Source organism: Campylobacter sp. LR264d (genome assembly GCF_008633895.1).
GTDB lineage: Bacteria > Campylobacterota > Campylobacteria > Campylobacterales > Campylobacteraceae > Campylobacter_D.
Genome location: NZ_VJNT01000001.1, coordinates 1 through 57,671 on the forward strand (window position 1 = coordinate 1; position 57,671 = coordinate 57,671).

The window sequence follows — 57,671 nt, forward strand, 5'->3', positions numbered from 1 at the left end:
AAAAATTAAAAAATTGTTTAATGCTTTAAAATTATCAATTTAAAGTATTAATATTACTTAAAACTATCACCTAAATCTCAAAAAATCATTAATTATAGAACTTTAATATGCTTTGTTGTAGTTTAAAAACATTTTTAATCCCAAAAAAGTTTGAAAAATACAAGTTTCAATACAAAAATTGATAATTTTTAAACTTTTTAAAGTTTATTAAAGGATAAAAATGAAAATAACAGTTGTGATTCTAGTTAAGGCAAATTCATCAAGATTGCCAAATAAAAATATCTTACCCTTTGGAGAAAATGAAAATTCGCTTACAAGAAAAATTAGATAGGTAAAAGATTCAAAAATATTTTCAAGTATCATTGTAAGTAGTGGTAGCGAGCTTATACTTGATATGGCTAAAAATATGGAAGTTGAAGTGATTTTGTGTCCCAAAAATATGCTGATAAAAGCAGACTATTTGGCGAATTTTTGATTTATTTGTGCGATATTATAAAAAATAGACATTTAGCACAGACTTGTGCTATCTCACCTTTTTTATATGAAAAATTAATGCAAGAAAAAAATTAAGTTACGAAAATGCTTTGCAAAATGATTTTGATAGCTCGATAACTTAAGCATTATGTGCTTATGATAAAGGTCCATTAAATTATAAAATGGGTTTAAAACATAAAAATTCGTAAGATTTAAAGCATTTTGATTTATTTACAAATGGAATTTTATTTGCCCTATTAATAATATGAAAATTTGGCATTATAATTATGGTCCTAGGGTTTTTCGTTTTGAAGTTAATCAAAAAAAAGTATTGATATAGATATTATATGAAAATAAGCTTACGAGAGTATAAATGTATAAATTTATACTTTTTGCCTATTTTGTTAAGTTGCGTCTTGAAAATTTGAGACGTAATTTCAGCAATATAATTCAAGTAGATTTCTAGGAATTTAGGTAAGTTTATGATTTGGTGGGTTTATCAAAATGCTAAAAAATCAAATATTAAAAATAGTAGTTGCTAGTGACAATGAAAGAATAATAAAAGTTTGTGAAGACATTTTAATCCCTTGTATAAAAACCAATGAATTTGAAAGTGCTACTTCTAAGATTCATGCAGTTAGTTTAATTGAAAATGCAGATTTTATATGCAAATTAACGCAGATGAATCATTGCTTAGTGCTAGTTTAATAAATAAAATTTTACCAAATAAGCAAATTATACATAATAAAGAATATGTTTTAAATTTAATTCGCAAGCTTGTTTATATGCTTGATAGTTCAAATATAAAGATTGTTTTTGATGAATATTTAAGGCCTTATATATATCTAGAATGTCTATTTTGTGCCATTTAAAAGGATTAATTTTAGTTATTATAAATATATAGGAGTTTTAGCTTATAACAAAAAGGCTTTAGAATTTTTTGTAAATACTAAACAAGTTTATTTAGAAAGCATTGAAGGACTTGAAACGTTGAGATTTATTGAAAATAATAAAGAATTTATTTATGTAAAGGTTGAAGAATGTAAAAGTTTATCTGTTTATACTTTGAAAGATTTAGATATGATAAGAATCACAATGAATGCATAAAATGAAGGTCTTATGATAACGCAAAAAAAAACAAACTTCTTTTGTGTTTTACTTCAACCGTAGGACATTTAAATTTAATAGAATATTATTTGCAAATTTTAAAACTACTTGGTTTTAAAGATGAAAATATAGTATTTGCATTAAAAAAGATTGGGTTTTAAATTTTGAAAAATTAAATCTTGGTGTTGAAATTTTAGAAGTTGATAATATTAATAAAAAAAGCTTTAATGTTTTATTTTTGTAAAATAAAACATTTTTAAACGGACTTTTAATAATCAATGGCAATACATTTTTTGAGCTTAAAGATATAGAAAGATTGATTTTAATAGTGATTAAATAAAGGTTTTAGTAGAAAAAAGAAATAGTTTTTATACAAAGGGTTTATCGCTTATTGTAGAAAAGGATGAAATAAAGTAAGTGCTAAAAAGCAGATAATTTTACCTTGGACTGCATATTATGGGGCTATGTATCTTAATGATAAAGATATTTTAAAGCTTAAAAAGCAAATAAAGTATTAAATTTGCCTTATATTGAAGTTTTAGTTAATCATCTTTTGATTAGACCTAAAAAATAGATATTAATAAGACAAATGATAAAGAACTTAAGGGTGATTTTTTTGCTGGACTTTTTAAGATAAATATTAAAAAATTTGCTGATACAAATGGAAATGAAAAATTAATAGCAAAGATTAGGTAGCTTAAAGCCGTATCAAAGAATTTGCAAAATCACTTGCCTATTATTTTAGATTATAAGATTAGTGACAATGAATCGTGGTTTTCAATGCCTTTTTATGATTTATAAAATTTAAGAAAAAAGATTATTGCGAATAAATTTTCTACTGAAAAAATTTTATATTTTAATTTTTAAAATTTATATAAGATTGTTTTATTTAAAGCAAATAGTAATTTGGTTGACGCAAAGCATTTTCAAAAGGTTTTTAAAAGACTTGAAAAGATAAAAAATATCAAAGCTTTTGATTTAATATTAAAAAGTAAAAGTATAAAGATTAATAATAAAATTTATCCAAATTTATTAAATTTAGTACAAATTTTACATAGTTTTGAACAAAAAACACGCTTTTTTAGTCTAAAAAATTTAGTAATGTGCATGGAATTTTACACTTTCAAAATATGTTAATTGGCGATGATAACGATGATTTTATTTAACTGTTTCTAGAGATGAGTTAGAAGGGTATGATATATACCATAATTTTGGAAAATTATGGTATTTTTTTGATGGACTTTATGATTTAATACGTACAGATCTTTCAAAGGCAAGTTTAATTGCAATAAGTAAAGTGTAGTGAATTTATGCTTAAATTAGGTGATGAAAAATTGCTTTTAAATTATGCAAAGATTAAAAAAAGCAATGCGAAAACTTATCGTAAAATATCCTTTGTCACAATATGAATATTATGAATTAAAAATAAAATTTTACACAAACTATGCATTTTTCATAGTTAATGTGGTTTCATTTAAAATATGATGAAAAAGAAAATCGTGCTTTGTGCCTTTATTTAACAGCTATTTTGCTTAATTTTGATTTAGTAAAATCGCTTAACGGGGCTTTATAGAAAATGCATTTTAATTTATATTTGTTGTTTGTATATTTTATTGGTGCAAAAATATTACTAAAAACTTTGCCTAAAATACTAGAATACGTTTTGCTAGATAAAATAAATTATTTACATAATAAACTTGAAAAATATTTAAAAAGACAATTAAATGATAAATTTGCAATAATTCCAAGACAAGATTAAAAAAATATCTTAGTGTGCTTAATTCAAAAAGCATTATTATTTTAAAGAATGATTTTTTGCTTTATAAAGAATTATTAAAAAAATACAAAAACATTAATATAATTATATTAGAACAGACAAATAACTTTAATTTTAAAAAGTTTTATAGTATCATTTTTATAAAATATTCAAAGCTATGTGCCTTTGATGAAAAACAAGATGAAATTTGTAAAGGTTAAATTTTAGCCGATGAGTTTGCAAATAAACTTTGTTTATATGTTATAAATGGTGAAACAATTAATTTTAATTGTTTAGATAAAGACATTATAAGCTATAAACAAAAATATTGTTCTTTAAGATTGTTATATAAAAATGATGCAAATGATATTATTTTTAATCAAAATGTAGGTGATTTTCGTATTAATTTAGAAAAAAAATTGGCAATATTTTTAAACAAAGATAATTTAAAAATATTGATTATATAGTGCTTGTGCTATCAAGCGGGATATTTTATGTTGTTGGTTTATCGTCCTACCTTCAAATTTCACTTTTACCAGCTTTAAAAAAAGATACAAGTAAGCGAAAGGGCTTTTGAGATTGAAAATGTAGAAAGAGTTATCTTTATAAAAATATGTAAACTAGTTTTCACTTGCTTGAAAATAAAAAAATCATTCTTGTTGATGAGGCTATTTTTACAGGTGCTATTAAAGTTGATATGTTATAATTGCAAGACAGTAAGGTAGATGAAATTCATTTAGCCTTGCTTTCTCCAAAATGTTTTAATAAATGTCCTTATTTAGTCCAATCTTAAAGAACATTATTGCTTAATAAAATTAATGAAAATTTTATTGAAAAATATTTTAATGTTAAATCTGTTAATTTTTTGCCTTTATTAGAATATGAAAAAACATTAAAAAATATAAATGAAAATTTATATTATGAATGCTTTAAAGATATATAATGCTTAGTGCTATTATTCCAATTAGAAAACAAAAGATAATTTATAAATAAGGTCTTTAAATCACGCAAATTTATTGCAAAGAAAGATAGATTTTTTTAAAAGAAATTGATTTAATTAGTGAAATTATTATAGCTAGTAATGACAAGAATTTACAAAAATATATTGATTTAATGCAGGTTAAATTTATTTTAGAAATAAAAAAAGTGGCGATAATATAGAATTTATGACTAAAACATTGCTTTAAATTTAAAAAATGAACACATAATTTATACACCTTATGTTACTTCTTTGTTTGATACAAAGCAGATTAAAAATGATATTGATGAGTATTTGAATTTAGATTTTAGTATTTATGATTCTTTAATTACTTGTGTTATTTCACAATCTTTTATTTTATAAAAATGGTCCTTTGCATTTTAACGCACATTTTTATACAAATTTAAAAAATCTTTCTAAGCTATATTATTGGTAAATGGTTGTTTTATTATGTCAAAACAATTAGCTTTAAAATATAAATATCAATGGAGAAAGATACCCTTTAAAAAAATCTTATATAAAAAATATAGTTTTGAGATGAATGGCAAAAAAGCTTTGAGTTTTTTAAAAATATTTTAGATAAGGAAAATTATAAAATTTCAATTGTAGATTGTATTTTAAGGGATGGTGTTTATATTAACAAGGGCTTTTTAGTGAAGAAAAAAAATTAAAGCAATTATTCAAGGCTTGATAATTTCTAAAATAGACATTATTTAGATTGGTTTTTTGCAAGATTGCACTGCCAATAAAAATGCTATTTTTTAATAGTATAAAAGATATCGATACTATTTTAAAAGAATTTGATAAAAAAGAGTCTAAAATTTCTATGATGATTAGAGTAGATAGATGCGAATTTTCAAAATTTCAAAGTTTTAAATATATAAACTTTGCAATAATAGCCCTTTATAAAGAACATTTAAAAGAGATTAAAAAATACGCTACTTAGGCTATAAATTTTTTTAATCCAATAGCTATTATAAAATATAACAAGGATGATATTAAATTTTTGCTTGATGAGTGTTTACAATTAGAATCTTTTGGAATCTCTCCTGTAGATACCTTTGGAAGTTTTAACTTAGAAAATTTTAACTCAATTTTACAAATTTTTGATGAAAATATACCTAATAATTTTACACTTACACCAAAACTTAAATTTAGCCTTGCCCTTAGCTTTAAAGGCAAAAGAAAGTATTAAAAATAAAAAAACTTGTTATCGATTGTTCTATTAGTGGTATGTATGGTAATTTGCCAACTGAACTTTTAGCTAGTTTTGTTAATGATTATGACAAAGAACTTTTGTTTGATTTAAGTGAACCTTGTAAGGAATTTAAAAAGATAAATGAATGAGGATATAATCCAATTTATGCTTATAGTGCCTTGCTAAATATAGATAGAACATATCCTAAGTATTTTTTAGAAAAAAGCTTTGTTGGCGCTAAAAATATAGCATTGCAAAAACTTGTAAAGGAAAAAAACTTATGAGATAAATTCGAACTTATAAATGCACAAAATACTATTAAGGAAATTAAATTTTAATTTCCTTAATTTAGTAACTTTTTTCTACTTTTCCTTTAAATTCACTTCGTTATAAGCCCCAAGTTGGAGAATTTTTTGCATTCTAGCTGCAACTAGTTCTCGCACGTCCATTTTTTGAAGTTTATCAAGGGATTTTTTAACATAATCAGCTATCATAACAGCAGCAGCTTCTTTGTTTCTATGAGCCCCATTAGTTGGTTCGTTTATCACATCATCAATTAAACCCTGTGCCTTTAAATCATCAGCCGTTACTTTCATAGCCTTAGTAGCCGCCTCGCTTTTTGTAGGGTCATTCCATAAAATAGCAGCACATCCTTCAGGTGATATCACAGAAAAAACCGAATTTTTCATCATTGCTAATTTATCAGCAACGCCTATAGCTAGGGCCCCTCCACTACCTCCTTCGCCAATTACAACAGCGATTGTAGGGGTTTGCAAGTCGCTAAGTTCGTATAAATTCGTAGCAATGGCCTCGCTTTGTCCTCTTTCTTCTGCCCCTATGCCAGGGTAAGCCCCCGGGGTGTCTATTAAAAACAAGATAGGAATTTTAAATTTTTCAGCCATTCTAGCTACCCTTAAAGCCTTTCGGTAGCCCTCAGGATGAGGCATTCCAAAATTTCTAGCTATTTTTTCCTTAGTTCCTCTTCCCTTTTGTTCGGCTATTACTATGATTTTTTTATCGCTTAAATAGCCCATAAAGCACACTATAGCAGGGTCATCCCTAAATGTTCTATCTCCATGAATTTCATAAGCATCGCTTAAAATAAGCTCTATGTAATCTAGTGCATAAGGTCTATCAGGGTGACGAGCAAGTTGAAGACGTTGAAAGTCGCTTAAATTTTTATATGTTTTTGAAATTTCTTTTTCTAAATTTTTTTTCAAAATAGCAACAGCATCGCTATCGCCTTTAATTTGTGCATTTATAATATCTTCGTCAATTTGTTGAATATTTTTTTCAAAATCTAAATAAGAAGCCATTTTACTCTACTTTTTTAAAAATTATACTACCATTTGTACCACCAAAGCCAAAAGAATTACTCATCACTACTTGTAAATTTGTCTCTTTTGCCTTGTTTGGCACATAGTCAAGGTCACATTCTTCATCTTTAATAAATTGATTTATAGTAGGTGGAACTATATTTTTATTTAAAGCCATAATGCTAATAACAGCCTCAATGGCTCCAGCAGCACCCAGGCAATGACCAATCTGTCCTTTTGTAGAACTGATCAAAGGAATTTTATCCTTAAAAACTGCCTTAATTGCTGCAGTTTCGTTTTTATCATTTACAGGGGTTGAGGTACCATGGGCGTTTATGTAATCTACATTAACATTACCAGCCATTTTCAAAGCCTTTTGCATAGCCATCATAGGACCTTCAAGGGTTGGCGAGGTGATATGATAAGCATCAGCACTTTCACCAAAGCCTATTAACTCAGCATAAATTTTAGCCCCTCTTTTTTTAGCCTCTTCGTATTCTTCAAATACTAAAGCCCCAGCACCCTCACCCATTACAAAGCCATCTCTTTCCTTATCAAAGGGCCTAGACGCAGTGGCAGGGTCATCATTTCTAGTAGATAAGGCTTTCATAGCAGCAAATCCACCAATGCCTACAGGACAAATGGCAGCTTCTGCCCCCACTACTAGCATCTTACTAGCACAGCCTAAAACTATGCTTTTATAGGCCTCGCCTACTGCATGCGTACCTGCGGCACAAGCTGTAACGCAAGATATATTTGGTCCTTTTAATTTATATTCTATAGAAATAATACCACCAAGCATATTTACAAGGGCGGAAGGAATGAAAAATGGGGAAATTTTACGAGGTCCTCTTTGTTCGCAAATCACCGAATTTTTTTCTATATTCGGCAAGCCACCAATCCCAGCAGCCGAAACTACGCCAAAGTCATCTAAATTTAAATTCTCATCAAAATTTGCATCACTCATGGCCTCTTTTGCTGCTTTAATGCCAAGTTGTATAAAGCGGTCAATCTTCTTAATCTCTTTACCATCGACTACTTGCAAGGGGTCAAAATTATCAATCTGTGCAGCGATTTGTACTGGAAATTCACTAGCATCAAAAAGGCTTATTTTTTTAACGCCACTTTTACCATCGCAGATATTTTTAAAAGAACTTTCCCTATCTAAACCAAGTGCATTTATCATTCCAATGCCTGTAACTACTACCCTTTTCAAGAATATTCTCCGGCTAAAAAATTATTTTTTCAAATTTTCAATATAATTTACAACATCTTCTATTTTAATAAGCTTTTCAGCATCTGCATCAGGAATTTCAATCTCAAATTTTTCTTCTAAAGCCATGATTAACTCAACTATATCCAAAGAATCAGCACCTAAATCTTCAATAATCTTAGATTCAAGCTTAACAGCATCTGCATCTATACTTAACTGCTCTACTACAACTGCTTTCACATCGTCAAATGTTGCCATTTGTTTCTCCTTAAAATAAATTTGAATTGCTATTTTACTATTAAAAAACTTAAAATTATTTATAGTTTTTTATTATACTATCAAAAATCTAAAAAAAAGGAAAGAAAATGTTATTTCAAAATTTAATTAGCAAAAACACTGAAATTTGGGATTCTTACCTGCACCATGACTTTGTAAAAAGGCTTGAGAATCAAAGTTTAGATAGGGAAAATTTTTTGTTTTATTTAAAGCAAGATTATCTTTATTTAATAAATTATGCAAAGTGTTATGCAAGACTTGCTATAAATGCAAATAATGCTAAAGAACTTCGTTTTGCTATGAAATTTCAAAATTATATAATAAATGGCGAGTTAGAACTTCACAAAAGCATTTTAAATTTAGGCATAGATGCAAATAACTTAAATTTAAAGGATGAAAGCTTAGTAAATTTAGCCTATACGCGTTATATGCTAAGCGTTGGAGAAAGTGGGGATTTTTTAGATATGTTAGTAGCACTTAGTTCTTGTGCTATAGGCTATGCTTATATAGGAAAGGAAATTTTTGAAAACTTAGGCGAAGAGACCTTAAAAACTCATATTTATAAAGAATGGATACTAACTTATGCAGGAGAGGAATTTCAAAGTGAAACTAAGGAATTTGAAGATTTTTTAAATTCTTATACTTCAAAGATTAGCGAGACTAAATTTGAAAAATTAAGTCAAATTTTTCATGTAGTAACTAATCTTGAAATTGCCTTTTGGCAACATGCCTTAGATAAAAAAATGTTTTAAGATTTTTTCTGGCATGTTAGTTTTATCTTATTTCTAACTTCACTAAAATTATAAAAGTACTCATCCGTTTCATAAGTGATTTGTTTTTTTAGCTTTGGCGGGGTGTAATTCTTAAATTCTTCAAGCAGGGGTGGTAATTCCTTTTGTATAAGTGTCTTTAAGGACATAGCCATTCCATGCCTTAGGTTTTTAATAAATTTGCCATCAATGTCTTTTTTATCTTTTGCCACAAATAAACGGGCCTCAAAGCCTAAATTTTTTAAACACTCATAAAGCTTAATCTTTTCATGATAAGGAGAAATATCTTTATCAAATATTGAATGATAAGAGATATATTTTGGTTTTGGGTAGGCACTTTGAGTTTTTAAGTGTTCTTCATTTAGTATATTTCTAATTTGTCTACGAGAAGGTGAGAAAAAATAAGGGTGTTTTGAATTCATGGTCCATAAGGTTTTATCATGGAAAGAAGTTATAATATGATATTCATTAGTCTCGCGTGTATAGTGTATAAGTATCATTGAAGAAAATCTAGTATAATCTATCTCTTTTCCAAGTCCCATAATGCCAAAATTAACCCTAGCATAGGAAGAATTATCAATTACAGCTTGTACGTTCCAAGGAGTAAGCTTTGCTACAAGGTGAGATAAATAGTCTCCATGAGAAGACCCCATTAAAAAAACTGCCAGACCCCCCCCCCATTTTAAAAGGTGGATTTTTCTTTATATGAAGTAAAGAATTTATTATATCCATTGCACTCATAATGCCAAAATTATTATATTCATTTCTAGCAGGTATTAAACTAGTACTAAGTTTTAGTATAAATTTGTTTAAAATCTTAGCTTCTTTTTTCATTTTTATAATATGGCAATTAATTCTTGCAATAGTATTTTTAATACTTTGTGTATCTTTTATATCATCATCACTTATAGGAAAATCAATACTCTTACACGCTGTTTTTAATATAAATTTATCTATATAATCATAATCTAGCGTGGCTCCAAGTGGTTCTCTATTTGCAATACAACGATAATCCACACTGCAAACTGCTACTGGATATTCGCTAGTTGTAAATTTGGCTAGTTTGTCCTTATACTTATGATTACTATCTTCTCCAAGCCCAGAAGATATAAAAAATAAGGCCTTTATCTCTTTTTCATCATCAAACCATAAATTAAAATGAAGTTTTGAGTCCCTTTTTATGTTTAATTCTTCATCGTTACAACTTGTGATATTATAATCAAGCGTTTTTATTATTCTTTAAAACTTTCAAAGGAATTATCAAGCCCTTGTTTTCTTGCACTTAAATTTGCTAGATAAAAAACTTCAAAGTTAGGATTTTCAGGGCTTTCATATAAATTTTTTAAACTTGGATATTTTTTAAACATGGCTTCTTTTACTATTTTATTATCTTCAAAAATAGCATTTGCCCTTAATCTTAAAAAGGTCCCTTCCTTGTTGCAATTACAAAATTCTATGCCATTGTGATTTTTAATATGCTTAAAAAGCCCCTTAGTATTTGAGGTGCAAAAATATATTTTATTGTCAAATAAAAGTGGACTTTGCATAGGTCTTAGTCTAGGATTACCACAAGTTCCAAGCGTAGCTAAAAAGCAAGGACCATTTTCATCTAAAAATTTGTATATATACTCTAAATTCATGTTGTTTCCTTTTATAAAAAATTTTCTTAGTAATTTTAACTTAAATTCTTAACAATTTACTCAAAATCACTTTCTTTTAAGGCTGTGCCAAATTCTATATTTTTTGTAGCCTTTTTACCTAAGATAATACTTAAAAAACTAGGGTGAAGTCCAAAATTTGGCCTAACGCTTTTAACATTTTCTAAGCTAAAAAGTTCTCCTTTTTTAATATTTGCACTTGCATATAAACTTCTTGCAAATTCGCGATTTTTAAGGCCTTTTTGAGTAAGTTCTAAACTGCCTTCCCCAAGCATTTTTTCAGCCTGCCTTACTGCATCAACCATGCTTTTAAACTCATCAAAATCAAGGCTAAAGGCACTATCTTCGCTTTTTATAGACTTATCTATAACAAAATGCTTTTCAATAGCCCTTGCCCCAAAGGCTACTGCCATAACAGGTGCTAAAAAACCTGGGCTGTGGTCACTTAATCCAACTTCTACATTAAATTCATTTTTTAAGCTTAAAATCGCCCTTAAATTTAAATCTTGTGCTAGGGCAGGGTAAGCAGAGGTGCATTTTAAAAACATTAAATTTTCATTACCCTCACTTTCAAAAATTTCTTTTATTTTTTTAAGTTCATTTATGGTGGCAATGCCCGTTGAAACTATGCTAGGCTTTTTTTCCTTAGCTATTAAACGAATGAAATTTTCATCATTTGCCTCAAAAGACGCTATCTTGTAGGCTACAGGGTCAAAGCGTTTTAAAAATTCAATGTCCTTTTGGCAAAATGGGCTTGAAAAGCATAAAATTCCATTATCTTGTGCGGCCTCAAAAATTTGAGAATGCCACTCATAAGGCGTTTTCGCACTCTCATAAAGTTCGTATAATCTTCTTTTATCCCAAAGTCCACCCTTAATCAAAAAATCATCCTTATCACAATTTAAAGTAAGGCTATCAGGGGTATAGGTTTGAATTTTAATAGCATCAGCCCCTGCCTTTTTTGCCATGGCTATACTTTTTAAAGCTAAATCTAAGTCCCCTGCGTGATTTGCTGAAAGTTCAGCTATGATAAATACTTTCTCATTTGTATCAAAATTTGCTATTTTCATTTACTATCCTAAATTTAAACTTTGTAAAATTATATAATATTTTGTTTTAATCAAAGGATAAAAATGAATGCATTAGAGAAAAAAATAGCCCTTAGTTTTAAGGTGAAAAACGCACTTTTTACAGGGTCTGGTACTACTGCCTTATATCTTAGTTTTTTATATTTAAAAAGACTAGGTAAAAATAAGATTTTAATACCAAGTATGGTTTGCCCACAAATTACTTGTGCAGCGATTAAGGCAGGTTGTGAGGTAATATTTTGCGATGTTAATTTAAAAAATTACACACTAGATTTTAAATCTTTAATTGAAATTTATAAAAAACAAAAAATTGATTGCATAGTTTTAGTGCATATTTATGGGCATTTTTGTGATGAAAAAATAATTGATTTTGCTAAAAAGCATAATATATTTTTACTTGAAGATTGTGCCCAAACCTATAAGGTAAATAAAAAATGTGATTTAAGCATACTTAGTTTTGGACATACTAAATTCCTAGAAAATAGGCAATGGGGGGGGGTATAGTAAGTAATAAACTTAGCTTAAATTTTTTAAAGAAAGAAAATAAAAAATTGCCCTTAAAAGAAAATTTCTCACAAAAATATGATGAATATAGACATAAGTATTATAGTTTAGATAAAAATAGCCCAAAGTATTATGAAAATTTAAAAAATTTATTACTTGAACATACTTTTTTCTTTAAAAGTAAAGAAAATCCTTTGATATTTAAAAGGTTAAAAGAACTTGATAAAATTTGTAAAAACAGAAAGAAAAACTTAAAAATTTATGAATCAATATTAAAACATAAGCTTATTACAAAGCCTATTTTATCAAAAGATTGCATTCCTTGGCGTTATACTTTTAGATTGCTTAATAATAGAGAATTTATCTTAGAAGAGCTTAGAAAGGCAAATATTGATTGTTCTTCTTGGTATATACCAAATCATTTGATTTTTTCTAGGCAAAATTTAAAAAATGCTGAACTTTTAAATAAAGAAATTGTAAATTTATGGCTTAATATAAGTACTAAGAAAATAAGGCAAAATTGTTTTTTTATGTTACAATTATTAAATTCTTTAAATTGTTAGGAGTAAATATGCAAAATCAAGAAGTATGGCATAACAATCATGCACAAAAAAGGCATCAAATAAAATATCCTCATCACACGGTAATTCCTTTTGTTTTTAAAAATTATAAGAAAAAGGATAGGATTTTAGACCTAGGTTGCGGGGCAGGTAGGCATGTTAAATTTTTAGCTGAAAATGGCTTTAAGGCTTATGGGATGGATTATTCTAAAAATGGCGTAAAATTTACTAAAAAGCTTTTAAAAAAGCATTCTTTAAAGGCAAAAATAAAATTATCAAGCGTGGATAATATCCCTTTTAAAGATGATTTTTTTGATGGTTTAATTTGTATAGGCGTACTTGATTATAATAATGAAGAGATTATACAAAAGGCTGCAAATGAAATTTATAGGGTTTTAAAAAAGGGTGCTAAGGCCTTGATAATTTCAAGGAATATCCAAGATTATAGATACGAAAAGGCTGAAAAATTAAGCAAGAATTATACTATCATTAGAGAAAGCAATCCTAGTCTTTCAGCATATGCAGAAAATGGAATGAATGCACATTTTTTTGATGAAGAAGAAGCAAGGTTGATATTTAAAAATTTTGAAAAAATAGAGATAAATGTACTTAGAACTTCTTATCAAAATAACACATTTTATGATGAAAGCTTTATAATAATCTTGCAAAAATGAATTTAGATGAAAAATTAAAAAAAGACCAAAGGCTTGAAAGCAAGAAAAGCTACTATCTTAGCGAATATTTGCTAAGGGTTTTAATCATACAAAAATTTATTTTATTGCCCTTAGCAAAAACTAAAATAACACCTAATCAAATAACCATACTTGCTGGAATTTTTGTTTTAATTTCTTTTGTTTTTATAAGCTTAAAAATGGCATTTGTGGCTGGAATTTTCTTTTTATTGTATGATTTTTTAGACCACATTGATGGCATGTTAGCAAGATATAAAAATATGTCAAGCAAATTTGGAAAATTCCTTGATGAATTTGTAGATAACATAGCCTTTAATGGTGTTTTTATCTTAATCTTTTTTTGTTTTGAAACTAATTTATACGCCCTTATTTTTATCTTATTTATTATGAATTTACACGGAATTATAGCTAGTTTTGTAATAGTTCCAAGGCTTAAAAAATTAAAAACTATAAAAAGATTTGGCTTAAAAAAATTTCTTTTAGACAGGGGTTTTATTTTAGGCATTGATGCAAGTTTATTAAGCTTTTTAATAGCCCTTTCTTTATTTACTAAGTACTTTGACGCCTTTTTTATCTTAATAGGACTTATTTACGCATTTGACATATTTTACAGGCTTATTGAATTAAAGAGAAACGAGATAAAAAATGAATCAAGATAGAGCGTATTGGAGTAAGTTTTACAAAGTTCATAAAGAACCTTTTAGCCATTCTTTATTTGCTGATTTTGTGCTTAAATTTTTAGGCAAAAATGAAAAAATTTTAGAACTTGGCTGTGGCAATGGCAGGGATAGCGTATTTTTTGCAAAAAAAGGTTTTGAGGTTTTGGGTGTTGATTTGTGTGAAAGTGAAATTTCTTTCTTGCAAAATCACTACGCAAATGATAAATTGACCTTTTTATGTGCAAATTTTTGTGAGTTAAATTTTGTCAATGAATTTAGCCTTATTTATTCTCGTTTTACCTTACATAGCATAAATAAAGATGATGAAAATAAGCTTTTTTCGTGGCTAAATAAGGGTTTAAAGAAAGGTGGCAAATTTTGCGTTGAGGTAAGAGGTAAGAAAAACTCACTCTTTGAAAAGGGTGAAAAAGTAAGCGAAGACTCTTTTATATATGAAAATCATTATAGAAGATTTTTAGATTTTAACGAACTTAAAATTAAGCTTAAAAATTTGGGTTTTGAATTATTGTTTAGCGAAGAAAATAAGGGCTTTGCACCCTTTAAAAATGAAGATGATTTTTTTATAAGAATCATAGCTATTAAGTCATAATTAAACGCATTAAATACATATCCTCTCCACTAAGCACCTTTAAATCAATGCTATCACATTTTGGACACCTAAAAATATTTTTTTCTAAAATGCTTTTTTTATCACAGCTTAGACAATAAATTTCAAATGGGGTTATCTCAACATTTAGCAAGGCATTTTTACAATATATACTACCTTCTTTAAAGCTATCAAAGCAACGTTTAAAAAGTTCAATCTCAATTCCACTTAGACGACCTATTTTAACGACAATTTCTTCAATCTTACTTGCATTTTTAACTCTTGCATTTTCTTCGCAAAGTTCTATTAAAGAACTGACAATGGAAAGTTCGTGCATTTAGCAAATTCTAGGCAATAACTCACCCTTAGGGCTTTCTAAAAATCTTTTAGCCCCAAAGGCAGTTTGTAGAATAACGCGTGAGTTTTTTTCGTTTAAAATTTCCCCTATTAAATTTGCATTTTTATTAAAATTTTGCAAAATTTCTAAGGCTTTTAAACTATCTTCTTTTTCAACGCAAAGCACAAAGGTTCCTTCGTTTGCAAGCTCGTATGCCTCGTATCCAAAAAGCTCACAAAGTCCTTTAACTTCATCTTGGATTATGATTTTTTCTTCATATATTAAGATATCATTTAGGCCCTGTTTTGCCCATTCATTAAGCACTTCACTAAGTCCCCCACGCGTTGCATCACGCATAGCAATTATTTTTACATTAGCATTTAAAAGGCTTAAAACTTCATCTTTTAAGCTCTTACAATCACTCTTAACACTTGCATCAAGGTCGTTTCTTTTTATCAAAACACTAGCCCCATGCCTGCCTATATCTCCACTTATTAAGATATCAAGTCCGTTTTTTAAATTCTTACACTCGCATTTTTTGATAACTTGTCCTAGCATAGTGGTATTTATATAAATTTTATCACCCTTATCCTTTGGAACTACCTTAGTATCGCCACAAACTACTTTTATATCATTTTTTATACATTCTTCTTTTATGCTTTGTAAAATTTTTTCAAATTCATCAAAGGAAAAGCCCTCTTCAATGATAAAGGCTAAACTCATAAACAAAGGCTTTGCCCCTACCATTAAAATATCGTTTGTGCTTCCTACAACGCAAAGTTTGCCTATGTTTATATCCTCATCTAAAAAAAGAGGAGAAAGGGTAAAACTATCTGTGCTAAGTGCGATTTCATCAGCTTTTAAGCTTAAAATCGCACTATCATTTGCAGCCCTTAAAATTTCATTATCAAAGGTTTTAAAAATGAGTTCTGTTATAAGTTCATTCATTTCTTCACCACCGCCTCCATGTGCGAGTGAAATTTGTTTCATAATCAAGCCTTTTAAAAAATAATCTTAAAAGACACATTTTAGGATTATTGTTTAAATGGTCTTTAAATAATTAGTTTTCATTACAAGATTTTGAGTAAACTTGTCCTTTTTTGCGATATTTTTCTGGGATTCTTTTATCTTTAAACATTTGTCTTATATATTCTTGGGCTACTTCGCTTTCAAATTCATATCTATTATCCACATATCTTGAATCAGGTTTCCAATCCCCATTTACCTTATAAACTTCTTTTACTACGCCATTTAAAACGCATAAAACATAAGGATGGTTTTTTGCTCTTTGTGGGTCAATTTTCCAAGCAAAACGACAGGTTTCATAATACCCACTATCTAATGTTTTGCATTGTAATTCTTTCATCGATTTTATCTTGTCTAATTTTTATAATCATAAATTTAGACGTGTTTTTATTTTCTGTAAATACCTTTTTAGAGTAATTTTGTTGTAAAATTTCTGCAACATTGATTCCATGGTCTGCATTTATTCCAGCTACTTCATTATCTAGTGTTCCAAGTTCCTTAAAATCTATAAATGCAGATTCTAATTCTAATGCAGTATTCTCATCATCTAAGCCATGTCTTAAAATCATATGTATAGGACTTAAATCAACGTTAAGTATTTCTCTGATTATTTGAATTTTATTACTTGTTTTTTCTGAATTTATACCTTTCTCAGCTTCTTTAATATTGTTCAAAAACTCTATTTCCCTTACCCTTGCCTATGTAAAAATAACGTCCATTTCTTGGGTCAATAAGCCCGTAAACATAATAGCCTAATTGTTCGATAATCTCTTGTGAAAATTCTTTTATCATTTTTTCTTCTTTTAAATAAAAAGGATATTGTAAAAAAAAATAAAAAGTCAAGTTTTTAAGCTTTGTAGTATTTATAATAAGCAGCACAGGCACCCTCGCCACTTACCATACAACTTCCTATAGGATTTTTTGGATTGCAAATTTTAGAAAAAACCTTGCAATCATAAGGTTTAGCAAGTCCTTTTAAAATTTGCCCACAAATACAGGTCTTATTTTCTTTTTTGCTTTGAACTTCGCAGTTAAATTTTTTACTTGCATCAAAATCGCTAAACTCATCCTTTAAAGCTAGGCCTCCATTTTCAACAAGTCCAAGTCCTCTAAATTCAAAGTCAACTTCTTTAAAGTATTTTTTAACTAAATTTTGTGCTTTTTCGTTGCCATTTTTGCTAACTGCTCTTTTATATTGATTAAAAACTTCAAAGGTATCATTATTTTTTTGGTGTACTATATTTAAAACACTTTCCATTATGTCAACGGGCTCAAAGCCACTTACTGCAATTGGAGTTTTAAATCTTTTTGCAAGTGGTTCATAAATTTTATAACCTGTTATAACGCTTACATGAGAAGGACCTAAAAAGGCATCTATCTTTGCATTTTTATCACTCATTAAACTAATAATGGGCTGGGGTACTACAATATGATTAATATGCAAAAAAACATTTTTTAGCTTTTCTTCTATGATTTTTTCTAAAAGTAGGGCAGTCATGGGCGTAGTAGTTTCAAAGCCTATAGCAAAAAAAATAATATTTTTATCTAAGTTTTCCTTAGCTATTTTTAATACCTCAAGCGGAGAATAAAGTGCCCTTATATCAGCTCCTTTTGCCCTTAAATCAAGCAAGGAAAACTCACTTCCAGGTACCCTTAATAAGTCTCCTAGTGTGCAAAAAATACTATCTTTCATAGTGGCTAATTTTAAGGCTATGTCTATTCTATGGCGAGACATAACGCACACTGGACAGCCTGGACCATGTATAAAATTTATCTCTTTTGGAAGTATTGAAGGCAGGGCAAATTTCATAATAGAATGCGTGTGACCTCCACAAATTTCCATTATATTTATAGGAAATTTCACTTCTTTTTTTATAAGTTGATTTAAGGCTAATATAGTGTCTTTATCTCTAAATTCATCTATGAAATTCATTTAAGCCTAAATCTCCTTCATTTTGACTTATCTCGTTATTATTCATTTTACCAACTATTTCTTGATAGACCTTAATGCTTTCTTGTGCAGCTATTTTATCAATCTTTTCCATAGCCACTCCAACATGAATTAGCACAAAATCACCCACCTTACAAGGTTCACCTATAAGGTCTAAATTTACCTTTCTTTTGACGCCAAGGGTTTGTACTAAGGCGTTATTGTACTCATCTATGTCTAAAATTTCAGAAGGGATTGACAAACACATTTTAAAAAAGCTCTCTTTTTAAACGCAAAAACTTATACCAAAGTTCTAAATTTGTACCATTTTTAGCATCAAGCACTATAATATCAGCCCTTGGGCTCAATTCTTTTATATATTTACTTGCTTCTTTTATATCAAAGTCAAAATATTGTGCTAAATCAGCCTTAGCAATGATAACTAAATCAGCCTTTCTAAACATTACAGGATATTTTGCAGGTTTATCACTGCCCTCTGTTACACTTAAAAGCACCACATTTAAATGTTGTCCTAAATCATAACTTGCAGGGCAAACTAAATTCCCAACATTTTCAATAAAAAGTAAGTCGCAATTTTTATCTAATTCTAAATGGTGAAGCCCGTTGTGAACCATAAAGGCATCTAGGTGACAACTTTGTCCGGTAGTGATTTGATAAGCCTTTGCCCCTGCTTTTATAATCCTATTTGCATCGTTATTTGTCTCTAAATCCCCTTCTATAACGCAGATATTAAATTCATCCTTTAAGGCATGAATTGTGCTTTCTAGTAAGGTAGTTTTGCCACTTCCTGCTGAACTCATTAAATTTATGCAAAGAATGTTATTTTCGTTGAAATGCTCTCTATTATGCCTTGCTTCTTCATCGTTTTTACTTAGAATTTTACTTAACACTGCCACACTACTTGCCTCGTTTAAGCTAGGGTGTGCGTGGTGATTATGCTCGTGGTGACGATGATTATTGTCGTGGTGGTGATGATTTTCCAAAGAACAGCCACAATCCTTACACATTGTTTATCCTTTTTTAAAAATTTGCATATTTTAACATAAAAGCTTTAAAAACTAGTTAAGCGTATGTAAAAAATGAACCATTTGCCCAAGTGCTATTGAACTATCGTTACAAGGGAATTTTAAGGGGGTTAAAAATTTAAAATTTAAGCGAGTTAAAATTTCAAGTAAGGTCTTATTTTGAAAAACTCCACCGCTTAAAATAACTTCACAATCATAATTTTTACTATATTGTATTATAAACTTAGCTAAGCCATTTAAAAAGCCTGTACTTGCCTTTGTTTTATCATGAATTAAGGCCCCCTTTATAGCCTCTTTAAAATTGATAACACCATTTTCTATATAAAAATCATAGGCAAAATTTAGCTTTTTATCGTAATATTTTTCAAGTAAAAGTCCCATTTGAGCCTCAAAACTTAGATTTTGAATATTAAATAAAATGGCTGTAAAACCATCTATTATACGGCCAAGCGATGAAGTAGTAAGTGTGGAATTATTATAAATTTTTTTTAGATTTTGTAAATTTGTATTATCAAAATTATTTAAAAAAGAAGATGCTAAATTTTCTAAGTTATAGTGCCAAATAAGACTTAGGGCTAAATTTGATATCTTTTTAATATCGCTATTTATTAATTTAAAATATTCAAAATGCGTTATTCTTTCATATTCTTTTATATCGCCATAAAAAATCTCTCCTCCCCAAATTTGTTTATCGTCCCCATAACCAGTACCATCAAAGATAAAACCAAGTGCTTTGTTACAAAGTTTAAACTCAAAATAAGTTGCACAAAAATGTGCGTAATGGTGAGAAATTTTAACTGCGTTTTTAAAATCCTTTGTATAATGAAAATTTGGGTGTTTATCAGCTAGAAAATAATCAAATTTTAAATTATAATGAGTGGTAAAAAAGTCTAGTAATTTTTTCATTCTATCATAGCAATCAATGTTTTTTAAATCCCCTATATAAGGGCTAATTATAAGCTTTTTATCATAAAATATACAAAATTGATTTTTTAACTCAGCCCCAAGGGCTAAAATATTTTTATTTATATTGTTTTTAAGGTCTATATAATAGGGATTAACCCCCCTTGAAGTGCGTAAAAATTGCATTTTATTATCATAAATTTGAACTATTGAATCATCACTTGAATTTATAATATCTCTGTCATAATCTAGGTAAAAATCAAAAATTTTATCTAATTTTTCAAGCAGTTTTTCTTCATTAAAAATAATGCTTTCACCACTTAAATTTGCACTCGTAGCAATCAAAGGATTTTTAAAATATTTAAAAAGCAATAAATGAAGAGGGGTATAGGCTAACATTATGCCTATTTTATTGCTATTTGGGGCTATTAAATCATTTTTTATAAGCTTTTTTTGTAAAATCACAATGGGGGAGATATTTGATTTTAAGGCCTTTTTTTCAGCCCCTTTAATAAGGGCAAGTTTTTTTGCCATTTTGATATTTTTACACATTAGAGCAAAGGGCTTTAGTGGTCTATTTTTTCTAAGTCTAAGTTCTTTTAAGGCATTTTCATTTAAGGCATCACACATTAAATGAAAGCCACCCATTCCCTTAATAGCGATTATTTTTCCTTGTCTTAAAAGCCTTGCTACTTCTTTAAAGGCCTTTTTATTATTTGCTAAAATTTCTTGTTTTTTATCTTTTAAATAAGTGTTAATTTTGCACTTAGGACAGCTTAAGGGTTGGGCATGAAAGCGTCGATTTTTAGGGTCTTCATACTCATTTTTACAAAAATCACACATTTTAAAGTTAGTCATGCTCGTATTTTTTCTATCATAGGGCAAATTTTTAATAATGCTAAATCTTGGCCCACAATGAGTACAAGTGATAAAAGGATAAGAAAATCTAGGATTTTTTTTATCAAAAAATTCTTTTTTACAAGCCTTACAAATACTAAAATCACTTAGTAGGGGCGTAGTTTTGATATTTTGCTTTGAAGAAGTGATAATAAATTTTTCATAATTTAAAAAATTTGAGTTTTTAACCTCTAAGCTATCAATTCTAGCAAGAGGGGGCAGGTTTTTATATATCTTTTTTATAAATTTATTTAGTATTTTTTTAGTACAATTCATTTTTATTATCACCCCAAAGCCATCATTATAAACCTCGCCCTTTATTTTTAATTTTTTAGCTTGTTTATAAACAAAGGGGCGAAAACCTACGCCTTGTACTAAACCTGCAATTTCTATTTTAAAAGATTCTTGTTGGTACATAGCTTAGTTGAGATTTCCTAACATGCTTTAAACTCTCTCTTAATAAGGGCTTGCACTCAAAAAGTGAGCCACTAAGTATTGTTTCATCTATTAATTTTTTCTCAAATAAATCATCGTTTAAATCCCTTAAAAAATAAGCTAGGCTTTCAATAGTTCCATAAATGATATTTTCATCATTTACACCGGCTAATTTATAACTCATCATAGAACGAAGTGTAAAAATATAATTAAAAACGCCGTTTTCAGCCTTAAAATCAATCTTAACCCCACGCATTAACCTTGAATTTGAAGCTATATTTAAAAAGATATTACCGGCCCTTAAAAAATCATTATCTAAATGCAAAAACCTAGCTATAATGCAAAAAAGAGAAAAAAAGTTATTTTTGCAATTAAAACTTTCATTAGGCAATAAAAAGGCATTTTTGTAATTATTTAAAAGTTTGCTTGAAATTTCATCACTTTTTAATATTTTATAAATTTCATCGCTATTATTTGGCAAGTTAATCTTTAAGATATTATTTTTTTTATTGATTAATAAAATATCATCAAATTCTTGGGATAATTCTATTAAAAAAGGATTGTTAAATTTAGACAAAATATAAGAAATTCTAGTCATATTTTTATCTTCTTTGCTAAAAATTAATTCCTTTGCCTTTTGATTGATAAATTCAAAGCCCTTAATAATTAAAATACCATCATTTATAGCCATTAACTCAAAGTCATTCTCAAAGGTTTCAATCTTTTTAACAAGCATAAAATTAAAGCCAAGTTTGGTTAATCTTTGTCCTAAAACAAAGCTAAATAAATTTTGACTTAGTTTAAGTTTAAATTCTTTAATTTCTATTTTATATTTTTGTCTAAAAAGGGCATTAAATTTTAATTTTATCAAAGGTTTTTCAATACTTGCAAGTAGTTTTAAACTCTCATTTGAACAAGAAAAGACTGAATTTATAGTATTTATATCACAAGCCATTAAAAAGCTGTTTTCATCTTTAAAATCATAATTTTGAAGTAAGCTTACTTCGTAAATTCCTCTAGTATTTTTAAGATAAATTTTTTCATTGTTATTTAATGCATTTAAGGCATTTTCTAAACACTGGTTAAAATTTTCTTTGTTAAGCTTTATAAATTCGTTATTTAATGAAAATTCAAGCTCGCAAAATATCCCCCATTCGTTTTCTATTAAAATATTTTTTTCTAAATAAGCACTTGCATTTAACTGCGTTAAATAAGGAAAAATGCTAAATTCTTTTTTATGAGTTTTTTCTTTAAAATCTTGCCCTTCATTAACGCTAAAATTCCTTAAAAATACACTGGTGCTAATACTATTTAAACTTTGGCAAAATTTAGTTAATTCTTCTTCTTTGCCCTTGATTTTAAAAATATAAGTATTATTCTTTTTTTCTAAATCAAAAATATAATTTTTTGCATAAAAATAAAGTAAATATTCAAAAATATCATTATCGCTTACATATTCAAAATTAAATTCTAATACCATTTTTTATCCCTTACTTAATAAAGCCTCATCTTTGGAGTTGATAATAGAGTTTAAAATTCGCATAATCTCATCTTCTTCTTCGCTACTTAACTTACTTAAATCCTTTTGTAATAAATGGCTTACAAATTGTTCGTTTAATAAATCACTATCTGCAAATTCCCTTGCCTTTTGAATGATTTTAAGTATCTTTAAATCCTTCGTTTCATACATTTTTAAGCCTTTAAATAAATAACACTTGCAAAACGAGTTTGGGTTTTATCCTTTCTATATGAGGGAAAATTCTCATTTTCAAAGGTGCAAATTTCACTATCTTTTATATTCAAAATTCCATATTCTTTTGCCTTTTTTTTAATTAAGACCTGTAAATTTAAGTAATTTTCATTTAAAAAATCTTTAAAATTTTGCTTAGTAAAGTCTAAAACCTGCCCATTTATCTCATAATGCTTAACACAAATTGAAGGTCCTATGAAAAGGTGAAAGTTATTATTATCTAAATTTGGATATTTTTTATAAATTTTTTCAAGGCAAACTCCTAAAATATCATCAAAACAGCCCTTTCTTCCAGCATGAAGTCCTGCTATAATTCCACTTTCATGCCACAATAACAAAGGCAAACAATCAGCACTTAAAACGCAAAGTGCCATATTTTTTTCAGTGCCTATTAAGCCATCGCTTTGACTTAGATTTTCATCTAAAAATTGAACTATATTTGAGTGAATTTGGTCCATAAAAATACATTTTTTAATATTTGGGGTGTATTCTTTAAAAATATTTTCTTCGCATTTTTTACCCCTAAAAACACTATAATCCTTATCAAAGGCACAAAATACGCCAACTTTATCATTATCTAATAAAGATAAGAAATTTTTTCTATCTCTTCCCATGAAAGTTCCTTTTTTTTATGTATCTGTGCGTAAATATAACGGGATAGTAAATCACTTTCTATATTAATTCTGCGTCCTATTTTATACTCATTAAATAAAGTTTCTTTAAAGCTAATAGGAATAATTGTAAGTCTTATTTGATTATGTAAAATTTCATTTATAGTAAGGCTAACTCCATCAATGCCAATACTTCCCTTATGTCCCATAAAATTCATGGCCTTATCTGGCAAGTTTATAAAAAAATCTACCCCATTTTCATTTTTTTTAATCTTAGCTAAAATTCCTATAAAATCAATATGACCCTGCATTAAATGCCCATCTATTCTATCGCCAAATCTAAGGGCTGGTTCTATATGCACCCTATCGTTTAAATTTTCAGTGGCTAGGTTGTTTCTACTTTCTTTTGAAAGTTCAAGCAAAAAGCCATCTTTTTCAAGCTTTATCACGCTTAAACAAGCCCCATTTACTGCTATGCTATCGCCCAAATTTGGTCTATGTTTAGCCTTTAAGCTTAAAATATTATTTTGATAAGATTTAACTTTAGCAATCTCTCTTATAAGTCCATTAAACATTACTAGCCTTTAAAATAGCTTTTTAAGCAATTTATCAACACTCTTACCAATCTCTTCTTTTAATTCCTTAGTATTAGACTTTGTAGAATCAGTAATTACATTAGTAATAGTCTTTGCTATGCTTGAAGTATCTAGGCTAATCTTAGGATTTTGAGTAGTTCCTGTTATAGAACCATTAAAATCAGCCCTGTCAATCTTAGCACTAAATGGAATATTCAAAGACCCACTATCTGTGTTGATTTTGCCAGAATTTATAACTATATCACTTCTATCAGCCTTCATATTAAGATTAAAGCTAATATTGCTTTTATTAATATTTGCATTTGCGTTAGCAGTATGATAAACATCTGTTGTAATATCCTTTGATATAATGATATTTAAGGCATTTGTAATGGTACTTTTTTTAAGCTTTCCATTATTTAAATTTAAGCTAACCTCTCCTTTTTGAGTGTTTAAGTTATAAGTTGCATTTGCATTTGCCTTACTCTCATAAATATCAGTAAAATCAAAACCCTTAGCCAAACTTGAAAAATCAACATTTTCAAGCTTAGCATTTATGATATTATTTTTTAAGCTTGAATCTAGCTTTCCTTGATAAAAATTGTCACTCATTGCTGTTAAATCAAGGCTTTTATTGAAATTTAACTTTCCATTTAAATCAAGCTTTCCACTTAATTTTCTATCAAGTAAAAAACCAAGCTTTGATAAATCGCTAATAGTTAATTTATAAGTTGAGTTTAAAAGCATTTTATTTAAATCAAAAGAACCATTCAAGTTACTCATCTTTGCCAAATCAGTATTTAACACACTTTCAAAATTTGCAAGAGAGTTTTTAAGGGTGATTTTAGCATTTAAATCATAATTTGTATTGCTGGGAAATTTTTTATCTAATAACTTGCTTAAAACACTAGCATTTAAAAGACCATTTGCCTTAATGTCTGCATTGCCATTTAAATTATTAAAATCAAGGCTTGTTAAATTTGCCTTTGCATTTAAAGACCCACTTGCATAAGTTGGCATTCCTATAATGCTTAAAATCTTTGTTATATCAAGTTTACTAGCTTCTAAATCAAGGGTTTTTCCGTTTGAGTTTATATTTAAGATCCCATCTGCAATTACTGCTTTTGCATTTAAGCTTTTTATTTCATTATTTGCAATATCACCATTTGCATTTAAACTAAGAGCCCCCTTAATATTATTATTAATCTTAGATAAATCATCAATATTTGCTTGTGTGTTAAATTTTAAGACCATTGAATTTAAGTCATAAGAGCCTTTAAATTCTTTTATATTTAATAAATTTGAACTAATAACAGCTTCATAATCAATAAGTCCTTTATTTGCCTTAGCATTTGCATCAAGGTTAAAACTCATACTTGGAAATTCAAGCCCTATAAACTCTTTAAGTCCATTAGAATTAAGCTTGCCATTTTTAACATCTGCTTTCGCATTGAAATTTTGAAAATCAAGTCCAATACTTTGTAAATTTGCATTTAAGACTCCAGTAGCTAAATTTCCATAACCTATAATGCCTAAAAGCTTATCAAGGCTAATTTGTTCTAATAAAACATTTAAAATACTATCCTTTAAACTAGCCTCTGCCTTTCTGCCAAGTCCATTAATATTTACATTTAAATTAGTTAAGGTATTATTTTGCAAACTTAAATCCCCATTTATGTTTAAATTCCCATTTAATTTTGTTTTTGTAAGGCTTTCAAGTTTAGCTAAATTTGGAATTTGTAAAGAAAAATCACTATTTAAAGTAGAATTTGCTAAATCATAATCTGTATTTTGCGTTTGAAAATTTAGATAATCGTTATAAATTTTACTAAGTATATTTATCTTATTATCCTTAATATTAGCATTAATTTCAGCCTTTGGATTTGAATTTTTAGGCAAGGTGATATTAAAATCTTCTTTAATTTTTACATAGTTTATACTAGTTGTATTAAGTTTTATGACAGCACTGCCATCAGGTTGTAGATTATTAGCTACAATGTTAGCATTAATATCAAGTACCCCATTTGCATAGTTAGGCTTAGAAAGCAAGCTTAATAGCTTTTCTATTTTAAGATTATTAGCATCGATTTTTAAAGCTATAGGGCTATATTTGTAAATTCTAGTATCTAGCTTTGTATTAGAACCAATCAACAAACCCTCGCCGTCTACATTAAAATCGCTTAACTTTCCAACAATAGACCCATTAAAATCAATGTTTTTATCAAGGTTTAAGCCCAAATTTTTAGCATTATCTTTATCAAAACTAAGCAAATAAGAAAGATTAAATTTTAAAGAAAAAATGCTTATATCCCCATTTAGATTAATATCAAGTAAATTTGCTAATTTAGCATTTAAGCTTAGACTTGAAGTACGAAGTTTAAACTCACTTATATTTAAATCAAGACCTGCCATTTTTGCCTTATCTTGTGCTATGTTTGCTATGATATTATTACCAAAAGTAGTAAAAAGTATAGTATAAAGGGCTATTAAAAGCACTATAAAAAGGGCTAAAAGGGCGTAAAGTATTTTTTTCATTTCATCTCCTTATAGTTTCATTTATAAAGTATATTTAGCTTAATGGACTAAAGTTTTATAAATATTTTTCTTTAAAGTATTGACAAAATTCATTTTTTATAGTATGATTTTGTCACTCAAAAATAAAGAGTGCTAAAAAATCACAAATTTTAAGGACGGACAAAATGAATTTTCAACCCTTAGGAAAACGCATTTTAGTAAAACGCGTTGAAGAAACTAATACAACAGCTTCTGGCATAATTATACCAGATAATGCTAAAGAAAAACCTTTAATAGGTGAAGTTGTTGCTGTAAGCAAGGAAGTAAGTGAGATTGCAGATAAAGATAAGGTAGTATTTGCTAAATATGGTGGTACTGAGATAAAGCTAGATAACCAAGATTACTTGGTACTAAATTTAGACGATGTTTTAGGAATTTTAAAATAAAGGATAAAAAATGGCAAAAGAAATTATTTTTTCAGATGAAGCAAGGAATCAACTTTATAACGGCGTTCAAAAACTAAATGACGCTGTAAAAGTTACTATGGGACCAAGAGGAAGAAATGTTTTGATTCAAAAAAGTTTTGGTACGCCAAGCATTACTAAGGATGGTGTAAGCGTAGCAAAAGAAGTAGAATTAAAAGACAATCTTGAAAATATGGGTGCTTCTCTTGTTAGAGAGGTTGCTAGTAAGACAGCTGATCAGGCTGGAGATGGTACTACAACAGCCACTGTTTTAGCCCATGCTATTTTTAAAGAAGGTTTAAGAAATATCACTGCTGGGGCTAATCCTATAGAGGTTAAAAGAGGTATGGATAAGGCTTGCGAGGCCATTGTTAATGAACTTCAAAAGCTTTCAAGAGAAGTAAAAGATAAAAAAGAAATCGCACAAGTTGCGACAATTTCAGCAAATTCTGATGAAAAAATTGGGGCATTAATTGCTGATGCTATGGAAAAAGTAGGAAAAGACGGCGTTATAACCGTTGAAGAGGCAAAATCAATTAACGATGAGTTAAGCGTTGTTGAGGGTATGCAATTTGATAGAGGTTATTTAAGCCCTTATTTTATCACTAATGCAGAAAAAATGATAGTAGAATTATCAAATCCTTATATATTACTTTTTGATAAAAAGATTACAAATTTAAAGGACCTTTTACCTGTGCTAGAACAAATTCAAAAGACAGGAAAGCCACTTTTAATTATAGCAGAAGACATTGAAGGCGAGGCCTTGGCTACCTTGGTTGTAAATAAATTGCGTGGAATTTTAAATATTTCTGCGGTTAAGGCACCTGGCTTTGGTGATAGAAGAAAGGCTATGCTTGAAGATATAGCTATTTTAACAGGTGGCGAGGTATTAGCAGAAGAGTTAGGAAGAACCCTTGAAAGTGCTACCTTACAAGACTTAGGACAAGCATCAAGCGTAATTATTGACAAAGATAACACAACTATAGTAAATGGGGCTGGTGAAAAAAGCAATATAGATGCAAGAATCACTCAAATAAAGGCACAAATTGCAGAAACTACAAGCGATTATGATAAGGAAAAATTGCAGGAAAGACTAGCAAAATTAAGTGGTGGCGTTGCTTTGATTAAGGTTGGGGCTGCTACTGAAACTGAAATGAAAGAGAAAAAAGATAGGGTTGATGATGCCCTAAGTGCTACAAAGGCAGCCGTTGAAGAAGGCATTGTAATAGGTGGGGGCGCTGCCTTTATCAAGGCTAAGGCTAAGATAAACTTATCTTTACAAGGCGATGAGTTAATTGGTGCAAATATCGTAGAAAGGGCACTAAAAGCTCCTTTAAGACAAATTGCAGAAAATGCTGGTTTTGATGCTGGCGTTGTTGTAAATAGCGTTGAAAATTCAAAGGATGAAAATATCGGTTTTGACGCTGCAAAGGGTGAGTATGTAGATATGTTTAGTGCTGGTATAATTGATCCTGTAAAGGTTGAAAGAATAGCACTTTTAAACGCAGTTTCTGTTGCAAGTATGCTTCTAACTACTGAGGCTACTATTAGCGAGATTAAAGAAGAAAAACCTGCTATGCCTGATATGAGTGGCATGGGAGGAATGGGTGGCATGGGTGGCATGATGTAACCCAAAATCAGCAAGAATTTCTTGCTGATTTTTCTTCTTAATATCTTTAATTTTTATAAATTTTCTTTCAAAAAAAATACAACATAATAAAAATACTTCACATAGCTTCTTTTATGGGAAATATTGGCAACAATGTTTCGCATTTTGGTTTTTACAATATATTAAAAAAAACTAGGAGTTAAATGTGAGTTAGTAAATTTAGAAATGAGAAGATTTTATGAAAATTATACTCACAAAGATAAGCTTTTTTTGGGATGATAGCTTTATTAATCATATAAACTCATTTGATGCAGTTATCGTTGGGTGGATTTTTAGATTCTAATTTAAAAAAATCACCAAGTGCTAACACACTAGCACTAAGCCCAAGTTTAATAAAAAAGATAAAATTTCCATTTTTCATAACAAGCATGGGTATGCACTCGCAAATTCCATTAAATTTAAAAAAAGGCAAAGCAATTTTATTTAAGTCTTTTTGATAATTCTAATATTTACCTTGCTTTAAAAAATGATTTTTCTAAAGAAATTTTTATCAAATACTTTTAACGATGATTGTTTTAAAAAAATAGCAGAAATTTTAGATAATGGTTCTTTCTTTGAAAGTTCAAAGGATACTTTTAAGCTAGAAAAAGAAAGCTACATAGCCATTAATATAGCACAAAGTCAGCTATCAAAAAATTGCGATATAAACTTATATTTTAAGCAATTCAAAAAAACTTTTTTTGTAAAAAATGGCATAAAAATTGTTTTTGTACTCCATTTATACGATGATTTAATGGATTTTTTAAATTTTTTTTGATTTTTTGAAAGATGATTATTTAGTGCGTAAAAATTTTATAATAGCCCCTGTTTTACAAGGCTTTAAAGGCACTCAAATTTTATTTTCTATTTATAAGAATTCTTTATTTAGCATTACTTCTAGGTTTCATTCTTGCATAGGAAATATAAATTACAAATTAACAGCCATAAGCACTTTAAATCGCATAAATTATCTTTTTAAAAGCATTGACATGAGCGAGTATTGTGTAGGCCTTGATAGTGATTTTTTTCAAATTATTATTGAAAATTTTAATTCTAATAAAAAGCCAAATTTTAGCAAACTTGAAAATTTTAAAAAAGAAAGCCTTAAAACTTATGAGAGTATTTTTAAGCAAATGAAAATACTTTAAATTACTTAAGTTTTATGAAATTGGTTCAATAAAAACTTGAAATTTACTTAAATTTGGTTTTTTAATAAATTATTGAATTAAAACTCAAAAAGTATTATTTATTACTCTATAAAACATTATTCTTTAGTTCTACTTCTGTGTTTTTCAATAATTCTTTTCCATCTTTTCTTAGTTTTAAAATTTGTTCAAAAATATTTTGATATTTAGCTTGTAATTCTTGTTCAAAGTTTGGAATTAAAATCTTTTTTAATTCATTTTTATTTATCGCAGCAAGTATAGTTTCACTTGGAAATTTTTTTAGATATTCTTGAAAAAATTCATTTTAAATAAAATAAAAAGAGTTGCATTATTGATTCGATTTGAACGAATTATATAAAATCCAGCAGAAACTAAACAATCATTAAATTAATCAGTGATAATTGCACATTTTGAAAGCGAACCTTCTATTGATGAAATAATTAAATCACCACTTTTTACAATTCTTCTAGCTCTGCTTGGTAAATCTTTACCCAAAGTCATTTTAGGTTCATCTATTTCACCATTTGACATAATATTTGCAAGTTCAATATATCTATAATATTCATCATTGTTTGGAGTAAAATTCGCATTAATTATTTCATTATCTTGTAAAGTTATAAAACCATTCTTATAGTTTTTAATTATTTTCTAGGTTTGCATATTTTAAAGCTATCTTTAAAGTTTACAATTCTATAACTTGGCAATTTGCTATTTAATAAATTTTCTAAAATCATTTTTCACTTCAAAAACTCAAATTTTGTGCTTTTGCAAATTCTATAAAAGCTTTTGCTATACCATCTTTACTATAAATGTTATTTGGATTTAGATTAATCATATTTGGGTCATGGTTAAATAAATCATGTTTTACAAAAATATGCCCAAGTGTATCTTTAATACGCTCGGTTATTTCAGTAATTTCTTCAGCTATTAGATAATATTTTTGAGTTTCTTTATCTAGCATATTATATTTGTCTAGATCAATAGGTATTTTGGTATTTAAGCCAATAATAGGAATTTCTTCATATTTAATTTTTCATCTTTATTAAGTTTCAAATATTCTTCAATACTGATTGTTTTATTATTTTGGTTATCTATTTTTTTAAAATTACTATTTTTTAAAATCCATTTTTTGTGTAAATCTAGTTTTCTAAATTTAGTTATAAAATTATCTTTGATAATTAATTCTTTATTATTATCGGTTCTATATTTTATTGTTGTAATTGTTTTGATTTTTTGATTGTAACTTTTTTTATCTACTAAGTTATCATACTCTTTTTTTAATATTTGTCTTTTATCTTTCTTATTTGTATAAATATTTTTTGTTTCATAAGTATAGATAGTATTTCTAACGTAATTTTCACTACCATATATTTTGTCTCCTGAATTATTTTTACTAGGTTCTTGCATGGTAGCAAAAAATATAGGATAATCATTATTAGATAATTTTGGGCAAATATTTGGAAAACCACACTTTTCATCAGTCCATTTTTGTATGAATAAAATATTAGTTTTTGGTGCAGTATGTGGTTTAAAAGTATTTTCGTGCAATCCTATTACCGCAAGTATTCTACATTTATCAGCAATATAATTACGCAAATATTCATCATTAGTATTATTAAATATGCCTTGTGGCAAAACAATTGCCATACGCCCACCTGGTTTTAAAAAATTTAAATTTCTTTCTATAAATAAAATATCTCTACCTATTTTCTTTTTTAATTCTTCATTTGAATTGTAGCTTAAATCATAAATTTCAAGTTGTTCTTTATTGTTAATATCGCATGCAAAAGGTGGATTTGCCATCAAAATATCAAAATTAAATGATTTAAATTTTTCATTATCATTGTTTGCCATCGGATTTGCACTCATATTAGAAAGTTTGACAAAACCTTTATTATATCTTTCTCTCCATTTTTCATTTTGGTATGATTTTTTCCAATTAGTATAATCTAGTGTATTTAATTCAACTACATTTGTTTGTCCATCACCTGCGATGATATTTAACATTCTGCTTACTCTAACAGATTTTTCACTAAAATCAATACCGACTATTTTATTAATGGCATATTCAAACTCATCAGCAGTCCTTGTTCTAGTTGTAAACAAATTATAAGTTTTAGGATTTAGCTGTTTCCAAACATAAAAGATAGTATGCATGGGAAAACCACAGCTACCACAAGCTGTATCTATCATTGTTTCAGTTGATTTTGGATTTAACATTTTTACACATATCAATTACATATCTTGGAGTAAAATATTGCCCCATATCGCTTTTTTGATTTTTATTAACTAAATGTTCAAATGCTTCATCGACTATATCAAGGTTCGAATTAAAAAGTTTGACATTTTGCAATTCTTTTATGCAAGATTTTAATGTAGCATGTTGCATATCTATGATAGAATTTTTAGGAAATACACCTTGCCATTTATCATTTGCTTTTTTAAATAAATCACTAAATTTTCTATATATTTCATTTAGTGTGTCTTCATTCTAAATTCCATTACTCTAAAATCAGTATCATTTATTTCTTCAAGCACCTTTCCATAGTCATTTATCCCAATTGCAATTCTATCAGCATCTGAACTCGATTGAATTTCATCGTATAATTTGATAAAAATAAGTTTAAAAATTTCATCAAAGGCTTTTTCACTTGGTTCATTTGCACAAAATCTTTGTTCTACATTTAAAATAATATCTTTTAATATTTCGTTTTTCAGTCTGTCATTGAATATAAGTTGTTTTAATGTAAATCTGTGATTTTACATCCATTCGTTTAAATCTTCACCATTTTTAGGAAATTTATCTATACCGAGTTCTTCATTAAAATAGGGAAATGCATAAAATTTAAGTAGATTATCGCCATTTGCAATTACACCTATTTTTGGATTTTGTTGACTGCAATATGATTTCATTTGTTCATTAGGTCGTTTTACTTCTATGAGTAAATTTATTTTGTTTCTATCGTATTTATCTAATACAATAATATCTGTTCTTTTTTCTCTTATCTTTGATTTTCTAGCAAAGAGAACTGGTGTTTTAAATATAATTTGTTCTTTTGTATAATTGTAAGTTTCTATCAGCATATGTGCATAATGTTGTCTAACTATTTCTTCGGGTGTTAATTTAAAATAATCTCCATCATCATTTTGCCACGAATGATACATTCAATGCCTAACCTCTCCCCCTATACGCTCTTTAATACGATTATTTAGCCATTTAATGTCTTTTTCATTTATTTGAGCTAAACTTTTTGTATCTTCTTTATCAAAAATTTCATATATTGTTTTTGCCATTTTGTTCCCTTTATTTTTTATATGTTTTATGTTGTTATAAATTAAAATAATGGTGGCTCCGATTGGACTTGAACCAACGACTTCCACCATGTCAAGGTGGTGCTCTACCAGCTGAGCTACGGAACCAAAGGAGATATTATTGCAAAATTTTGCTAAAAAGCTTTTTAAAATTTTTAAATTTACAAGGGGCTAAATTATGTGATAAATTTAAATATAAAAATGAGAGAGAATAAAAGAAGTAAGAATAAGCTAAAGCAAGGTATAAAATTTCTTGCTTTAGCAAAAATTTACACAGGCATTACCCTAATATTTGGGCTTAATTCTTCTTGTAAGATAGTCTCAATGGCATACAAGGTAGCACCACTTCCACTTGAACACCCACTACAAGCTCCAAGGTAGCGAATATAAACGTCAATTGTCTTATCGGTTGCCTTTTGTATGTCAATTACTTCCATATCACCTCCATCATTTTGCAACATAGGGCGAACTTCGGTATCTAGGATATTTTCAACGGCCTTTAATTGTCCAACAAGGGTCATATCATCAAAGATGGTATCTGAATTTATAGCTTTTTCAACCCTTTCTTTATCCATTTCAGCCCTAGTTTGAGCTAGTATATCTACTAGATAATAATCCCTTTTTTCATGCCCTCCAGGTCTTACACAGGACTTACAAAACGCCCCTGCCTTTGTGTATTGAGTGATTTCTTCAACGCTTTTTAAATCATTTAATTTAATTACCTCTTTAATAGTCCCTAAACTTACCCTAGCACACTCACAAACTATAATCTGGTCTTCAAAATCCTCGGGAGAAATTCCCTTATAATGTGCTGCTGCTTGTTTTATAACATCATAAGCCATAACAGAACAATGCATTTTTTGAGGTGGCACAGCAGGGGTGTTTGGGTCATCTCTCATTGCAAATTCCACGTCTAAATTTGTTATCTTAACGGCTTCATCAACCGTTTTTCCTATACATAAATCAACCATAGTATCGCTACTTGCAATAGCAGTACCACAACCAAAGCTTTTAAATTTCGCATCTATTATAGTATCTGTTTTTTCATCTACTAGCCAAAAAAGTATCACTGCATCCCCACAGCTTTCAGCCCCAAAATCAGCCACAATAAGCTTAGCATTAGCCTTTTTAGCATCCTCTTCATTAAATTCACCCATGTGTAAGGGATTATTCATTCTGTTTTGTACCTTTTGAGAATATTCATCCCAGATAGAACCACCTATTAAGTTATTTTTAGCCATAATTTATCCTTTGTAATTGTTCGGGTTATAAGCATAAGTGCTAGAAATCGCCCTTAATCTCTTCGTTGCCTTATTAATCTCTTCAATCGCATAATCAATCTCGCTTTCTGTATTAAAACGCGATAAAGAAAGCCTTAAAGCAGTGTGTGCAAGGTCGTTTTCAGCCCCGATTGCATTCATTATAGGATTGCTTTCTAAATCCTCACTAGCACAGGCTGAACCCGTACTTGCTGCTATGCCATTTTTATTTAAATCCCAAAGCATAGCCTCGCCTTCAACGCCTTTAATACTAGCTAAAATGGTATTTGGAATTCTATCTTCTTTCTTGCCAACCACGCTAGTATCAGGCATTTTTAAAATAGCATCTTCAAGTTTATCTCTTAATCTTCTAATGTGAGAGTCTTCAAAATTTAGCATAGAAGTAGCGATTTTTAAGGCCTCTCCCATAGCTACAATCCCAGCTACATTTAAGGTTCCACTTCTTCTTCCTGCCATATGTTCTCCTCCATGTAAAAGTGGACTAAGATTAATGCCTTTTTTAATGAAAAGTCCACCAATTCCCTTTGGTCCATGAAATTTATGAGCTGAAAAACTAGCTAAGTCAATCTCGCTTTGTTTTAAAATTATCTTTATTTTTCCTACAGCTTGAGTGGCGTCTGTGTGAAATAAAGCCCCTTTTTCATGGGCTATTTTAGCCATTTCATCTACATTAAAAATCATTCCCGTTTCATTATTTGCCCACATAACGCTAACTAGGGCAGTTTTATCGCTTATTACTTCTTTTAAATTTTGAGGCGTTGAAATGCCATCATTATTTACAGGTAAAGTGATAAGCTTAACGCCAAATTTTTCTAAAAAATTAGCAGCTGCACTAACAGCAGGGTGTTCTACGCCACTTATTATAATCTCGTTTCTATCTTTGTTTAAGATATAGTCAAAATACACGCTTTTAAATACCCAGTTAATGCTTTCAGTAGCACAGGAAGTTATAATAATATCATCTAAATCACTTGCTCCAAGTCCAGCATATAATTTATCCATAGCATCTTTTAAGGGCTTGTGAGTATCGCTTCCAAAGCTATGTAAGGAATTTGGGTTGCCATAATTTTCTTTTAAAAATGGTAGCATTAACTCGTAAGCCTGTGGGTCTAGCATAGTAGTAGCGTTGTTATCTAAATATACTTTCAATTTTTTTCCTTTAAAAATTTAATTAGGATATACTTTATCTTTTTTGTAAAAAATCAAGGGATAATAACAAAAAAATATAAAAAAAAGTTTAAAAATTTAATTAATTTTCAATAATTTTTGCAAAATATTTAGCAAAATGATAATGTTAAATTTTTGTTTAAAATATATTTGTTTAAGGCTATATTTTTAAAGAAAATAAGACCTTAAAAGGTCTTATTTAGTGCCACAATCAAAAACAGTGGCCTCTATTTTTAAGAATAAGCTTTAGTTGAATTTGGGACACAAGCAATGGATTCAGGTGAACAAAATGTTTGCTCGCTAGTGATTGAAAGTACTATTCTTTTATTACTAGCATTTTTACCTATAACATCTAAAGCATTATTTTTTAAATCATTTATGGCTCTAGTTTTTAATTCACTGATCCTACCTCTTTCAAAATACTGACTAGCCCCACCACTTAATGTTATAGTATCATTTCCTTCGATATTTCCTAGCGCCTTACAATCATAAGGGGCAGTTTCACTAGTAGCTATGCTTTTTGCTACTGCTTTTAAGGCAACTGGTTCATGGTCTACAATCATAGCAAAACCACAAGCACAAAAGCTGCAAGCTATAGCATAAGTAAGAATTTTTTTATACATTTTTTCTCCTTAGATATAATTTTTAGCGTGATTACACGTTTTTTTTAAATTTTTCTTAAAATAGGCATAAGAAATTTATATTTTTAAAAATAGATTAGAAAAAGGGGTGCAAATTTTAGAAAAATGATTTTAAAAATTTTGATAATATAAATTAAAATTTTAAAGCTATTTTTTAAAATAAATGATAATATATTTTAAATTTTTTTATATAAATAGGGCTTTTAAAGTCATTATTGTTACAAAATAAATTTATTAATAATTATTATTAAAAATTTATTTTTTTATAAGCATTATTATTTTAAACTCGATTTTTTTAAAATTAATTATCAAAAAGGAGAATATAGTGAGTAAATTCACAAATGGGGGGGGGTATGCGTAAGCTTAGTTTTTGTGCTATTTGTGCTCTATTTTTTGCAAATGAGGTATTAGCTAATGAAAATTTATCTAGCGAGGGTAATTTTACACTTAAAGAAGTTGTAGTTAGTGCAACGGGTTATGAACAAGATGTAAAAGACGCCCCTGCTAGTATAAGCATTATACCTAAGGAAGATTTTTTAAATAGACCTATTAGGGACTTAGGTGATATAGTAAATGAGGTGCCAGGCGTAGCTACCACGGTTACTAAAACGGGGGCTACTACTATACAAATGCGAGGTATGAGTAGTGATTATACCTTGGTGTTAGTAGATGGAAAAAGAATGAATATGTCTACTGGCTTTGATGGTAATGACTTTGATGCGACAAGTGGTTTTATACCTCCTGCTAGTATGATAGAAAGGGTTGAAGTTATAAGAGGTCCTGCTTCTATCATTTATGGAAGTGATGCTATGGGTGGGGTTATAAACATTATCACTAAAAAGAATGTAGATAAGGTAAGTGCTAGTATAAGTGCTGAAACAAGACTTCAAGAACACCACGGGCGTTGGGGTAATGTTTATGGCTTAAATGGAAATATTTTTGTACCCTTTAGTGAAAGCTTTTTACTCAATTTAAGGGCTAAGTACTTTGAAGGAGAAAAAAATAGATTTTATATTAGTGAAATTCCAAATTATACTACAACAAGTACAAATCCTTACACAAGCCATTCTCCAACAGGTTATACAAATTATTCATTAGGTACTAGGCTTTCTTATTTTTTGGACCCTTATAATAGCTTTTATATAGACTTTGATTATGGCTTTCAAAGATTGGGTTCACTTAATACTTCTTCTTCTCAAATTACAGCAGTAAGAGAATATCATAAGTATAATCTTGTTTTAAATCACGATGGTGAGTATGATTTTGGTAAATTTAACAATTATATTCAGTTCTCAGATACCATTAAAATGCCAGAAATAGTTGGAATAGGCGATAATTCAGGTCCAGCAAATCACGCATCTTTAGTTTATAATCAAGCAATAGCTTATGGTACTACCTTTACTACGGATTTGGATTTTGAAAATTATGGGGCTTTAATCTTAAATATGGGTCCTTATTTTTTCTATGAAAAGCTTGTAACTAGGTCAAATAGTTTTAGAAAGGATGCTTGGCAAGGGGCTATTTTTGGTGAGGGTGAGTATTTGATTAATGATTATGTCTCAACTACGGCTGGAATTAGAGTAAATGAGTTGCAAACCTATGGTACTCATGTAAATCCTAGATTTTATGTAAATTTTTATCCAAGTTCTTGGCTTACCTTTAAGGCAGGAATTGCTAGTGGCTTAAAATCTCCTGCCCTTGAAACTAGATATGATGGGATATATGATACTGCTACTAGTAGTACAGGCTATGATTATTATGGTAATACAGAACTTGACCCTGAACAAACTTTAAGCTATGAGTTAAGCTCTATTATAGAAAGTTCCTTTGCAAATTTCACTATAACAGGCTTTTATACTACCTTTAAGGATGCTATAAATAGTAAAATTTATCAAAATGGAGAAGAATTACCTTTTGGATATGGAACTTGTAATAGTAGTGTAGGTACAGGTTGTTCTTTGTATGAAAATGTGGACGAGGCAGTGTCAAGAGGTATAGAAATAGCTATGAATTCTAAGGCACTTTTTTCAAATATAATCCCAAGGGGAATTTGGCTTGATTTTAGCTACGCTTATACTGAAACAGAACAAAGAACAGGGGATAATAAGGGCTTAGCCTTAAATGATATCCCAAAATATAGTCTTTTTTCAAAGCTAACCTATAAAGGCACTAATTGGGACCTTTTTGCAAGATATTCAGGTAAATTAAAAACTCCTACTGATAATTCTCATACTGCAAATGTGGGACCTGGTGCTTATTTTAAAAATATGCATGTTGTGGATTTGGGAGCTGATTATCGCTTTAAAAATGGTATTACTATAAGTGGGGTTATAAATAACTTGTTTGATAAAGACTTTGTGGATTATTTTACCTATCAAGGTACTCGTGGTACAAGTTACTCAAATAACTATCAAAGAATGATACCGGGTAGAAATTTCTGGTTAAATGTTAGGGCTGATTTTTAATCTTCAATCTTAACGCGATTAGTTATAGCCTTGCTAAGTGAGATAAAATCTACATTTTCAAGGCTAACCCCACTTTGAATTCCTTGTGCTATTTGACTAAATTTTAAATTTAAAAATTTTAATTTATCTTCTACATAAAAAATAATCGCATCGCTGTTAATACTTGCAGTTATAGCAAAAAATAACTCATTTGCCTTTGTATTTTGTATCATTGAGATTAATTTTTCAATGTTTTCATTGCCTAAATCATTTAGCACAAAATAAAGCCCGTTATAACTTTTGCTTTCTTCAAGTATTAAGATATCCTTTGGGTTTTGTACTATGCAAATGATATTGTTATCTCTGTTTTCATCGCTACAAAACTCGCAAAGTTCGTTTTCACTAAGACCTCCGCATTGTTCGCAAAATCTTATAAATTGCAAGCCATTTTCTATATTATTTGCTAGTTTTAAGCCTTGAAATTTGTTTTCAATACATACAAAATAAGCAAGTTTTACTGCTGTTTTTTTACCAATGCTAGGTAAGCCCTCAAAGCTTTTAATTACTTCGTTAAATTTTTCTAAACCATTTTTCATTATTAAATTTTATCAAATATCACCTTAAAGCAGTGTTTTTTGTTTTCATAGGCATATAATAAATCAAAATTATGCATTTTACAAATTTCATTTATTATATAAAGTCCAAGGCCGGTCCCCTTTACCTTTGAATTTTTATCTCTTGCAAATGCCCCTAAATAATAAGAAAAATCTTCTTTTAAGGGCTCACCCTTATTTTTAATCAAAAAATACTTTCCATAGCACTCAAGTTCGCAACTATTATCGCTTGCATATTTTAAGGCATTATCAATTAAATTTTTTAAACACAAAGAAAACATTTCCATATCTACATTTAATAAAGCATCTTTCATTATCTTAACGCTTACTATCTTTTCAAAATTATCTTGCATTAAAAAGGTTTTGGCTTCTTTTAATATAGAAGTAAAGCTATGTTTTTTAAAATCTAAATTATAATTTTTAGAGAATAAATACTCAATCTTAGCAAATTCATTTATCAAAGAATCAAGCCTTTTAAAAATTTTAACGAGTCTGTTTTTTTGCCTGTTTTCAGTTATTAACTCAGTTACTATTCTACCTTTTCCAATGGGCGTTTTAAGTTCATGCATTATCATTCTTAAAAAAAGTTGACGAGAATGTATTAATTCTTGATTTTTATTAAAACTTTTTTTAAATTCATTTGCTATTTTTCCTATCTCATCATTTTTATAATGGCTAAAATCAACGCTTTTTCCATTATAGGTTGCACTAATTTGAAATTTTAAAGTATTTAGTGGCTTTAAGGATTTTAATATAGAAAAATACATAAACACAAGAAAAGAGCTAAAAACAATAAAGCTAGTTAACAAAAGCTTGTTAAAACCATAATCTAAATCGTGTTTGAAAATTCCATTAAGGTCTTCGCAACTTACGTCAAAATATAGATTTTTTTGAAAGCTTACAGATGAGAGTATACAATTTGCATTGTTAGCCATAAATATAACCTGACCCTTACTTCTAATATCTTGTATAAGTCTAGCATTATTTATAGTTATAAAGCCACTAGTATTTAACTGCGTTTTGATATTGTTTTCAAGCTCACTTGTGTAATTATTTAGCAAATTTTTAATTAAATTTTCTTGCCTAAATCTTTCTTCGCTATCTTTAGTATTTATTTCAATGTATAGTAAAAGTACAAAGAAAGCACACATTAAAACAAAAATACTAACAAACAAAATATTTAATTTTGAATGTATAGAATAATTTTTCATCCTATAAGCTTATACCCTATGCCCCTTACTGAAAAAATATGAGTAGGATTTTTAGAACTATCACCTATCTTTGTCCTAAGTCTTCCTATGATAACATCTAGGCTTTTTGAATCCTTATCTTTTAAATTCTTACACCTGCTAACTAGTTGTCTGCGAGAGATTGAATATCCGTGCTGAGAGATTAGGTATTCTAAAATTTCATATTCTGCTGGAGTTAGGGTTAAGATCTTGCCCTTATATGAAATCTCATGTTTTTTATCATCTATGCTAAAGGCTGAATTTATAGCTTTATAAGAGGTGCTTTCTACCCTTTTTGCCCTTCTTATTAGGCTAATAATCCTTGCGTACATTTCTTTTGGGTCGTATGGCTTTGGTAGATAATCATCAGCCCCAATTTGTAGACCCACAACCTTATCGCTTAAATCACCTCTAGCTGATGAAATGATTATAGGAATATTACTTCTTTGGCGAAGTTCTTTACAAATTTCAAGCCCGTCAATTCCTGGCAAGGTTAAATCAAGTATCAAACAATCATAATTTGAGATATTATTTTGTAAAGCTATCTTTGGGTCTTCGTAATTTGTAATTTTTATATTAAATTGTTCCAAATACTCAGAAAGTAATTGAGCAAAATCGGGGTCATCTTCTATCATTAGCACATTAATCATTTTCTCTCCTTAGAATTACTACAGAAATTTAAAAAAATCAAATTTCTTTTGCGATTTTATCTAAATTATATTGTAAATTTGCTAAATTACATTTTTTATTTTTTTAAAAGGGTAAAAAAGTGGAATTAAGTTATTATGAAATTTTGCAAATTTCTCAAAGTGCGGATAAAGAAACCATAAAAAAGGCTTATAGAAAATTAGCCTTAGAATATCACCCTGACAGAAATCAAGGCAATAAAGAAGCAGAAGATAAATTTAAATTAATAAACGAGGCCTATGAAATTTTAAGCAATGATGAGAAAAGGGCAATTTATGACCAATATGGCAAAGAAGGGCTTAAATCAGCAGGTGGCTTTGGTGGAGGTTTTACTGATTTTGATGATATAAATGATATTTTTTCAAGCTTTTTTGGAGGTGGGGGTTTTTCAAGAAGAAAGCGTGCAAATGAGACAAATTTTGAATTAGATTTTGCTATTTTAGTACAACTTAGTTTTAAAGAAGCTGTTTTTGGTTGTTCAAAAAAGGTAGATTTTACTTATAAGAAATTTTGTCAATCTTGTAATGGTACAGGGGCAAAGGATGGCAAAATGAAGACTTGTACTAAGTGTGATGGCAGGGGTCAAGTTGGCATGAGACAAGGCTTTATAACCTTTGCCCAAACTTGCCCAGCTTGTAGGGGTAAGGGCGTTGAGGTGGCTCAAAGTTGTCATGATTGTAGTGGTAAGGGTTATAGCGAGTTAAAGGATAGTGCAGAGTTAAAAGTACCAGCAGGCATTGATACGGGTATGAATTTAAGGATACAAGAAAGAGGAAACATATCAAAAAATGGCAATCGTGGTAATGTTTATGTAAAAATTCAAGTTGCACAAGATGATACTTTTTACAGAGATGGCGATGATATTTATATAGAATTTCCTGTGTTTTTTACCCAAGCAATACTAGGGCAAAGCATAAAGGTACCTACCATTAGAGGAGAAGCTGTTTTAAATTTGCCAAAGGGTGCAAAGGATGGTCAAAGATTTGTTTTAGCAAATGAGGGAGTAAAGAATTTACATTCTGATAAACTAGGCAGACAAATAGTACAAATTGCCATTAAATTTCCTAATTCAATCAATGATGAACAAAAAGAATTACTAGAAAAATTAAGCGAAAGTTTTGGGATAAAGGATGGAATGCACCAAGAACAACAAGGCTTTTTTGAAAAAATTGCAGCCTGGTTTAAAAATTAATTGTTAAGGAAAAAAGGTTAAAATTTAAGCTTTTAAAAAGGGGATAAGGTTGTTAAAAAAGCTTTTTTTTATACTAAGTAAGGAAGATAAGCACTTTTTATTTTTATTGTTAATCTTTTCAATCTTTATTTCTTTTATTGAAAGCTTTGCAATATCCTTAATAATGCCCTTTGTAGCCTTAGCAAGTGATTTTTCATATTTTCAAACAAATAAATTTTTATCTCAAATTCAATCCTTTTTTGACTTTAGTCCTTATGAAATGGTACTTTATTTTGGCGTATTTTTAGTTATATTTTATCTTTTTAGAGCCCTTTTAAATGCCTTTTATTTTCATCTTTTAGCCTGTTTTTCAAAGGGTAGGTATTGCAATCTTTCTTATAGGTTATTTGCTAAGTTTTTAAATATAAATTATGAAGAATTTACTCAAAGAAATCAATCTGAAATTTTAAAGACAATAACAGGCGAAGTTTATAATCTAAGCACTATGTTATCATCGTTTTTATTAATGATGAGCGAAGTTTTTGTAGTATGCTTACTTTATATTTTAATGCTTTTTATAGATATAAAAATCACGCTTTTATTAAGCTTATTTATGCTTGTAAATGCCTTTATTTTAATAAAAATTCTTTCACCAATTATAAAAAAGGCAAGTGTAAGAAGAGAAAGTGCTATGAAGTCTTTTTTTGAAATTTTAAACACGAATTTAAACAATTTTAAATTTATCAAGTTAAAAACTAAAGAAAGTGGGGTTATAAAGCTTTTTAAGGACCAAGCCTTTGTTTTTTCAAGGGCAAATATCACAAGTGAAAGCATTAACGCTATACCTAGAATTTATCTTGAAGGCGTTGGTTTTTGCGTTTTGGTCTTGCTTGTTTTGTTTTTACTTATTCAAAACAAGGGCGATATATCAAATTTTATGGCTACAATATCTGTTTTTGTACTAGCCCTTTATAGACTTATGCCAAGTGCAAATCGCCTTATTACAAGTTATCACGATTTGCTTTATTATAAAAATTCCCTTGATATTATTTATGAAAATTTATTATTAAAAGAAGAGAATTTAGGCGAAGAAAAGATAGAATTTAATAATGAAATAAGGGTTAAAAATCTTAGTTTTGCTTATGAAAATAAGGATTTTTTATTTAAAAATGTAAATTTTACTCTTAAAAATGGTGAAAAAATCGCCTTTATAGGTGAAAGTGGATGTGGGAAAAGTACTTTTGTGGATTTATTAATAGGGCTTTTAAGACCAAAGGCTGGGGAAATTTTAGTAGATAATAAGACTTTAAATAAGCTTAACTTAAAAAATTATCGCACAAAAATAGGTTATATCCCTCAACAAATTTATCTTTTTAATGATAGCATTAAAAATAATATTTGCTTTGGAGATAGTCTTGATAATGAAAGGTTAAGCGAGGTTATAAGACAGACAAATTTAAAGGAATTTATTGATTCTTTACCTAACGGGCTTGATACCATGGTAGGAGATAGTGGCAATAATCTAAGCGGAGGACAAAGACAAAGAATAGCCATTGCAAGGGCTTTGTATTTAGAACCTGAAATTTTAGTTTTAGACGAGGCCACTTCTGCACTTGATAGCAAAAGCGAGGAAAAAATAATGCAAGAACTTTATAAAATTTCAACTAATAAAACTATGATAATAATCGCACACAGACTTAGTACCATTACCCAATGTGATAAAATTTATCGCATTGAAAATGGTTTAATTAAAAGTGATAAGCAATGAAAATTTGTTTTATTATAGCTACCTTAAATGCAGGTGGGGCTGAAAGGGTCTTGGTAACCTTGGCCAATGCTTTTAGCAGCGAATATGAAGTAGAAATTATTAAATTTTATCCACAAGATTCATTTTATGCATTAAATGAAAATATCAAAATCACAACCTTAAAAAATTTCAAATTTAATAATATTTATAATAAAATAGCAAGTCGCTTTAAAAAAATGTTTGCTATAAGAAAGGCTTTAAAAGAAAGCAAGGCTGATATTTTTATATCTTTTTTAGATACTACAAATATACCTTGTATAATTGCTAAATTTAATCTTAAAACCCCTTTGATAATTTGCGAACACAGCTCAAAGGGTTATTTAAAGTCTAAATTTTGGCGTTGTGCAAGATATATATTTTATCCCTATGCAAATGCCCTAACCGTGTTAAGTACGGGCGATAAAAAATATTATGAAAAATTTGTAAAAAATGTGCATGTTATGTTAAATCCTTGTCATTTTGAGATTACAAATAATCTAAACAAAGAAGACTTAGTACTTTTTATAGGAAGACTTGATATAAATAAAAATGCAGCTATGTTTATAAAAATGATAAAAGAACTTGATGAAAATTTACAAAAAAATACAAAATTTATAATTATAGGCGATGGGGATGAAAGAAAGAATTTGCAAAATTTAGCCACTTTTTTAAATGTAAGGGTTGAGTTTTTAGGTCAAATTTCTAATGTTAAGCATTATTATGAAAGGGCTAAGGTTTTGTGTCTTTGTTCTTTTATAGAGGGGCTTCCAACTGTGTTAATTGAAAGTTTATATTTTGAGGTGTGTAGAATTTCAAATAGATATGAAGGAGGCTGTGAGGATTTAATAAATGATAAGGTGGATGGCTTTTTAGTAGATAATGAAAAGGCTATGGCAGACGCACTAAGTGTTATTTTAAAGGATGAAAATTTAAGAAAGCAAATAATAACAAATGCAAAAAAAAGATGCGTTGATTTTGAACTTTCAAATATAAAAAATAAATGGCTAAAATTAATACAAGGAGTAATTAATAATGCCTAAGCTTTCAGTTATAATCCCAACCTATAAAAGACCTAAGCTTTTAAGTAATGCAGTTAAAAGTGTGCAAAATCAAAATATAAAAGATATACAAATAATAATAAGCGATGATAATTCAAACGATGAAACAAGCGATATTGTAAAGGCATTGCAAAAAGAAGATAGTCGTATAGAATATGTATTAAATAAAAAATATAAATCAGGACCAAATGGTAACAAAAATAACGGGTTTGATTACGTAAGGGGCGAGTTTGTATGCTTTTTAGATGATGATGACATGCTTTTAGAAAATGCTTTTGATATTTTATTTGAAAAAATTAATCAGGGCTATTCTCATGTCTTTGGTAATTGTTTTTTTAAAAGGGGTGAGATTTTAAGTAATGAATTTAGTGGCTATGGCTTTGATAGAGATTGTGAGGTAAGTAAAAAGGACTTTTTAACTCAAAAATTTATAGGGGAGTTTTTTTCTATCTTTAAAAAATCCTTGCTTGATAACAATCGCTTTAACGATGAGTTTTATGGAAATGAGGCCATTTTGTGGGTGAATTTATATAAGGAAAAAAGTTTTTATATACACAAGGCCTTAAGAATTTATACTATAAATCAAAATACTAGCGTTACAACTCATTCTTATAAACATGCTTTAAGGGTGTTTAAGGGCTATTTAGAGATGGCTAGGATTATAGAAGAAGAATTGATTAAAACAGGTGATAAGGATTATAAAAAAGCATGTGCTAAAAATTATCAAATGGCTGCTTATTATGCAAAATTTGCAAAGGAATATAAGCTTATGTATAAGTATTTGTTTAAATCTTTAAGCTTGAAAATGGATATTAAAACTTTTATATTACTAAGTTTAAGTATAATGCCAAATTCATTAATAAAATTTTTATCAAGGATTAGGGCAAAGCTTTGAAAAAATTAGGAATTTTTATTTATTCTCTTGGTAGTGGTGGGGCTGAAAGGGTAGTAGCTACCTTGCTTGATTATTTAAATTTGCATTTTGAAGTGCATATTATTTTAATGAATGATAAAATTTCTTATGATATAAGTGGGGTTAAAATTCATTATTTAGAACACTCAAGCCCCAGTGAAAACAATATTTTAAAATTCTTAAAACTGCCCTTTTTAGCCTTAAAATATAAAAAACTTTGCTTAAATTTAGACATAAATACCCAGTTTGTCTTTTTAAATCGCCCAAATTATATAGCCTTACTTGCTAGAATCTTTGGTTTAAATGTAAGATTAATTATAAATGAATGCACCACACCAAGTCTTATGTATAAGGGCTTTTCTTTAAATTCGCTAATAAATAAATTTTTGATTAAAAGCCTTTATAAAAGGGCTGATTTAATCTTGCCAAATTCAAAGGGTAATGAATATGATTTAGTACAAAATTTTAATATAAACCCTAATAAATGCAAAATTCTTTATAATGCCATTGACTTAGAAAAAATAAATCAACAAGCCAAAGAAGAATTGCCTTTTGAGGATAAATTTATACTAAGTGTTGGAAGACTTCATAAAAGTAAAAATCACGCCTTATTAATCAAAGCTTATGCAAGGTTAAATACGAATTTAAAGCTTGTTATTTTAGGCGAGGGCGAGTTAGAAAATGAATTAAATGCTTTAATTAAGAATTTAAATTTAGAGCAAAAAGTATTTTTACTAGGCTTTGATAAAAATCCTTATAAATATATGAGTAAGTGTGAATTTTTTGCCTTTGCCTCAAGCTTTGAGGGCTTTTCAAATGTTTTAATTGAAAGCCTTGCTTGTGGTTGTGCTGTTGTTTGTAGTGAGCATAAAAGTGGGGCAAAAGAACTTTTTGAGGATAATAAATTTGGGCTTTTAGTTGAGGTAGATAATGAAAATTCCATGTTTAAGGGTTTGCAAAGAATGTTAAATGATGATGAGTTAAGAAATGCTTATAAAGTAAAGGCAAAAATAAGGGCTATGGACTTTGATAAGGATAAAATAGCTAGGATTGCTTTAAAATATTTATTAGGGTAAAAAATGAATATTATAAGATTGATATTAAAAAATGAGAATTTACAAGCCTTATTGCTTATAATCTTTGCTTATGCTTTTAGCGTTTTAGCTAGATTTTATTGGGTTTTATGGGCTGGGGGCTTTGAACAATTTTATTTTAACAACCAATTAATGATTATTTCAAATGATGGTTATGCCTTTGCTGAGGGTGCAAGGGATATGATAGCAGGATTTCACCAGGAAAATGATTTAAGCTATTATGGAAGTTCGCTTTCAACTCTTACTTATTTACTTTATAAATTTAGCCCCTTTCAATTTGAAAGCATACTTTTATATATGAGTACCTTTTTTTCATCCCTTATAGTAATACCTATAATATTAATCGCAAAAGAATATAAAGTCTTATTTATGGGCTTTATGGCTGCCATTATAGCTTGTATAGCTAAGAGTTATTATAATAGGACCATGAGTGGATACTATGATACTGATATGCTAGTTATAGTTTTGCCTATGTTTATTTTATATTTTATGATAAGACTTATTCTAAGAAAAGATGATTTAATGCTTTTAGCCCTACCACTTTGTATAGGAATTTATCTTTGGTGGTATCCATCAAGCTATACTTTAAATGTTTCATTAATAGGGCTTTTTTTAATTTATAATTTTATTTTTCACAGAAAAGAAAAGCTTTTTTATATGGCTGTTATTTTAAGTGCGATTTGTCTTTCAAATATAGCTTGGTTTTATCAAAGTGCTATCATAGTTTTATTATTTACTTTCTTTATCTTAAAAGAAAAATATTGCAATTTTTTATTTTTAGGAATTTTAGGACTTTTAACTTTAGTATTTTTAATTTTTAGTGGTGGTATTGACCCCATACTTTATCAGCTAAAATTCTATATTTTTAGAGATGATGCAAGCACCTCTTTAACTCAAGGTTTTGTGTATTTTAATGTAAATTTAACCATACAAGAAGTAGAAAGCATAGACCTTGATACCTTTATGCAAAGAATTAGCAATAATGCTTTGATATTTTTAGCATCATTTTTAGGATTTTTATGGCTTGTAAAAGAACACAAAAGCATGATTTTATCCTTGCCTATGTTAGTACTTGGCTTTTTAGCCTTAAAGGGTGGACTTAGATTTACTATTTATTCAGTACCTATCATGGCCCTTGGCTTTGGCTTTTTAAGCTTAAAATTATTAAATTTTTTAAAAAGTTTTAACTTTAAAACACTCATTCAAAAAAGGCTTTATCAACTCAGTATTTTTGCCTTTTGTTTAGTAGTTTTATTAATAAGCGTAGTTATATTTTATAAGGAATTATTAGAATATGAGTTTTTACAAAATGAACTTGGCATTAATAATAAGCTAGATTATACTTTTTTAAGCTTTATTTTTGAACATGAACTCGTTTTTAGCATTATAGTACTTAGCTTTTTTATGTTTTTTATCCTAGAATTTATTTATAGAAAGAAAAAAGAATTATTTCAAACTTGCTTTATTGTTTTAATGCTTGTTTTATCTTTAACTTACGCCTTTAAGCATATTTATGAGTACAAGGCATCAAGCGTATTTACTCAAAGTGAGGCCCTGCTTTTGGATGATTTATGGGCTGTGGCAAAAAGGGATGATTATGTTATAGCTTGGTGGGATTATGGCTATGGAATTCGCTATTATAGTGATGTTAAGACCTTAGTTGACGGGGGCAAGCATTTGGGTAAGGATAATTTTTTCCCATCCTTTGTTTTAAGTAAGGACCAAATTTCAGCAGCAAATATGGCAAGACTTAGCGTAGAATATGTAGAAAAGGATTTTAAAGAACACTACACGGATATTTTACAAGCTATGATGAGAGATTATAATCAAAGCAATGTTGATTTATTTTTAGACTCTTTAAGCGATAAAAAATTTAAATTTAAGGGTGAAAAAACAAGGGATATTTATATTTATATGCCTACAAAAATGGCGTTAATCTTCCCTACTATAGCTAGTTTTTCTAATATTGATTTAGAAAGTGGAAAATCCATGGGCTCATTTTTTGCCCCATCTTATGTGCAAGGTTCTAACAAGGGTCAAATTTATTTAAATAATGGCATAATTTTAAGCGATGATTTTAGATATTTTATCCTAGATGATGATATTTATACCATTAATAGCTTTGTAGAGATTAATTCTATTCGCCAAAATGAAAATAACATAGTTTCTATTGATAAAAATGCCAATTTTTATTTGTTTTTAATCAAAGATACAAGCTTACAAGCTAGATTTATAATAATGGATAAAAATATGTATAAAAGTGCTTTTGTGCAAATGTTTTTCTTTTCAAATTATGATAATGACTTGTATGAGTTAGTTATGAATACAAAAGATGCTAAGGTCTTTAAGCTTAAGGATTAAAATGAGAGTTGGAATTTTAAGCCATAGTGGTATGAGTGTTTATCATTTTAGAAAGGCCTTAATCTTAGCCTTGCAAGAAAGAAAGGACGAGGTTTTTGTGATAGTTCCAAAAGATGATTATGCTGATAAATTGCTAAATTTAGGCTTTAAAGTGGTATTTTACGACCTACAAAGAAACTCACTTAATCCTTTTATAGTATTAAAAAATTTCTTTTCTTTAAAAAAGGTTTTAAAGTCCTTAAATTTAACTCTCATTCAAACAAGTGCCCATAAAAGCAATACTTTTGGCATAATAGCTAGTTTTTTAGCAAAAATTCCTTATAAAATCGCCCTTGTAGAAGGGCTTGGTTCTTTTTATGTAGATAATAATTTTAAAACTAAATTAGTTCGTTTAAACATAAATTTATTGTATAAAATAGCCTTTAAAATCGCAAATAAATTTATCTTTGTAAATTCAAGTGACGCACAATTTATGCAAGATTTAGGACTTAAACAAGAAAAAATTTGCATTATAAAATCTGTTGGAATAAATTTAAAAAGGTTTTTTCCTTATAAAGTTGATAAGGATGAATTTTTAAAAGAGCATAATATGCCTAAAAAGCCTATAGTTTTAATGGTTGCAAGGGTGTTATGGCATAAGGGTATTAAGGAATTTTACGAGGCAGCCTTTGCTTTAAAGGATAAGGCAAATTTTATTTTAATCGGGGGTAGGGATGATAATAGTTCTTGTGCACCCTTAGAATTCTTGCAAAATGGAGCAGTTTATTATCTAGGACAAAAAGAAAATATAGAATATTTTTTAAATTTAAGCGATATTTTTGTGCTACCTTCTTATAAAGAGGGTTTTCCTATCAGTGTTTTAGAGGCTAAGGCCTGTGCTAAGACTTGTGTGGTAAGTGATGCACAAGGTTGCGTTGAAGCCATTAGTAATGGTTATGATGGGCTTTTATCAAGGGTTAAAGATAGCAAGGATTTAATAAACAAAATCAATCTTTTATTAGTTGATGAAAAACTTCGTTTAAATTTGGGTTCAAATGCCTTTAAAGAGGCCATTAAATTTGATGAAAATGAGATTGCAAAAAGATATTTAAGCTTGTATAATAAGGTTGTTAATGTATAAGAATTTTTTTAAAAGGATACTAGATTTTTTAGGGGCTTTGTTATTGCTTATTTGTTTTTCACCCCTTATAATTATAATTTTTATAGTGCTTAAAATTTTGCAAGGAAGTGCTATTTTTACGCAAGAAAGACCAGGACTTCATGAAAAAAGTTTTATTATTTATAAGTTTAAAACAATGAGCGATGAAAGGGATGAATTTGGTGCTTTATTACCCGATGAACTTCGCTTAAAGCCCTTTGGTAAGTTAGTAAGGAGTCTAAGTTTAGACGAGCTACCCCAGCTTTTTAATGTCTTAAAGGGCGATATGAGTTTTATAGGTCCAAGACCTCTTTTAATGGAGTATTTAGCACTTTATAGTGATATGCAAAGATTAAGGCATAATGTAAGACCGGGCATTACAGGCTGGGCACAGGTAAATGGAAGAAATGCTATTTCTTGGGAGAAAAAATTTGAACTTGATGTGTATTATGTGCAAAATTGTTCTTTTATCTTTGATATAAAGATATTTTTTTTAACCATTTTAAAGGTCTTAAAAAGAAGTGGGGTAAATAAAGAAGGTCATGTTACAACGGAAAAATTCAATGGAAAAAACTAAAAAAATTTATATTTATGGAAGTGGAGGCCATGGCCTTGTAAGTGCTGATGTGGCTAGGGCTATGGGTTATAAAAAATGTATTTTTTTAGATGATAATAAGGGGCTTAAATTTGATATATCTTTACCAAAATATGATATTTTCATAGCAATAGGTGATAATAAGACTAGGGAGAAAATTTTTAAAAGAGTTAATAAATGTGGCTTTAACATAGTAAGTTTAATTCATCCAAGTGCGATAATTTCTAAAAGTGCTAAGATTTCAAAAAAAGGTGTTTTGATTATGCCACAAGTCATAGTAAATGCAAGGGCTAACATTCAAAAAGGAGTTATCTTAAATTCAAGTTGTGTAATAGAACATGAATGCAAGGTAGCAGAATTTTCACATATTAGCGTAGGGGCAAAATTAGCAGGTAATGTTAATATAAAAAAACGTTGTTTTTTGGGTATAAATTCGGCTATCTTGCCAAATTTAAGCTTAGAAAAAGATAGTATCTTAGGTGGAGGTGCCTTGCTTTGTAAAAGTGCTATAACAGGCATTTATATAGGCGTTCCAGCTAGAATCAAAGAATAATATTTAATTAATTTATGCTAAAATATCTAAATTTTATAAAGGCTTAGTTATGAGATTTTTTTTATCGCCTCCTCATATGAGTGGCAAAGAACTTACTTATATAAAAGAAGTTTTTAAAAGTAATTATATAGCCCCCTTGGGTGAGTATGTAAATCGTTTTGAAGAAAGCATTAAAAACTATACTAAAAGTCAAAATGCCCTGGCTCTAAATTCAGCCACGGCCGCACTTCATTTAGCCTTAAGGGTAAGTGGGGTAAAACAAGGTGATATTGTCCTAGCATCAAACTTTACCTTTATAGCCTCGGTTGTGCCTATTTTATATTTAAAGGCTAAGCCTGTTTTTATTGATTGTGATGAGAGTTTTAATATAGATATTGCTTTATTAAAAAAGGCTATTAAAGAAAGTAAGAAGAAACCAAAAGCCCTTATTTTAACGCATTTATACGGCAATGCAGCTAGAATGAAAGAAATAGTTAAAATTTGTAATGACGAAAAGATTGTTTTAATAGAAGATGCAGCCGAGGCCTTGGGTAGCTTTTATAATGGTAAAGCCCTTGGGACCTTTGGGAAATTTGGAGTTTATAGCTTTAATGGCAATAAAATAATAACTACTTCTGGTGGTGGAATGCTAGTTTCCCCTAATACAAAAAAGCTTGAAAAGGCTAGATTTTATAGTACTCAAGCAAGAGAACCTTTCTTGCATTATGAACATAAAGACTATGGCTACAATTATAGGCTTAGTAATGTTTTAGGGGCAATTGGCGTTGGTCAAATGGAAATTTTAGAAGAAAGGGTGATTAAAAGAAGGCAAATTTATGAGTGGTATAAAGAATTGTTAAGTCCTTATTTTACTTTTTTACCAGAACTTAATAATTCAAGAAGTAATAGGTGGCTAAGTACCGCTTTGATAAATTTTAACGAAAACAAGCTTTTTACTAAGCAAAAATGTATTAAGGCAAAACATAAAAATTTAAAAATAAATCCTAAAATTTTAAAATTAATAGATGATTTAAAAGAACAAGGCATTGAAAGTAGGCCTCTTTGGAAACCTATGCACGCACAAGCTGTTTTTAAGGATGAAAAAGCCTATATTAATGGGAATAGCGAATTTTTCTTTAAAAATGGAATTTGCTTACCAAGTGGTACTGCTTTAAATGAGAATGATATAAAAGAAATTTGTGAAATCATTATAAAAAGCATTGAAGGCTAGGTTATGAATTTAGCTTTAAGAAAAACGCAAAGATTAATCTTTTTTTTAAGCTTAGATATTATTTTATTAAGCCTTTCTATATACTTAGCCTTTGAGTTAAGATTTAGTGGAGAAATAGGGGAGGAATTTTACCCTGGCTTAATAAAGGCATGGATTATTTTACTTATCTTAAAGCTTTATTTTTTGTATTTATTTGAAATTTATCGCGTTGCGTGGAGATTTTTTTCACTAAGCGAGGCTAGGAAAATTTTCTTTGCACTAGCCTTAGCAGAATGTGCTTTTTTAATCATCTTTTATTTTTTTAGTGATTTTTTTAATCCCTTTCCAAGAAGTGTTATAGGCATTGATTTTGTACTTTCTTATATGTTTATAGGCACCTTGCGTATATCAAAAAGAATGCTAATTGATTTTAAACCATCTCGCTTAAAGGATGAAGAAAGGCCTTGTATAGTGGTAGGTGCAACCTCAAAGGCGTTGCATTTGTTAAAGGGAGCAAAAGAAGGCTCACTAGGACTTTTTCCTATATGCGTAGTTGATGCTAGAAAAGAATTAATTGGTACTTATTGTGATAAATTTATAGTACAAGAAAAAAGCGAGATTAAAAATTATGTAGCCCAGGGTGTTAAAATAGCTATAATTGCTTTAAAGCTTGAACAAGATGATTTAAAAGCCTTGTTTGATGAGTTAATATCTTATGGGATAAGCGATGTTAAGCTTTTTTCTTTTACAAATAATGAGACAAGAAATATAAGCATAGAAGACTTACTAGCTAGAAAACCAAAGGACTTAGATGATAGTGCTGTAAAGGCATTTTTAAAAGATAAGATTGTTTTAGTAAGTGGGGCAGGTGGTAGTATAGGCAGTGAGTTATGTAAGCAATGTATTAAATTTGGTGTTAAAAAGCTTATAATGCTTGACCATAGTGAATATAATTTATATAAGATAAATGAAGATTTAAATAAATTTAAAGATAAAATTGTACCTATTTTGCTTTCTATATTGGATGAAAAGGCAGTTGATGAGCTTTTAAAACAAGAAAGACCTGATTTAATACTTCACGCAGCAGCTTATAAACATGTACCACTTTGTGAGCAAAATCCACATTCTGCCGTGCTTAATAATATCTTAGGTACAAAAATTTTAATAGATTTAGCTAAAAAAAATCAGGTTAAAAAATTTGTAATGATTAGCACAGATAAAGCGGTCAGGCCAACTAGTATTATGGGTTGTTCTAAAAGGGTTTGTGAACTTTATACCTTAAATTCAACTAGTGAAAATTTTGAAGTAGCCAGTGTTCGCTTTGGAAATGTTTTAGGTTCTAGTGGTAGTGTTATACCTAAATTTAAGGCACAAATTGCAGCAAATGAGCCCTTAACCTTAACTCACCCTGATATAGTTCGTTATTTTATGTTAGTTGATGAGGCCGTGCAATTGGTTTTACAAGCTAGTGCTATTGCTAGGGGTGGTGAGCTTTTCGTGCTTGATATGGGAGAGCCTGTGAAGATTATGGATTTAGCTAAAAAAATGCTTTTATTATCAAATAAAGAGAATTTAGAGATTAAAATAACAGGTCTTAGAAAGGGAGAAAAATTATTTGAAGAACTTTTGATAGATGAAGAAGATACAAAAACAAAGTATGAAAGTATTTTTGTCACAAAAAGTCAAAGCATGGATTTAAATTTTTTAAATGAAAAAATCCAAGAATTATTAAAAAATGAAAATATAATTGATATTTTACAAAGCATAGTACCTGAATTTAAGCATAATAAAAAAGACGGAAACTAACCATTGTTTAATAAAAATTGCTATAATTTTGCAATTTTTTACTATTAATTAAAAAAAAATATAGCTAAAAATGCTATAATGCGAATTTATAAATTTTTCAAAAAGGATGAATTGTGAAATTGCTGGTTGTTGATGATAGTTCTACTATGAGAAGAATTATTAAAAATACCTTAACAAGACTAGGGCATAACGATGTTCTTGAGGCAGAGCACGGAGTTGAGGCTTGGGATTTGCTTTCGCAAAATGATGATGTTAAAGTTTTGATAACAGATTGGAATATGCCTGAAATGAATGGATTGGAACTAGTCCAAAAGGTTAGGGCAGAGAAAAAATACGAAGATATGCCTATTATTATGGTTACCACAGAAGGTGGTAAAGCAGAAGTTATTACCGCTTTGAAGGCTGGTGTTAATAACTACATAGTAAAACCTTTTACTCCACAAGTTTTAAAAGAAAAACTTGAAGATGTGTTGGGTACAGGAAGTGATGTGGCTGGTTGAGTTGTAATCTTAACTTAAGCGATACTATGAAAAAATCTTATTACGAGTTATTTTTTAAGAGCGATGAAAATTATAAAGCCTTGTTTATAGACTTGGTCTTTGACCTTGGCATTGAAGCCATAGAAGAAAAAGATAGTGGTATTTATCTTCGCTCAATTTATGATTTAACAAATATATCAACAGCTCTAAGCGACTTTGCTACTAAACTTTCAAAGTTATACAATAAAGAAATTTTTTTAGAACAAAATATCACAAAAAAAGAAAATAAAGACTACATAGAAGAATATAAAAAAAATATTCAACCCATTTTAATAGATAAATTTTATATACATACAAGTTGGCAAAAAGATAAAAAAAATTTGAAAAATATCATAATAGACCCAGCCTTAGCCTTTGGTTCAGGGCACCATGAAAGTACTTATTCTTGTTTAAAACTTTTGCAAAAATTTGCAAAAAAAGATATGAAAGCCTTAGACCTTGGCTGTGGTAGTGGAATTTTAGGCATGGCACTTTGCAAATTAAAAGCCAGTGTTGAATGTTGTGATACCGATGAACTAGCCATTAAAAGCAGTTTAAAAAATGCAAAATTAAATAAGGTTAAATTTAAAAAAACTTGGTGTGGTTCTATTAATAAAGCAACTCACAAATATGATTTAATAGTAGCTAATCTTGTTTTTGATATTATTAATATTTTGCATAAGGATATTAAAAAGCATTTAAAAGATAATGCTATACTTATTTTGTCTGGAATTTTAAAAAAACATGCTGATTTAGTTAAAGAAAATTTCAAAGACTTAAAATTGTTAGAAAGCCTTGAAATGAATGAATGGCTTAGTTTAGTTTATAAAAATGATAAAAAAGGAATAAAATGAATAATAACAATCCTAATAACCCAAAGGGCAATCCTCAAAATAACAATAATTTTTTTAACAAAAATCCACTTTTGATATTTGGAATTTTTGCTATTGTTATGATAGTCCTTTTTAGAGGGTTTTTTGACGGAAGTAGTCCAATAGGCGGTTTAAGTGGTAATGAATCAAGTAAATCTGTGCCTTATTCTGAATTTAAAAAGCTTGTTGAAAGTGGTCAGATTAATCAAGTTAGCATAGGTCAAACTATGATTAAGGCAGTTTCTAGTTCTACAAATACCATTTATAATGTAAAAAGGGTTAGCAATGACCCTGAATTAATCTCTTTACTTGAAAGAAAAAATATAGCTTATGGGGCTTTTTCTGAGTCAAATTGGCTAACCGACATGCTTTTTTCTTGGATTTTGCCGATTTTTATCTTTTTTGCTATATGGATGTTTTTAGCCTCTCGTATGCAAAAAAATATGGGTAGTTCTATACTTGGAATAGGCAGTTCAAAAAAGCTTGTAAATTCTGAAAAACCAAAGGTTAAATTTGGCGATGTAGCAGGTGTTGAAGAGGCTAAAGAAGAGGTAAAAGAAATAGTTGATTTTTTAAAGTACCCAGAAAGATATATCCAGCTTGGGGCTAAAATTCCAAAGGGGCTTTTATTAGTAGGACCTCCAGGAACCGGCAAAACCTTACTTGCAAAGGCAGTTGCAGGAGAGGCTGATGTGCCATTTTTTAGCGTTTCTGGTTCATCTTTTATAGAAATGTTTGTAGGTGTTGGGGCTAGTCGTGTTAGGGATTTATTTGAAAATGCTAAAAAAGAAGCCCCGGCCATTGTCTTTATAGATGAGATTGATGCTATAGGAAAAAGTCGTGCAGCAAGTGGAATGATGGGAGGAAACGATGAAAGAGAACAAACCCTAAATCAACTTTTAGCAGAAATGGATGGTTTTGGTTCTGAAAGTTCTCCTGTTATTGTCCTAGCAGCTACAAATCGCCCTGAAGTACTTGATGCAGCACTTCTTAGACCGGGTCGTTTTGATAGGCAAGTACTTGTTGATAAGCCTGATTTTAAGGGTAGGTGTGAAATTTTAAAGGTGCATATGAAAGATGTAAA

General features: G+C 28.9%; 65 protein-coding genes and 1 tRNA gene (1 of these 66 running past the window's edge). 31 read left to right on the forward strand and 35 right to left on the reverse strand.

Going from position 1 to position 57,671, the window contains the following annotated elements:
• The first annotated feature begins 978 nt into the window (after positions 1-978).
• The 6 genes from FMM56_RS00005 (at position 979) to FMM56_RS08840 (ending at position 5,511) form a co-directional block, all read left to right on the forward strand.
• Positions 979-1,182: a hypothetical protein gene (locus FMM56_RS00005; RefSeq protein ID WP_150207339.1), complete on the forward strand. Its 204-nt coding sequence runs from the start codon at positions 979-981 to the stop codon at positions 1,180-1,182.
• Positions 1,140-1,346, forward strand: a complete 207-nt coding sequence (locus tag FMM56_RS00010; protein ID WP_150207342.1) for a hypothetical protein — start codon at positions 1,140-1,142, stop codon at positions 1,344-1,346. Before FMM56_RS00005 ends, FMM56_RS00010 begins: the two co-directional genes overlap by 43 nt.
• The gene (locus FMM56_RS00015) at positions 1,336-1,581 is read left to right on the forward strand and encodes a hypothetical protein (protein WP_150207344.1); all 246 of its coding nucleotides are present in this window, start codon (positions 1,336-1,338) and stop codon (positions 1,579-1,581) included. The genes FMM56_RS00010 and FMM56_RS00015 overlap by 11 nt, the downstream gene beginning before the upstream one ends.
• A 2,558-nt stretch (positions 1,582-4,139) precedes the next feature.
• The gene (locus FMM56_RS08570) at positions 4,140-4,280 is read left to right on the forward strand and encodes a hypothetical protein (protein WP_190318994.1); all 141 of its coding nucleotides are present in this window, start codon (positions 4,140-4,142) and stop codon (positions 4,278-4,280) included.
• 787 nt (positions 4,281-5,067) lie between these two features.
• On the forward strand, positions 5,068-5,262 hold the full coding sequence (locus tag FMM56_RS08835) for a hypothetical protein (RefSeq protein ID WP_223810127.1): 195 nt from the start codon (positions 5,068-5,070) through the stop codon (positions 5,260-5,262).
• A 60-nt stretch (positions 5,263-5,322) separates the two neighbouring features.
• Positions 5,323-5,511 carry a hypothetical protein gene (locus FMM56_RS08840; RefSeq protein ID WP_150150846.1) on the forward strand — a complete coding sequence of 63 codons (189 nt, stop codon included), beginning with the start codon at positions 5,323-5,325 and terminating at the stop codon, positions 5,509-5,511.
• A gap of 365 nt (positions 5,512-5,876) precedes the next feature.
• Here FMM56_RS08840 and FMM56_RS00030 read toward each other — a convergent pair whose 3' ends face one another.
• From FMM56_RS00030 to acpP, 3 genes are read right to left on the reverse strand one after another with little or no spacing between them, the layout of a single operon-like run.
• Positions 5,877-6,830 (reverse strand): acetyl-CoA carboxylase carboxyltransferase subunit alpha, encoded by a 954-nt coding sequence (locus FMM56_RS00030; protein ID WP_150139217.1) that lies wholly within the window; start codon positions 6,828-6,830, stop codon positions 5,877-5,879.
• A 1-nt stretch (position 6,831) separates the two neighbouring features.
• Positions 6,832-8,046: a beta-ketoacyl-ACP synthase II gene (locus FMM56_RS00035; protein WP_150139218.1), complete on the reverse strand. Its 1,215-nt coding sequence runs from the start codon at positions 8,044-8,046 to the stop codon at positions 6,832-6,834.
• Positions 8,047-8,067: 21 nt separating this feature from the next.
• Entirely contained in the window at positions 8,068-8,301 is a 234-nt protein-coding gene (gene acpP / locus FMM56_RS00040; RefSeq protein WP_150207346.1) for an acyl carrier protein, read from the reverse strand.
• Between the two features lie 107 nt (positions 8,302-8,408).
• Here acpP and tenA point away from each other — a divergent pair, with 107 nt between their 5' ends.
• The gene (gene tenA, locus FMM56_RS00045; protein ID WP_150207347.1) at positions 8,409-9,071 is read left to right on the forward strand and encodes a thiaminase II; all 663 of its coding nucleotides are present in this window, start codon (positions 8,409-8,411) and stop codon (positions 9,069-9,071) included.
• Here tenA and FMM56_RS09085 read toward each other — a convergent pair.
• Genes FMM56_RS09085 through pseI form a run of 4 tightly spaced genes read right to left on the reverse strand, consistent with a single transcriptional unit; the run spans position 9,068 to position 11,817 of the window.
• Complete coding sequence (locus tag FMM56_RS09085) at positions 9,068-9,742, reverse strand: DUF2920 family protein (protein WP_150207349.1); 675 nt, start codon at positions 9,740-9,742, stop codon at positions 9,068-9,070. The genes tenA and FMM56_RS09085 overlap by 4 nt on opposite strands.
• Positions 9,666-10,325 carry a DUF2920 family protein gene (locus tag FMM56_RS09090; RefSeq protein WP_150207352.1) on the reverse strand — a complete coding sequence of 220 codons (660 nt, stop codon included), beginning with the start codon at positions 10,323-10,325 and terminating at the stop codon, positions 9,666-9,668. The genes FMM56_RS09085 and FMM56_RS09090 overlap by 77 nt, the downstream gene beginning before the upstream one ends.
• Positions 10,322-10,729 (reverse strand): pyridoxamine 5'-phosphate oxidase family protein, encoded by a 408-nt coding sequence (locus tag FMM56_RS00060; protein WP_150139224.1) that lies wholly within the window; start codon positions 10,727-10,729, stop codon positions 10,322-10,324. The genes FMM56_RS09090 and FMM56_RS00060 overlap by 4 nt, the downstream gene beginning before the upstream one ends.
• 56 nt (positions 10,730-10,785) lie before the next feature.
• Entirely contained in the window at positions 10,786-11,817 is a 1,032-nt protein-coding gene (pseI, locus tag FMM56_RS00065; protein ID WP_150139225.1) for a pseudaminic acid synthase, read from the reverse strand.
• 63 nt (positions 11,818-11,880) lie between these two features.
• Here pseI and FMM56_RS00070 point away from each other — a divergent pair, with 63 nt between their 5' ends.
• From FMM56_RS00070 to FMM56_RS00090, 5 genes are read left to right on the forward strand one after another with little or no spacing between them, the layout of a single operon-like run.
• A complete protein-coding gene (locus tag FMM56_RS00070; RefSeq protein ID WP_150206368.1) occupies positions 11,881-12,339 on the forward strand; it encodes an aminotransferase class I/II-fold pyridoxal phosphate-dependent enzyme in 459 nt (152 codons plus the stop codon).
• Positions 12,324-12,902, forward strand: coding sequence for a hypothetical protein (locus tag FMM56_RS00075; protein ID WP_150207354.1), 579 nt, complete (start codon positions 12,324-12,326; stop codon positions 12,900-12,902). Before FMM56_RS00070 ends, FMM56_RS00075 begins: the two co-directional genes overlap by 16 nt.
• Positions 12,903-12,910: 8 nt before the next feature.
• Positions 12,911-13,573 (forward strand): class I SAM-dependent methyltransferase, encoded by a 663-nt coding sequence (locus FMM56_RS00080; protein WP_150207356.1) that lies wholly within the window; start codon positions 12,911-12,913, stop codon positions 13,571-13,573.
• Positions 13,570-14,250 (forward strand): CDP-alcohol phosphatidyltransferase family protein, encoded by a 681-nt coding sequence (locus FMM56_RS00085; protein ID WP_150207359.1) that lies wholly within the window; start codon positions 13,570-13,572, stop codon positions 14,248-14,250. The genes FMM56_RS00080 and FMM56_RS00085 overlap by 4 nt, the downstream gene beginning before the upstream one ends.
• Positions 14,237-14,860, forward strand: coding sequence for a class I SAM-dependent methyltransferase (locus FMM56_RS00090; protein ID WP_150180244.1), 624 nt, complete (start codon positions 14,237-14,239; stop codon positions 14,858-14,860). Before FMM56_RS00085 ends, FMM56_RS00090 begins: the two co-directional genes overlap by 14 nt.
• Here the strand turns inward: FMM56_RS00090 and hypA are convergent.
• From hypA to FMM56_RS00155, 14 genes are all read right to left on the reverse strand, one after another.
• The gene (gene hypA / locus FMM56_RS00095) at positions 14,850-15,194 is read right to left on the reverse strand and encodes a hydrogenase maturation nickel metallochaperone HypA (RefSeq protein WP_150207362.1); all 345 of its coding nucleotides are present in this window, start codon (positions 15,192-15,194) and stop codon (positions 14,850-14,852) included. The genes FMM56_RS00090 and hypA overlap by 11 nt on opposite strands.
• Complete coding sequence (gene hypE, locus FMM56_RS00100; RefSeq protein ID WP_150207364.1) at positions 15,195-16,184, reverse strand: hydrogenase expression/formation protein HypE; 990 nt, start codon at positions 16,182-16,184, stop codon at positions 15,195-15,197.
• A 70-nt stretch (positions 16,185-16,254) separates the two neighbouring features.
• Positions 16,255-16,560 (reverse strand): hypothetical protein, encoded by a 306-nt coding sequence (locus FMM56_RS00105; RefSeq protein WP_150207366.1) that lies wholly within the window; start codon positions 16,558-16,560, stop codon positions 16,255-16,257.
• Positions 16,529-16,789, reverse strand: a complete 261-nt coding sequence (locus FMM56_RS00110) for a hypothetical protein (RefSeq protein WP_150207368.1) — start codon at positions 16,787-16,789, stop codon at positions 16,529-16,531. The genes FMM56_RS00105 and FMM56_RS00110 overlap by 32 nt, the downstream gene beginning before the upstream one ends.
• 91 nt (positions 16,790-16,880) lie before the next feature.
• Positions 16,881-17,012: a hypothetical protein gene (locus FMM56_RS09095; protein WP_263312590.1), complete on the reverse strand. Its 132-nt coding sequence runs from the start codon at positions 17,010-17,012 to the stop codon at positions 16,881-16,883.
• Positions 17,013-17,067: 55 nt separating this feature from the next.
• Positions 17,068-18,153 carry a hydrogenase formation protein HypD gene (hypD, locus tag FMM56_RS00115; protein WP_150207370.1) on the reverse strand — a complete coding sequence of 362 codons (1,086 nt, stop codon included), beginning with the start codon at positions 18,151-18,153 and terminating at the stop codon, positions 17,068-17,070.
• Positions 18,137-18,418 (reverse strand): HypC/HybG/HupF family hydrogenase formation chaperone, encoded by a 282-nt coding sequence (locus FMM56_RS00120; protein ID WP_150139234.1) that lies wholly within the window; start codon positions 18,416-18,418, stop codon positions 18,137-18,139. Before FMM56_RS00120 ends, hypD begins: the two co-directional genes overlap by 17 nt.
• 1 nt (position 18,419) lies before the next feature.
• On the reverse strand, positions 18,420-19,178 hold the full coding sequence (gene hypB / locus FMM56_RS00125) for a hydrogenase nickel incorporation protein HypB (protein ID WP_150150877.1): 759 nt from the start codon (positions 19,176-19,178) through the stop codon (positions 18,420-18,422).
• A 51-nt stretch (positions 19,179-19,229) separates the two neighbouring features.
• Positions 19,230-21,413: a carbamoyltransferase HypF gene (gene hypF, locus FMM56_RS00130; RefSeq protein WP_150207372.1), complete on the reverse strand. Its 2,184-nt coding sequence runs from the start codon at positions 21,411-21,413 to the stop codon at positions 19,230-19,232.
• The gene (locus FMM56_RS00135; RefSeq protein WP_150150880.1) at positions 21,391-22,911 is read right to left on the reverse strand and encodes a hypothetical protein; all 1,521 of its coding nucleotides are present in this window, start codon (positions 22,909-22,911) and stop codon (positions 21,391-21,393) included. Before FMM56_RS00135 ends, hypF begins: the two co-directional genes overlap by 23 nt.
• A gap of 3 nt (positions 22,912-22,914) precedes the next feature.
• Entirely contained in the window at positions 22,915-23,121 is a 207-nt protein-coding gene (locus FMM56_RS00140) for a hypothetical protein (RefSeq protein WP_150139241.1), read from the reverse strand.
• 2 nt (positions 23,122-23,123) lie between these two features.
• Positions 23,124-23,795 (reverse strand): polyphenol oxidase family protein, encoded by a 672-nt coding sequence (locus FMM56_RS00145; protein WP_150139243.1) that lies wholly within the window; start codon positions 23,793-23,795, stop codon positions 23,124-23,126.
• A complete protein-coding gene (ribE, locus tag FMM56_RS00150) occupies positions 23,759-24,367 on the reverse strand; it encodes a riboflavin synthase (RefSeq protein WP_150207374.1) in 609 nt (202 codons plus the stop codon). Before ribE ends, FMM56_RS00145 begins: the two co-directional genes overlap by 37 nt.
• A gap of 9 nt (positions 24,368-24,376) precedes the next feature.
• Positions 24,377-26,902, reverse strand: a complete 2,526-nt coding sequence (locus FMM56_RS00155) for a hypothetical protein (protein WP_150207377.1) — start codon at positions 26,900-26,902, stop codon at positions 24,377-24,379.
• 164 nt (positions 26,903-27,066) lie between these two features.
• On the opposite strand from FMM56_RS00155, the gene groES reads away from it, so the two are divergent.
• Positions 27,067-27,327, forward strand: a complete 261-nt coding sequence (gene groES, locus FMM56_RS00160; RefSeq protein ID WP_150139249.1) for a co-chaperone GroES — start codon at positions 27,067-27,069, stop codon at positions 27,325-27,327.
• 10 nt (positions 27,328-27,337) lie between these two features.
• Positions 27,338-28,975: a chaperonin GroEL gene (gene groL / locus FMM56_RS00165; RefSeq protein WP_150139251.1), complete on the forward strand. Its 1,638-nt coding sequence runs from the start codon at positions 27,338-27,340 to the stop codon at positions 28,973-28,975.
• A gap of 280 nt (positions 28,976-29,255) precedes the next feature.
• Here groL and FMM56_RS08575 read toward each other — a convergent pair whose 3' ends face one another.
• Positions 29,256-29,426 carry a hypothetical protein gene (locus tag FMM56_RS08575; RefSeq protein WP_190318983.1) on the reverse strand — a complete coding sequence of 57 codons (171 nt, stop codon included), beginning with the start codon at positions 29,424-29,426 and terminating at the stop codon, positions 29,256-29,258.
• 54 nt (positions 29,427-29,480) lie between these two features.
• On the opposite strand from FMM56_RS08575, the gene FMM56_RS00170 reads away from it, so the two are divergent.
• Together FMM56_RS00170 and FMM56_RS00175 are read left to right on the forward strand one after the other, a co-directional pair.
• Positions 29,481-29,771 (forward strand): hypothetical protein, encoded by a 291-nt coding sequence (locus FMM56_RS00170; protein ID WP_150139253.1) that lies wholly within the window; start codon positions 29,481-29,483, stop codon positions 29,769-29,771.
• Positions 29,772-29,775: 4 nt separating this feature from the next.
• Positions 29,776-30,141, forward strand: coding sequence for a hypothetical protein (locus tag FMM56_RS00175; RefSeq protein WP_150206373.1), 366 nt, complete (start codon positions 29,776-29,778; stop codon positions 30,139-30,141).
• A 405-nt stretch (positions 30,142-30,546) separates the two neighbouring features.
• On the opposite strand, the gene FMM56_RS08580 is transcribed toward FMM56_RS00175, so the two are convergent.
• From FMM56_RS08580 to FMM56_RS00210, 10 genes are all read right to left on the reverse strand, one after another.
• Positions 30,547-30,690, reverse strand: a complete 144-nt coding sequence (locus tag FMM56_RS08580; RefSeq protein WP_190317909.1) for a hypothetical protein — start codon at positions 30,688-30,690, stop codon at positions 30,547-30,549.
• A 211-nt stretch (positions 30,691-30,901) separates the two neighbouring features.
• Positions 30,902-31,120, reverse strand: coding sequence for a hypothetical protein (locus tag FMM56_RS00180; protein ID WP_150150892.1), 219 nt, complete (start codon positions 31,118-31,120; stop codon positions 30,902-30,904).
• A 35-nt stretch (positions 31,121-31,155) separates the two neighbouring features.
• Positions 31,156-32,352 (reverse strand): class I SAM-dependent DNA methyltransferase, encoded by a 1,197-nt coding sequence (locus FMM56_RS00185; protein WP_190318995.1) that lies wholly within the window; start codon positions 32,350-32,352, stop codon positions 31,156-31,158.
• 4 nt (positions 32,353-32,356) lie between these two features.
• A complete protein-coding gene (locus FMM56_RS08585) occupies positions 32,357-32,548 on the reverse strand; it encodes a hypothetical protein (RefSeq protein WP_150179546.1) in 192 nt (63 codons plus the stop codon).
• Between the two features lie 371 nt (positions 32,549-32,919).
• On the reverse strand, positions 32,920-33,324 hold the full coding sequence (locus FMM56_RS00190) for a type I restriction enzyme HsdR N-terminal domain-containing protein (protein ID WP_150207381.1): 405 nt from the start codon (positions 33,322-33,324) through the stop codon (positions 32,920-32,922).
• Positions 33,325-33,453 (reverse strand): hypothetical protein, encoded by a 129-nt coding sequence (locus tag FMM56_RS09100; protein WP_263312591.1) that lies wholly within the window; start codon positions 33,451-33,453, stop codon positions 33,325-33,327.
• A gap of 50 nt (positions 33,454-33,503) precedes the next feature.
• Positions 33,504-33,579, reverse strand: a tRNA-Val gene (locus tag FMM56_RS00195).
• 161 nt (positions 33,580-33,740) lie between these two features.
• Positions 33,741-34,712, reverse strand: coding sequence for an iron-sulfur cluster assembly scaffold protein (locus tag FMM56_RS00200; RefSeq protein WP_150207383.1), 972 nt, complete (start codon positions 34,710-34,712; stop codon positions 33,741-33,743).
• A gap of 3 nt (positions 34,713-34,715) precedes the next feature.
• Positions 34,716-35,900, reverse strand: a complete 1,185-nt coding sequence (locus FMM56_RS00205; protein WP_150139267.1) for a NifS family cysteine desulfurase — start codon at positions 35,898-35,900, stop codon at positions 34,716-34,718.
• Between the two features lie 251 nt (positions 35,901-36,151).
• A complete protein-coding gene (locus FMM56_RS00210) occupies positions 36,152-36,541 on the reverse strand; it encodes a hypothetical protein (protein WP_150139269.1) in 390 nt (129 codons plus the stop codon).
• A gap of 371 nt (positions 36,542-36,912) precedes the next feature.
• Between FMM56_RS00210 and FMM56_RS00215 the strand changes: the two genes are divergently transcribed.
• Positions 36,913-39,024, forward strand: coding sequence for a TonB-dependent receptor domain-containing protein (locus FMM56_RS00215; RefSeq protein WP_190318996.1), 2,112 nt, complete (start codon positions 36,913-36,915; stop codon positions 39,022-39,024).
• Here FMM56_RS00215 and recR read toward each other — a convergent pair.
• From recR to FMM56_RS00230, 3 genes are read right to left on the reverse strand one after another with little or no spacing between them, the layout of a single operon-like run.
• Positions 39,021-39,599, reverse strand: a complete 579-nt coding sequence (gene recR / locus FMM56_RS00220) for a recombination mediator RecR (RefSeq protein WP_150139278.1) — start codon at positions 39,597-39,599, stop codon at positions 39,021-39,023. The genes FMM56_RS00215 and recR overlap by 4 nt on opposite strands.
• 2 nt (positions 39,600-39,601) lie before the next feature.
• The gene (locus FMM56_RS00225; protein ID WP_150139280.1) at positions 39,602-40,828 is read right to left on the reverse strand and encodes an ArsS family sensor histidine kinase; all 1,227 of its coding nucleotides are present in this window, start codon (positions 40,826-40,828) and stop codon (positions 39,602-39,604) included.
• A complete protein-coding gene (locus tag FMM56_RS00230) occupies positions 40,825-41,496 on the reverse strand; it encodes a response regulator transcription factor (RefSeq protein ID WP_150139282.1) in 672 nt (223 codons plus the stop codon). The genes FMM56_RS00225 and FMM56_RS00230 overlap by 4 nt, the downstream gene beginning before the upstream one ends.
• Positions 41,497-41,615: 119 nt before the next feature.
• Here FMM56_RS00230 and dnaJ point away from each other — a divergent pair, with 119 nt between their 5' ends.
• From dnaJ to ftsH, 14 genes are all read left to right on the forward strand, one after another.
• Positions 41,616-42,725, forward strand: a complete 1,110-nt coding sequence (dnaJ, locus tag FMM56_RS00235; protein WP_150151323.1) for a molecular chaperone DnaJ — start codon at positions 41,616-41,618, stop codon at positions 42,723-42,725.
• A 49-nt stretch (positions 42,726-42,774) separates the two neighbouring features.
• Positions 42,775-44,472, forward strand: a complete 1,698-nt coding sequence (locus FMM56_RS00240) for an ABC transporter ATP-binding protein (RefSeq protein ID WP_150139286.1) — start codon at positions 42,775-42,777, stop codon at positions 44,470-44,472.
• Positions 44,469-45,530, forward strand: a complete 1,062-nt coding sequence (locus tag FMM56_RS00245) for a glycosyltransferase (RefSeq protein WP_150139288.1) — start codon at positions 44,469-44,471, stop codon at positions 45,528-45,530. The genes FMM56_RS00240 and FMM56_RS00245 overlap by 4 nt, the downstream gene beginning before the upstream one ends.
• Positions 45,523-46,443: a glycosyltransferase family 2 protein gene (locus FMM56_RS00250; protein WP_150139290.1), complete on the forward strand. Its 921-nt coding sequence runs from the start codon at positions 45,523-45,525 to the stop codon at positions 46,441-46,443. The genes FMM56_RS00245 and FMM56_RS00250 overlap by 8 nt, the downstream gene beginning before the upstream one ends.
• The gene (locus FMM56_RS00255; protein WP_150139292.1) at positions 46,440-47,537 is read left to right on the forward strand and encodes a glycosyltransferase; all 1,098 of its coding nucleotides are present in this window, start codon (positions 46,440-46,442) and stop codon (positions 47,535-47,537) included. Before FMM56_RS00250 ends, FMM56_RS00255 begins: the two co-directional genes overlap by 4 nt.
• Before the next feature lie 3 nt (positions 47,538-47,540).
• Positions 47,541-49,916 (forward strand): STT3 domain-containing protein, encoded by a 2,376-nt coding sequence (locus FMM56_RS00260; RefSeq protein WP_150151326.1) that lies wholly within the window; start codon positions 47,541-47,543, stop codon positions 49,914-49,916.
• Between the two features lies 1 nt (position 49,917).
• Positions 49,918-51,036: a glycosyltransferase family 4 protein gene (locus tag FMM56_RS00265; protein WP_150139296.1), complete on the forward strand. Its 1,119-nt coding sequence runs from the start codon at positions 49,918-49,920 to the stop codon at positions 51,034-51,036.
• A complete protein-coding gene (gene pglC / locus FMM56_RS00270; protein ID WP_150139298.1) occupies positions 51,029-51,631 on the forward strand; it encodes an undecaprenyl phosphate N,N'-diacetylbacillosamine 1-phosphate transferase in 603 nt (200 codons plus the stop codon). Before FMM56_RS00265 ends, pglC begins: the two co-directional genes overlap by 8 nt.
• Positions 51,618-52,202: a NeuD/PglB/VioB family sugar acetyltransferase gene (locus tag FMM56_RS00275; protein WP_150139300.1), complete on the forward strand. Its 585-nt coding sequence runs from the start codon at positions 51,618-51,620 to the stop codon at positions 52,200-52,202. The genes pglC and FMM56_RS00275 overlap by 14 nt, the downstream gene beginning before the upstream one ends.
• A gap of 49 nt (positions 52,203-52,251) precedes the next feature.
• Positions 52,252-53,412, forward strand: coding sequence for an aminotransferase class V-fold PLP-dependent enzyme (locus FMM56_RS00280; protein ID WP_150139302.1), 1,161 nt, complete (start codon positions 52,252-52,254; stop codon positions 53,410-53,412).
• A gap of 3 nt (positions 53,413-53,415) precedes the next feature.
• Positions 53,416-55,197, forward strand: a complete 1,782-nt coding sequence (gene pglF / locus FMM56_RS00285; RefSeq protein WP_150139304.1) for a UDP-N-acetylglucosamine 4,6-dehydratase (configuration-retaining) — start codon at positions 53,416-53,418, stop codon at positions 55,195-55,197.
• 113 nt (positions 55,198-55,310) lie between these two features.
• Positions 55,311-55,697, forward strand: a complete 387-nt coding sequence (locus FMM56_RS00290) for a chemotaxis response regulator CheY (protein ID WP_150180252.1) — start codon at positions 55,311-55,313, stop codon at positions 55,695-55,697.
• Positions 55,698-55,723: 26 nt separating this feature from the next.
• Positions 55,724-56,569 (forward strand): 50S ribosomal protein L11 methyltransferase, encoded by an 846-nt coding sequence (locus FMM56_RS00295; RefSeq protein ID WP_150207387.1) that lies wholly within the window; start codon positions 55,724-55,726, stop codon positions 56,567-56,569.
• Positions 56,566-57,671 carry the 5' portion of an ATP-dependent zinc metalloprotease FtsH gene (ftsH, locus tag FMM56_RS00300; RefSeq protein WP_150139310.1) on the forward strand. Its footprint extends 844 nt past the window's final position, so only the first 1,106 of its 1,950 coding nucleotides appear in the window; the start codon lies at positions 56,566-56,568; the stop codon falls past the right edge of the window. Before FMM56_RS00295 ends, ftsH begins: the two co-directional genes overlap by 4 nt.

Coding starts and splice junctions, on each gene's coding strand:
- FMM56_RS00005 (WP_150207339.1), top strand. CDS start 979: ATGCTAAAAAATCAAATATTAAAAATAGTAGTTGCTAGTGACAATGAA.
- FMM56_RS00010 (WP_150207342.1), top strand. CDS start 1,140: ATGCAAATTAACGCAGATGAATCATTGCTTAGTGCTAGTTTAATAAAT.
- FMM56_RS08835 (WP_223810127.1), top strand. CDS start 5,068: ATGCTATTTTTTAATAGTATAAAAGATATCGATACTATTTTAAAAGAA.
- FMM56_RS00030 (WP_150139217.1), bottom strand. CDS start 6,830: ATGGCTTCTTATTTAGATTTTGAAAAAAATATTCAACAAATTGACGAA.
- acpP (WP_150207346.1), bottom strand. CDS start 8,301: ATGGCAACATTTGACGATGTGAAAGCAGTTGTAGTAGAGCAGTTAAGT.
- tenA (WP_150207347.1), top strand. CDS start 8,409: ATGTTATTTCAAAATTTAATTAGCAAAAACACTGAAATTTGGGATTCT.
- FMM56_RS09085 (WP_150207349.1), bottom strand. CDS start 9,742: ATGGGGTCTTCTCATGGAGACTATTTATCTCACCTTGTAGCAAAGCTT.
- FMM56_RS00060 (WP_150139224.1), bottom strand. CDS start 10,729: ATGAATTTAGAGTATATATACAAATTTTTAGATGAAAATGGTCCTTGC.
- pseI (WP_150139225.1), bottom strand. CDS start 11,817: ATGAAAATAGCAAATTTTGATACAAATGAGAAAGTATTTATCATAGCT.
- FMM56_RS00070 (WP_150206368.1), top strand. CDS start 11,881: ATGAATGCATTAGAGAAAAAAATAGCCCTTAGTTTTAAGGTGAAAAAC.
- FMM56_RS00075 (WP_150207354.1), top strand. CDS start 12,324: ATGGGGGGGGGTATAGTAAGTAATAAACTTAGCTTAAATTTTTTAAAG.
- FMM56_RS00080 (WP_150207356.1), top strand. CDS start 12,911: ATGCAAAATCAAGAAGTATGGCATAACAATCATGCACAAAAAAGGCAT.
- FMM56_RS00085 (WP_150207359.1), top strand. CDS start 13,570: ATGAATTTAGATGAAAAATTAAAAAAAGACCAAAGGCTTGAAAGCAAG.
- FMM56_RS00090 (WP_150180244.1), top strand. CDS start 14,237: ATGAATCAAGATAGAGCGTATTGGAGTAAGTTTTACAAAGTTCATAAA.
- hypA (WP_150207362.1), bottom strand. CDS start 15,194: ATGCACGAACTTTCCATTGTCAGTTCTTTAATAGAACTTTGCGAAGAA.
- hypE (WP_150207364.1), bottom strand. CDS start 16,184: ATGAAACAAATTTCACTCGCACATGGAGGCGGTGGTGAAGAAATGAAT.
- FMM56_RS00105 (WP_150207366.1), bottom strand. CDS start 16,560: ATGAAAGAATTACAATGCAAAACATTAGATAGTGGGTATTATGAAACC.
- FMM56_RS00110 (WP_150207368.1), bottom strand. CDS start 16,789: ATGATTTTAAGACATGGCTTAGATGATGAGAATACTGCATTAGAATTA.
- FMM56_RS09095 (WP_263312590.1), bottom strand. CDS start 17,012: ATGATAAAAGAATTTTCACAAGAGATTATCGAACAATTAGGCTATTAT.
- hypD (WP_150207370.1), bottom strand. CDS start 18,153: ATGAATTTCATAGATGAATTTAGAGATAAAGACACTATATTAGCCTTA.
- FMM56_RS00120 (WP_150139234.1), bottom strand. CDS start 18,418: ATGTGTTTGTCAATCCCTTCTGAAATTTTAGACATAGATGAGTACAAT.
- hypB (WP_150150877.1), bottom strand. CDS start 19,178: ATGTGTAAGGATTGTGGCTGTTCTTTGGAAAATCATCACCACCACGAC.
- hypF (WP_150207372.1), bottom strand. CDS start 21,413: ATGTACCAACAAGAATCTTTTAAAATAGAAATTGCAGGTTTAGTACAA.
- FMM56_RS00135 (WP_150150880.1), bottom strand. CDS start 22,911: ATGGTATTAGAATTTAATTTTGAATATGTAAGCGATAATGATATTTTT.
- FMM56_RS00140 (WP_150139241.1), bottom strand. CDS start 23,121: ATGTATGAAACGAAGGATTTAAAGATACTTAAAATCATTCAAAAGGCA.
- FMM56_RS00145 (WP_150139243.1), bottom strand. CDS start 23,795: ATGGGAAGAGATAGAAAAAATTTCTTATCTTTATTAGATAATGATAAA.
- ribE (WP_150207374.1), bottom strand. CDS start 24,367: ATGTTTAATGGACTTATAAGAGAGATTGCTAAAGTTAAATCTTATCAA.
- FMM56_RS00155 (WP_150207377.1), bottom strand. CDS start 26,902: ATGAAAAAAATACTTTACGCCCTTTTAGCCCTTTTTATAGTGCTTTTA.
- groES (WP_150139249.1), top strand. CDS start 27,067: ATGAATTTTCAACCCTTAGGAAAACGCATTTTAGTAAAACGCGTTGAA.
- groL (WP_150139251.1), top strand. CDS start 27,338: ATGGCAAAAGAAATTATTTTTTCAGATGAAGCAAGGAATCAACTTTAT.
- FMM56_RS00170 (WP_150139253.1), top strand. CDS start 29,481: ATGATTTTTCTAAAGAAATTTTTATCAAATACTTTTAACGATGATTGT.
- FMM56_RS08580 (WP_190317909.1), bottom strand. CDS start 30,690: ATGTCAAATGGTGAAATAGATGAACCTAAAATGACTTTGGGTAAAGAT.
- FMM56_RS00180 (WP_150150892.1), bottom strand. CDS start 31,120: ATGCTAGATAAAGAAACTCAAAAATATTATCTAATAGCTGAAGAAATT.
- FMM56_RS00185 (WP_190318995.1), bottom strand. CDS start 32,352: ATGATAGATACAGCTTGTGGTAGCTGTGGTTTTCCCATGCATACTATC.
- FMM56_RS08585 (WP_150179546.1), bottom strand. CDS start 32,548: ATGCAACATGCTACATTAAAATCTTGCATAAAAGAATTGCAAAATGTC.
- FMM56_RS00190 (WP_150207381.1), bottom strand. CDS start 33,324: ATGTATCATTCGTGGCAAAATGATGATGGAGATTATTTTAAATTAACA.
- FMM56_RS09100 (WP_263312591.1), bottom strand. CDS start 33,453: ATGGCAAAAACAATATATGAAATTTTTGATAAAGAAGATACAAAAAGT.
- FMM56_RS00200 (WP_150207383.1), bottom strand. CDS start 34,712: ATGGCTAAAAATAACTTAATAGGTGGTTCTATCTGGGATGAATATTCT.
- FMM56_RS00210 (WP_150139269.1), bottom strand. CDS start 36,541: ATGTATAAAAAAATTCTTACTTATGCTATAGCTTGCAGCTTTTGTGCT.
- FMM56_RS00215 (WP_190318996.1), top strand. CDS start 36,913: ATGCGTAAGCTTAGTTTTTGTGCTATTTGTGCTCTATTTTTTGCAAAT.
- recR (WP_150139278.1), bottom strand. CDS start 39,599: ATGAAAAATGGTTTAGAAAAATTTAACGAAGTAATTAAAAGCTTTGAG.
- FMM56_RS00225 (WP_150139280.1), bottom strand. CDS start 40,828: ATGAAAAATTATTCTATACATTCAAAATTAAATATTTTGTTTGTTAGT.
- FMM56_RS00230 (WP_150139282.1), bottom strand. CDS start 41,496: ATGATTAATGTGCTAATGATAGAAGATGACCCCGATTTTGCTCAATTA.
- FMM56_RS00245 (WP_150139288.1), top strand. CDS start 44,469: ATGAAAATTTGTTTTATTATAGCTACCTTAAATGCAGGTGGGGCTGAA.
- FMM56_RS00250 (WP_150139290.1), top strand. CDS start 45,523: ATGCCTAAGCTTTCAGTTATAATCCCAACCTATAAAAGACCTAAGCTT.
- FMM56_RS00260 (WP_150151326.1), top strand. CDS start 47,541: ATGAATATTATAAGATTGATATTAAAAAATGAGAATTTACAAGCCTTA.
- FMM56_RS00265 (WP_150139296.1), top strand. CDS start 49,918: ATGAGAGTTGGAATTTTAAGCCATAGTGGTATGAGTGTTTATCATTTT.
- pglC (WP_150139298.1), top strand. CDS start 51,029: ATGTATAAGAATTTTTTTAAAAGGATACTAGATTTTTTAGGGGCTTTG.
- FMM56_RS00275 (WP_150139300.1), top strand. CDS start 51,618: ATGGAAAAAACTAAAAAAATTTATATTTATGGAAGTGGAGGCCATGGC.
- FMM56_RS00280 (WP_150139302.1), top strand. CDS start 52,252: ATGAGATTTTTTTTATCGCCTCCTCATATGAGTGGCAAAGAACTTACT.
- pglF (WP_150139304.1), top strand. CDS start 53,416: ATGAATTTAGCTTTAAGAAAAACGCAAAGATTAATCTTTTTTTTAAGC.
- FMM56_RS00295 (WP_150207387.1), top strand. CDS start 55,724: ATGAAAAAATCTTATTACGAGTTATTTTTTAAGAGCGATGAAAATTAT.